41 protein-coding genes (1 of these 41 running past the window's edge) are annotated in these 57,671 nt (G+C 52.2%); 3 read left to right on the plus strand and 38 right to left on the minus strand.

Annotation, left to right across the window (positions count from 1 at the left end; all coding sequences use genetic code 11):
• Positions 1–232: 232 nt before the first annotated feature.
• From Q0P86_RS06220 to Q0P86_RS06245, 6 genes are all read right to left on the minus strand, one after another.
• Complete coding sequence (locus Q0P86_RS06220) at positions 233–961, minus strand: hypothetical protein (RefSeq protein ID WP_295038103.1); 729 nt, start codon at positions 959–961, stop codon at positions 233–235.
• On the minus strand, positions 961–1,698 hold the full coding sequence (locus Q0P86_RS06225) for a tetratricopeptide repeat protein (RefSeq protein WP_295038105.1): 738 nt from the start codon (positions 1,696–1,698) through the stop codon (positions 961–963). Before Q0P86_RS06225 ends, Q0P86_RS06220 begins: the two co-directional genes overlap by 1 nt.
• 77 nt (positions 1,699–1,775) lie before the next feature.
• On the minus strand, positions 1,776–3,530 hold the full coding sequence (locus Q0P86_RS06230; protein WP_295038107.1) for a hypothetical protein: 1,755 nt from the start codon (positions 3,528–3,530) through the stop codon (positions 1,776–1,778).
• 11 nt (positions 3,531–3,541) lie between these two features.
• Positions 3,542–5,194, minus strand: a complete 1,653-nt coding sequence (locus Q0P86_RS06235; protein WP_295038109.1) for an NAD(P)/FAD-dependent oxidoreductase — start codon at positions 5,192–5,194, stop codon at positions 3,542–3,544.
• A gap of 2 nt (positions 5,195–5,196) precedes the next feature.
• Positions 5,197–5,643 carry a GtrA family protein gene (locus tag Q0P86_RS06240; RefSeq protein WP_291024929.1) on the minus strand — a complete coding sequence of 149 codons (447 nt, stop codon included), beginning with the start codon at positions 5,641–5,643 and terminating at the stop codon, positions 5,197–5,199.
• A gap of 21 nt (positions 5,644–5,664) precedes the next feature.
• Complete coding sequence (locus Q0P86_RS06245) at positions 5,665–6,945, minus strand: M18 family aminopeptidase (protein WP_295038111.1); 1,281 nt, start codon at positions 6,943–6,945, stop codon at positions 5,665–5,667.
• Positions 6,946–7,084: 139 nt separating this feature from the next.
• Here Q0P86_RS06245 and Q0P86_RS06250 point away from each other — a divergent pair, with 139 nt between their 5' ends.
• Together Q0P86_RS06250 and Q0P86_RS06255 are read left to right on the plus strand one after the other, a co-directional pair.
• Positions 7,085–8,092 carry an MlaD family protein gene (locus Q0P86_RS06250; protein ID WP_294112555.1) on the plus strand — a complete coding sequence of 336 codons (1,008 nt, stop codon included), beginning with the start codon at positions 7,085–7,087 and terminating at the stop codon, positions 8,090–8,092.
• Positions 8,086–8,862 carry a hypothetical protein gene (locus Q0P86_RS06255; protein WP_294112556.1) on the plus strand — a complete coding sequence of 259 codons (777 nt, stop codon included), beginning with the start codon at positions 8,086–8,088 and terminating at the stop codon, positions 8,860–8,862. Before Q0P86_RS06250 ends, Q0P86_RS06255 begins: the two co-directional genes overlap by 7 nt.
• Positions 8,863–8,878: 16 nt before the next feature.
• Here the strand turns inward: Q0P86_RS06255 and Q0P86_RS06260 are convergent, their stop codons facing one another.
• The 12 genes from Q0P86_RS06260 to Q0P86_RS06315 all read right to left on the minus strand — a co-directional run bounded on the left by Q0P86_RS06260 (position 8,879) and on the right by Q0P86_RS06315 (position 30,583).
• Complete coding sequence (locus Q0P86_RS06260) at positions 8,879–11,491, minus strand: DEAD/DEAH box helicase (protein WP_295038114.1); 2,613 nt, start codon at positions 11,489–11,491, stop codon at positions 8,879–8,881.
• Complete coding sequence (locus tag Q0P86_RS06265; protein WP_295038116.1) at positions 11,481–18,437, minus strand: ATP-binding protein; 6,957 nt, start codon at positions 18,435–18,437, stop codon at positions 11,481–11,483. The genes Q0P86_RS06260 and Q0P86_RS06265 overlap by 11 nt, the downstream gene beginning before the upstream one ends.
• Before the next feature lie 106 nt (positions 18,438–18,543).
• A complete protein-coding gene (locus Q0P86_RS06270) occupies positions 18,544–19,464 on the minus strand; it encodes a hypothetical protein (protein ID WP_295038118.1) in 921 nt (306 codons plus the stop codon).
• Between the two features lie 93 nt (positions 19,465–19,557).
• A complete protein-coding gene (gene pyrF, locus Q0P86_RS06275; RefSeq protein ID WP_295038120.1) occupies positions 19,558–20,451 on the minus strand; it encodes an orotidine-5'-phosphate decarboxylase in 894 nt (297 codons plus the stop codon).
• On the minus strand, positions 20,451–21,725 hold the full coding sequence (locus tag Q0P86_RS06280) for an RNA methyltransferase (RefSeq protein WP_295038122.1): 1,275 nt from the start codon (positions 21,723–21,725) through the stop codon (positions 20,451–20,453). Before Q0P86_RS06280 ends, pyrF begins: the two co-directional genes overlap by 1 nt.
• Complete coding sequence (gene dxs, locus Q0P86_RS06285; RefSeq protein ID WP_290993052.1) at positions 21,722–23,590, minus strand: 1-deoxy-D-xylulose-5-phosphate synthase; 1,869 nt, start codon at positions 23,588–23,590, stop codon at positions 21,722–21,724. Before dxs ends, Q0P86_RS06280 begins: the two co-directional genes overlap by 4 nt.
• Positions 23,590–24,477 carry a polyprenyl synthetase family protein gene (locus tag Q0P86_RS06290; protein ID WP_290993054.1) on the minus strand — a complete coding sequence of 296 codons (888 nt, stop codon included), beginning with the start codon at positions 24,475–24,477 and terminating at the stop codon, positions 23,590–23,592. The genes dxs and Q0P86_RS06290 overlap by 1 nt, the downstream gene beginning before the upstream one ends.
• 610 nt (positions 24,478–25,087) lie before the next feature.
• Positions 25,088–26,794 carry a hypothetical protein gene (locus tag Q0P86_RS06295; protein ID WP_295038125.1) on the minus strand — a complete coding sequence of 569 codons (1,707 nt, stop codon included), beginning with the start codon at positions 26,792–26,794 and terminating at the stop codon, positions 25,088–25,090.
• Positions 26,791–27,627, minus strand: coding sequence for a TIGR02147 family protein (locus Q0P86_RS06300; protein WP_290993065.1), 837 nt, complete (start codon positions 27,625–27,627; stop codon positions 26,791–26,793). The genes Q0P86_RS06295 and Q0P86_RS06300 overlap by 4 nt, the downstream gene beginning before the upstream one ends.
• 46 nt (positions 27,628–27,673) lie before the next feature.
• Positions 27,674–28,081: a hypothetical protein gene (locus tag Q0P86_RS06305; RefSeq protein ID WP_291024942.1), complete on the minus strand. Its 408-nt coding sequence runs from the start codon at positions 28,079–28,081 to the stop codon at positions 27,674–27,676.
• A 30-nt stretch (positions 28,082–28,111) separates the two neighbouring features.
• Entirely contained in the window at positions 28,112–29,440 is a 1,329-nt protein-coding gene (locus Q0P86_RS06310; RefSeq protein WP_290993070.1) for a GGDEF domain-containing protein, read from the minus strand.
• Between the two features lie 123 nt (positions 29,441–29,563).
• Positions 29,564–30,583, minus strand: a complete 1,020-nt coding sequence (locus Q0P86_RS06315; RefSeq protein ID WP_294112567.1) for a GDSL-type esterase/lipase family protein — start codon at positions 30,581–30,583, stop codon at positions 29,564–29,566.
• Positions 30,584–30,771: 188 nt separating this feature from the next.
• Between Q0P86_RS06315 and Q0P86_RS06320 the strand changes: the two genes are divergently transcribed.
• Entirely contained in the window at positions 30,772–31,245 is a 474-nt protein-coding gene (locus tag Q0P86_RS06320) for a c-type cytochrome (RefSeq protein ID WP_290993075.1), read from the plus strand.
• Between the two features lie 26 nt (positions 31,246–31,271).
• On the opposite strand, the gene Q0P86_RS06325 is transcribed toward Q0P86_RS06320, so the two are convergent.
• The 20 genes from Q0P86_RS06325 to eno form a co-directional block, all read right to left on the minus strand.
• Positions 31,272–33,155, minus strand: a complete 1,884-nt coding sequence (locus Q0P86_RS06325) for a hypothetical protein (protein WP_295038128.1) — start codon at positions 33,153–33,155, stop codon at positions 31,272–31,274.
• Between the two features lie 87 nt (positions 33,156–33,242).
• Positions 33,243–35,990: a helicase C-terminal domain-containing protein gene (locus Q0P86_RS06330; RefSeq protein ID WP_295038130.1), complete on the minus strand. Its 2,748-nt coding sequence runs from the start codon at positions 35,988–35,990 to the stop codon at positions 33,243–33,245.
• Positions 35,991–36,030: 40 nt separating this feature from the next.
• Positions 36,031–37,827, minus strand: a complete 1,797-nt coding sequence (locus tag Q0P86_RS06335; protein WP_295038133.1) for an Ig-like domain-containing domain — start codon at positions 37,825–37,827, stop codon at positions 36,031–36,033.
• Complete coding sequence (gene lepB / locus Q0P86_RS06340) at positions 37,827–39,230, minus strand: signal peptidase I (RefSeq protein WP_295038136.1); 1,404 nt, start codon at positions 39,228–39,230, stop codon at positions 37,827–37,829. Before lepB ends, Q0P86_RS06335 begins: the two co-directional genes overlap by 1 nt.
• A 24-nt stretch (positions 39,231–39,254) precedes the next feature.
• Complete coding sequence (locus tag Q0P86_RS06345) at positions 39,255–40,022, minus strand: LytTR family DNA-binding domain-containing protein (protein WP_295038138.1); 768 nt, start codon at positions 40,020–40,022, stop codon at positions 39,255–39,257.
• Between the two features lie 2 nt (positions 40,023–40,024).
• Positions 40,025–40,531: a copper resistance protein NlpE N-terminal domain-containing protein gene (locus Q0P86_RS06350; RefSeq protein ID WP_295038140.1), complete on the minus strand. Its 507-nt coding sequence runs from the start codon at positions 40,529–40,531 to the stop codon at positions 40,025–40,027.
• Between the two features lie 55 nt (positions 40,532–40,586).
• Positions 40,587–41,504, minus strand: a complete 918-nt coding sequence (locus Q0P86_RS06355) for an SUMF1/EgtB/PvdO family nonheme iron enzyme (RefSeq protein ID WP_295038142.1) — start codon at positions 41,502–41,504, stop codon at positions 40,587–40,589.
• Positions 41,505–41,663: 159 nt separating this feature from the next.
• Positions 41,664–45,032, minus strand: coding sequence for a hypothetical protein (locus Q0P86_RS06360; RefSeq protein ID WP_295038144.1), 3,369 nt, complete (start codon positions 45,030–45,032; stop codon positions 41,664–41,666).
• Between the two features lie 58 nt (positions 45,033–45,090).
• On the minus strand, positions 45,091–45,870 hold the full coding sequence (locus Q0P86_RS06365) for a hypothetical protein (protein ID WP_295038146.1): 780 nt from the start codon (positions 45,868–45,870) through the stop codon (positions 45,091–45,093).
• Positions 45,864–46,289, minus strand: coding sequence for a hypothetical protein (locus tag Q0P86_RS06370; protein WP_295038148.1), 426 nt, complete (start codon positions 46,287–46,289; stop codon positions 45,864–45,866). Before Q0P86_RS06370 ends, Q0P86_RS06365 begins: the two co-directional genes overlap by 7 nt.
• Positions 46,290–46,384: 95 nt before the next feature.
• Entirely contained in the window at positions 46,385–48,151 is a 1,767-nt protein-coding gene (locus Q0P86_RS06375) for a glycoside hydrolase family 9 protein (protein ID WP_295038150.1), read from the minus strand.
• A gap of 78 nt (positions 48,152–48,229) precedes the next feature.
• The gene (locus Q0P86_RS06380; protein WP_295038152.1) at positions 48,230–49,006 is read right to left on the minus strand and encodes a hypothetical protein; all 777 of its coding nucleotides are present in this window, start codon (positions 49,004–49,006) and stop codon (positions 48,230–48,232) included.
• A 136-nt stretch (positions 49,007–49,142) separates the two neighbouring features.
• A complete protein-coding gene (locus Q0P86_RS06385) occupies positions 49,143–49,964 on the minus strand; it encodes a hypothetical protein (RefSeq protein WP_295038154.1) in 822 nt (273 codons plus the stop codon).
• Positions 49,965–50,061: 97 nt separating this feature from the next.
• Positions 50,062–50,313 (minus strand): hypothetical protein, encoded by a 252-nt coding sequence (locus Q0P86_RS06390; protein WP_295038156.1) that lies wholly within the window; start codon positions 50,311–50,313, stop codon positions 50,062–50,064.
• A 263-nt stretch (positions 50,314–50,576) separates the two neighbouring features.
• Complete coding sequence (locus tag Q0P86_RS06395) at positions 50,577–51,386, minus strand: dipeptide/oligopeptide/nickel ABC transporter ATP-binding protein (RefSeq protein ID WP_072979820.1); 810 nt, start codon at positions 51,384–51,386, stop codon at positions 50,577–50,579.
• Complete coding sequence (locus Q0P86_RS06400; RefSeq protein WP_072800039.1) at positions 51,376–52,374, minus strand: ABC transporter ATP-binding protein; 999 nt, start codon at positions 52,372–52,374, stop codon at positions 51,376–51,378. The genes Q0P86_RS06395 and Q0P86_RS06400 overlap by 11 nt, the downstream gene beginning before the upstream one ends.
• 11 nt (positions 52,375–52,385) lie before the next feature.
• Positions 52,386–53,231: an ABC transporter permease gene (locus Q0P86_RS06405; RefSeq protein WP_173351412.1), complete on the minus strand. Its 846-nt coding sequence runs from the start codon at positions 53,229–53,231 to the stop codon at positions 52,386–52,388.
• Between the two features lie 2 nt (positions 53,232–53,233).
• On the minus strand, positions 53,234–54,616 hold the full coding sequence (locus Q0P86_RS06410; protein ID WP_295038160.1) for an ABC transporter permease: 1,383 nt from the start codon (positions 54,614–54,616) through the stop codon (positions 53,234–53,236).
• Positions 54,617–54,633: 17 nt separating this feature from the next.
• Entirely contained in the window at positions 54,634–56,460 is a 1,827-nt protein-coding gene (locus tag Q0P86_RS06415; protein WP_295038163.1) for an ABC transporter substrate-binding protein, read from the minus strand.
• Between the two features lie 394 nt (positions 56,461–56,854).
• Positions 56,855–57,671 carry the 3' portion of a phosphopyruvate hydratase gene (eno, locus tag Q0P86_RS06420; protein WP_295038166.1) on the minus strand. Its footprint extends 593 nt past the window's final position, so 817 of the gene's 1,410 nt are visible here — the last part of the coding sequence; its start codon lies off the right edge, out of view; the stop codon is at positions 56,855–56,857.

Below are 57,671 nucleotides of genomic sequence, written 5' to 3' on the forward strand. Positions count from 1 at the left end.
TGAGTGGCTGGCCGGGATGACATGTGAGTGGCTGGCCGGGATGACATGTGAGTGGTTGGCCGGGATGACATGTGAGTGGTTGGCCGGGGTGACAAATGAGCGCCTTACCAGTCATTGCGCTTCGCGCAAGACCTTGCGGGTATCAAAAGCCAGCCTTACCAATCGTTGCGCTTCGCGCAAGACCTTGCGGGTATCAAATGCGAACCCACAAGTGGGTTCTCGCTTGATACCCTTACCAGTCTTTGACCGGTCTTGCTTGGCCGCGGATGGGTTTCCAGGGCTTGCGTTCGCCATTCTGTTCGTCGAAGTCTTTCAGGAGCTGCGCGGCTTCTTCGGGGCTCATCTCGCCCATCTGCACGGGCTGTTCCTGGGGTTCTTCGCCGCCGTTACTGTCGCTGGAATTTTCCTGCGGCTGCTCGGGTTGCTGTTCTGGCTGCGCACCGCCTTCGCTGTCGGAGCTCCCTGCATCCGAGCTGCTGGACTGTCCGCCGCCATTCTGGTCTTCGGAAGCACTCGAAGAACTCTCGGAACCGCTGGAATTGCCTTCGCCATTCTGATCCTGGTTCTGCTGGTCCTTATTCTGGTCCTGCTGATCCTTGTTTTGATCCTGGTTCTGGTCCTGATTGTTATCCTGATTCTTGTCGTTCTTCTTGTTCTCGTTCTTCTGCTCGTCCTTGGCTTCGTGGATACGGTCAAGGAGCATTTGCAGTTTCTGGTCGTTCGGGTAGTATTGCAGGCCCTCGTTGCAGGTGATTTCGGCAGAGGGCAGGCGGTTTTCAATGTACTGGAAGGCTGCGTCGCTGTAATAGGCGCTCGCTGACTTCGGGGCGGCAAAGGCCGACACTGCGGTCAACAGAATTACAAACGCAAATGCAAGAATATGGGGCCTGGACCCTATCGCTGCGCTCCAGGGTGACAAGCAACAAACCTGAGCTCCGAATTCTGAATTCTGAATTTTCATCAGATTACCTCCAGGTCGTTGTCAGTGTTGCTTGCGTCAATCTTCGCCTTGGGCTTCCTGCCCGCCTTGATTTCAATGATATCGTCGATGCGCTGCACGTGTCCGCTGAGCTGGCCTGCGGTTTCGTCTTCGGCAATCAGGTTCTCGAGCATTTCCTTTGCTTCAGCGTACTTGCCGTCTTTGCAAAGCTGGAGCGCACGCGCCAAGACTTCCTTCGCCTTCTCGGAAAGCGGCGGCTGTTTCTGATCGTTGTTCTGGTCCTGGTTTTGATCCTGATTCTGCTTTTGCTTGTCGAGTTCCTCTTTCAGCTTGCGCTGAACGATTTCCACGTTCTTCTTGGCGTTCTCGAAATCATTGTCGAGGTCAATCGCCTTTTTCAGGTAAGCGACGGATTCACGCCACGCGGCAATGCGTTCGCTACCTTCGGCCGCCTTTTCGCCCATGCGGAAATGCGTGTTCGCCAAGTTGTAGGCCGCCTTCGCCGCCATATTCTTGTCGGGCATACGCACGGCGCTCTCGAGTTCCTTCTTGGCCTCTTCGTAGTTGCCGAGCCTGTACTGGCAAGTGCCGATATTGTAGAACAAAAGCGGGTTTGCAGGCTCCGATTCTCGGGCCTTCATATACTTTTCGAGCGCTCCGGCATAATCGCCCTTGGCAAACAGCTTGTTGCCGTCATTTATTGGCCGCGCCCACAGGCCGACCGACAGCAAACATACACAAATCAACAAAAAACGCATTTTCATTCTTCCATGGATAGCTCGGCCCTTCGGCAAGCTCAGGGACCTAGAGTTCGCCATCCCGAACTCACTTGTTTCTACATAGCAAGAATATACAAAATCACCGTGCTCAAGGCAAATGTCGCCACCAGCACGTAACCGAGCACTTTCCACTTGACCGAAGAACCTTCCAGGGTAACTCCCGTCGCCATGAAAGGCACTATACTCAGCACGACCGGCGCAATGTACCTGAAGTCGTTGCTGCAAGAGAACGGCACCTTGATACGCAAGACCATCAGCGCGCCAAAGAACGCCGCCGCCTGCAACAACAGAATCCAGTGCATCACTTGCAGTTTCGTCTTCCAGAATCCGCGGGCAGCATACACCATGAGCCCGAGGAAAGACACGCTCATCAAGGTCGCGAGCGTCCTACCGGTCTCGTTGCGCACCAGTTCAAATTCACCGAACATCGACGACTTGAACGCATAATTCCAGAAGAATTCGCGTCCCCATTCCTCGTTCCAGGCACTCGTGTAAGGATGCGTCACGAAGGATTTCAGGTCAAAGAAAATGTAGTTGAACGCCTCGTTGCCAACCCTCAACCGTCCGTTCAGGCCGCTCGAATTGCCCACCAGGTCCGCGTCGCCGAGCAGTTTCTGCAAAGCGATCCCCGCGAGGAGCAACGCAAAAAACACCCACGCCACCACCTCGGACTTTGTCGGGTGCAAAAGCCTCGCGCTCCGAACGTAACCGCCAACGGCAAACAGGAAAACCATCCCGATGGTCACCACGCCCGTCGTCTTGGTCCACACCGCAAGTGCCGCCGCAAGGACCGCCACAATCAGGAACTTGCCACGACCTTCGTTGAAATACTTTACGCCGCCCCACAGGCAAAGCACATGCATCAGGCAGAACATCTGGTCGTTACCGATGCGGGGCGACATCAAAATCAGAACGGGCCACATCGTCCACAGCAGCGATGCAATTCCAAGCGCACCGCCCGACATGAAATTCTTCAGGAACAGGATTCCAAGGAAAAGCGTGAGCACCGACAGCAGCAAGCTGAACGCCTGCAACCCCGTCGTTCCCGAGACTCCCATCCAGTTCCCCAGAACGAACGCAGGAGCTGCCGTTACGTAATAAACCGGCGGATGGTAACAAGTCCAGCAGTCATCGACTCCGGGAATGGCATGGTTGTCGAGGACGTACTGTACGTAGGCAACATGCCCGTCAACATCGTTCGAGTAAGTCGTGTACGGCACGTTCGCAAAAAACACCGTCCTGAGGAGCACTCCCAACAAAAAGAGGAAAAGGATTCCGCCGCGCAACTTGAACCGCCGCGCCACAAACATGCAGAGCAACGCAAAAAAGACCACCGCGCCGACATTCGCCACGAGTGTCAAGAACGACGTCTGGTAGATAAATACATTCAGTCCTGCATTTCCGCCGTTGTTCTTCAGGTAGAACGTATAGTGAGTCCTGTCGCCCACCCGATGCGGCGCAGTCACGCTGTCGTCCAGCAGGAAACCTTTCGTAAAATTACAGCGCCCCGGCTCCGACCTGATTTCCAGATTTTGTCCATTGATTACAATTCCCTCGGCGCAATCGTCGGGAACCACGCGCAGGTCGTACGGAGTACGGTAGACATTCTTGATATCCAGCTCGACCTGGAATACTTCCCCATCCCGCATTTTCTTGGTAACGGGAAGGCTTACTTTCTCCATAGAAGCGCCCTGCCTCAGCACGACGTTTTCGACCGAAACCCTCAACGCAAAACCGATGACGAGGCTTGCCGCCAGCAGCAATGCACAATAGAGTTCAGGGAGCCTGAAAATTCCGAGCAATTTTTTCATCAGAGGCACCGCTACGCTTTCTTGCCTTCGTGATAATCTTCTTCGCTATTGACGTTCCAAAGAGCGGCCTTGTCCGTAGAATTTTCACGGATGCACTTTACCACTTCCATGGCAGCAAGCATACTATGGTCCATATTGTTGTACTTGTGCATGCCGTTACGACCCATCAGGAACAAATTTTCGATGGGATCAACATACTCGCGAACCTTACCGAATTCGCCATAGGTGCCGAAGTAGGCGGGGTACGCCTTCTTGATATGGAACACCACGGAATCACGCACAGCCTCAGGGCGAGCCACGTGAATCTTGTCGAGTTCCGCGATAGCAAACTTGATAAAGTCCGCATCCGGCATGCTCCACATTTCGTCGCCTTCAGTTGCAAAATATTCAAGGCCAATCCACACCTTTTCAGGGTCTGCAACGAGGTACGGGCTCCAGTTGTTGAAAATCTGGATGCGGCCGAGCTTCACGTCGGATTCCTGCACATAGATCCAGTTGTCCGCCACGAACTTGAGCTTGCTTTCGGGAGTGCCGGGCTTCGCCGGGTTCTTGATAAGCAGTTCGTCGAGCAGGAGCCCCACGGTAATGAAGTCGCGGTACACAAGGCCGTCGGATACGCGGCGAACTTCCGCCGGCACCGGATTCTTTTCATTGTCCATCGCAGCGACAAGTTCCTTCACGGGCATCGTGCTGAGGAAGTAGTCGCAGACGACCGTTTCGGTCGAAATGTTTCCGTCTGCCGCACAGGATTCTACAACCACGCTTTCGATGCGCTTGCCGTCGGCGGAGCGGTTCACACCCACCACCTTCGAATTCATGCGGATTTCGCCGCCCATTTCCAGCACCTTCTCGGCGACCGTTTCCCAAAGCTGGCCAGGGCCGAATTTCGGGTAAAGGAACTGCCCGATAAGGCTCGTCTCGGTATCCTTCTGGCGGATGTCCGCGCCGTTCGCGGCACCAGCTTCAGTCTTCTTCTTGCCGGCAAAAATCTGCTTGAGCGCGTGCACCACGGTCTTGGTGATCGAGAGGCCCTTGATGCGCTGGCCGCCCCAGTCGGGGCTGATCTTGCTGCAGGGCACGCCCCACACCTTTTCGGTGTAGTCGCGGAAGAACGTACGGTACAGTTCCACGCCAAAGCGGTTGATCATGAAGTCTTCAAGACTCTTTTCCTTGCGGGCGGGCAGCAGCTGCACCTTGAGGTAGCTCATGCCAATCTTGAACATGCGCCACAGCCCGAGGTTACGGATGGTGTCGCCATTCAACGAAACCGGATAGTCAAAGAGCTTGCGTAAGAAAAGGATGCGGGAAAGACGGCTGCGGCAAAGCATCACGTAGTCCGTCTTCTCGGGATCGGGGCCACCGACCACCAGCGGGACCTTGCGGCCGATGGCGATATCGTCCTTGCTCGCGGCCCCCTGCAACGGCAAGATTCCCTGCCACCAGTCCATCACCGTATCGCTCTTGCTGAAAAAGCGGTGACCGCCGATATCCATGCGGTTGCCGTTGTAACGCGCCGTCCGCGAAATACCGCCAATAACATCTTCGGCCTCGAAAATCACGGGTTTCACATCCGTCGTACGCAAAAGTTCCAGCGCGCAGGTGAGTCCCGCAGGGCCCGCACCCGCAATCACGGCAATCTTCTTTCCACTATTTTCAGCAACCATAATCACTCCTTCCTTTCTCGGAACAGCATCAACTTACGCGCCCCAAAATTCCACATCAGAACAAGAACTGCGGCCACCATCTTGGAGACCATCTCGTTCCAGTCAAACACGCCCACCATCAAAAACATCAGCAGCTGGTTGATACCGACACCGGCAATTCCCACAAGCGCGAACAGCGAGAATTCCATCACCTTGCGTTTTTCGAGAGCCCTTTCGCAAGCCGTAAACACCCACACGATACTCATGGTATAGTTGAGCACAAGCCCCGCAACCAGGCCCACCAAGTTCGCAAGCAGGTAATGCCAGTCAAACACATAAAGGCACAAGGCGAACAGGCCAAAATCGACAACGAAGGCGAGGCCCCCCGTCACCAGGTAACGCAGAAACTGCCCCAACAGGGACTTGCGCGGGAACCTGCCGCGAATCGCTTTTATCTTATCAGCAAACATGCGTGTGTAAATGTAACTAATCTAGGGCAGATTTGAGCTACCGTACAACGCAGAAACCAGTTTTGTCAATTTTTCGTGATCCGCAACGGCCGTCATTTCACGGATGCTGTGCATACTGAGCATGGGTTCGCCAATATCCACCGTCGGAATCCCAAGACTGGCAGAAATGGCTGGCCCCACCGTCGAGCCGCAGGGCATATCGTTACGCATCACGAAAGTCTGGTACGAAATGTTACTTTGTTCACAAAGCAGCTTGAAACGCGCGTTCGAGAACACGTCGCTGGCATAGCGCTTTTGCGAATTCACCTTCAACACGACACCGCCACCCAATACGGGGGCATGATTGCTTTCATGTTTCTGCACAAAGTTCGGATGGCAGGCGTGCGCCATATCGATGGAGAGGGCGAAACTAGACGAAAGAACGCTCGCAAGCTCGCTACAGACGAGAGACGAAAGTGACTTGTCATTCTGAGCGGAGCGTAGCGAAGTCGAAGAATCTAGAGCTGCAGACATAGCAACGTTTTCTAGTACGCTCTTCAGGAAGTTTCCGGCGGCACCTTCGCGGGTCTCGGAACCGACCTCCTCGTTATTGAAGAACGCGGCCACCTGGAAATCCTTTTCAAGGGCATTGGTCGCGGCAAAAGCCTCGGCAATGGCGTGGCAACTGCTCAAGTTATCAAGGCGCCCCGAATAAACCCATTCGTCGTCAAAGCCGCCAAGCTGCGCCGGTTGTGCATCGAACAGCTGGATGTCGAAATCCAGAAGCTTCGCCCCGGCGGGCAATTCCGCCGCCAAAGCATCTGTAAAGTTTTCCTTACCGCCGATGGCGGTCCAAAGCGCATTCAGGTCCGTCTGCGGGTTAACCTTGAGGCCGTCCTGGTTCACGCCACGGTTCAGGTGCACGGCAAGCTGCGGAATACGGAACAGCTTTTCGCCACGGATCAATTTTGTACGTAAACGGCCGTCCTGTTCATAGGCGATCAAGCCCGCATAACCCAGGTCGCGGTCAAGCCAGCTGGTAAAAAGCGGACTGCCGTAAATCTCGGGGTGCAACGTACGCACTCCCGCCGCAGCGCCATCGGGATCCGGCGTAATCTTGAGTGTCGGGAAATCCGTATGCGCCAGGGCAATCCTGAATTTCGAGTCAGAACAAACTTCCTTTGGCGGACGGACGGCAATCAGGGCGCCGCCGCGTTCGAACAACTGAAATTTTTCATCTTTCGCACTGTCAACAAGACCCTTGAGGCTATCCACCGTATGGTACGGCGTTACCGAATTATTCAAAAAATCAAAGAAATCCATGAAGTAAATATAGGATTCAGTGGTTAGGTAATTGTTGGTAGAGCTTAGTTGGTAGAACTTAGAAGAATAATCTATGCTCTAAGCTCTAAATTCTAAGCACTAATCTCTAAATTCTAAGTTCTATTACTATATTCTTAGCATGGCATTCAAACCATTAAAAGGAATCAACTGGATGGAAATTTCCGGCCTTCTGGTCGGAGTCTTCTTTACCGTTTCCGTCATGGTGTTTGCTATCGTGCTTTACGCGAAACTTTTCGACGAAGGAATTATCGGAGTCGAAGAATACCACCTGCATAGCCGATTCAACAAGGCGTTCGGCCTGCACGCAGGTACCAAGGTCCAGATCAGCGGCGTGGACGTCGGCCAAATCGACAGTATGGAAGTCGAAGGCAACGGCGTCGTCATGCATTTCAAGATTCGCAAGCAGTACCAGAACCTGATTACCGACAGTGCTGAAGTTTTCGCAATCCGCGACCAGAACCTCATTTCGGCTCGTGTCGTCAACATCGACATTCGCCGTAGCAAGGGCCGCGTGCTGCAAGACGGAGACTTCTTGAAACCCGGAGATGCGCAGGATATCGAAACCGTGATCGAAACCGCCAACGAGCTCCTGGGAAGAGTCAACACGTTGATCAACGCCGCCGACACCCTTGTCGGAATGGCCCTGGATACAGGAACGACCATCGGTGCCCTTTTCGGGTCACGCCTCCTTTACGACAACTTAAACCGCCAGCTCAACCGTCTCGACGACATCACGTACTCCGGCAAGAAGGTGCTTAACCAGGCATCAGGCCTGTTCGATACGATACAGGTGCAGGTCCCTGTTCTCCTGGGCAAGGTGGACAATATCGCAGACAATGTCTCGGGCATGATGAACGAACTGCAACCCATGCCGCAAAAACTCGACAACCTCCTGGGAAATGTCGACGGCATGATGGGCAAGGTGGACAACACCTTCAACCGGGTCGACGGACTGCTGAACGAAGTAAGCCTCGTGACTGCCGGACTTTCGGACTTTATGGAAGCGACGGAGCAGACGCTCCAGAATGCAGACGACCTGATGGCAGGCATTTCGAACATGTGGATCGTGAAGCGTTCCCTGCCTAGCAAGGACTCGGTGCCGTTCATGGTGGAGACCCTATGGTAACGCGTAGACTCAAGCAGATTCTCGTCGCGATGCTTGCCGCCAGTGCCGTCGCCAGCGCCTCCGAATCGGGTATCCTTTCTTACCGGGCCAAACGCTCCTTTGACAGCGGAAAATTCGCAAAAGGCTACGGCCAGCTGGAACGCGCCCTGCTTGCGAGCCGCAAGGAAGCCGACCTCCGCTCCGAAGCCCGCGTGCTGATTGCCATGGCGCAGATCAGAACCATGAGCCTTGACCTCGATTTTGCGGATTCCCTCCTTTCGATCGTCCGTGAAAACGTCCTCGACAATAGCACAAGAATCCAGTTAGCCAAGACGAAAGTGGCGCTCCTGAGCGCCCGCAACAAGTTTTCCGACGCAGTCAGGATATGCGACTCCTACAACGAAAAGTCGCTCAAGTCCGCCGACGAAAACGTGCAGGCCGCCTTCTACGGCGGATGCGCAATCGCCTACACCGCAAACCGCGACCAGAGCCGCGCCAGCGAATCGTTCAAGATGCTAGGCAAACGCACCGACAAGGACGGGGGTTTCTACGCCTTCACCGCCGCCCGCATGGCAGACATCAGCGGCAGCAGCGACGCAGATTCGCTCTACCGTGTCGCCGAAGAAAAAGCGATCAAGGCGAACAAGCCCTACAACACGGCGAACATCCTTTACCTCCGTTCGCAGCTGAAAAGCGTCTCCAAAAAAGAAGCAACGGACTTGAAACTCCGCTGCAAGAACGCCTTTGAACTGATGGGCCTCCCGAACAACGCCAAGCGCTGCGGGGAATAACCCCCTTTAACACTGCTTAACTGGCCGCTACGGTCCCTAGCACTGCACCAGTCAGTTCCATCTTTGGTGTAGTGAATTCAGCCTTCAGTTTTTCTTTCATCGATTCCGCCAAGGCTTCAACCGACTTGGGAATTTCGCGCAAAGTAGCCGAATCCGACTTGGGTTTAGCGTCGGTCAGGATTTTGTAGAAGTCCTCGATCTTATATTCCTTCGCTAAAGAATCGCTACTGTCGTAGCACACGACAAACAACTGTTTTTTTCTTACGCGAGAATCAGTCGTTTCTTCAGTTACTGTATAAAGGAAATAGGACATATCACCGGGGATACCGAATACGCATTCCTCATACCCAACAGATTCCTGCAAGGCTTTATTTATCAGGTAGTGACCAACGGCAGCGATTTGCTTTACATTCTCGCCATCCTTTAATTCTCGGCGGAACACAATACCCTTCTCTCGATTTTGCGATCCATATCCCTTCCACTCGTCAGGAACAATCACATCGTAAGACACCACATTGTCTTCATTGTCCTTATTTTCTATGAGCAGTCGACTATGCAACTTGAGCGCCGTCTTCATAAAAGGCACCAGATTCGAGACATCCAGTTTCGGAATCCCGTCCAAGCCGCGCAAGTCAAACCTTGCGGCATTCACGCCTATTTTTGTAGCCGTCTCAATTGCACTTTTCCCGCCAAAGGTCGCCGTCTGGCTATTAAACCACTTATCGGCCTCGCGAAGTCCCTGAGCAAACAGGCTTTCATAGTACTGGCTAGTCTGCATTCCAAGCACTATCTGCATAATATCGTCAGGGTCACCCATCGTTGCCGAAAGCATCTTCTGAATTTCATCCAGTTTTGCATTCAGGGTATCCCATATACGAGCCTCCAGGTTATCCTTGCAGCGAATCGAAATGACATCCACATCGTGTGTTTGCCCTAAGCGGTGGACACGCCCAATTCTTTGATGGATACGCATCGGGTTCCACGGCAAGTCGATATGAATCAATACATGACATTTCTTTTGCAGGTCAATACCTTCGCCAGCGGCCTCGGTTGAAACCAAGAACTTTTTCTCGCCCTCGTTGAACTGTTTGCACGCCACTAGGCGCTCCACCTGCATCGAATCTCTGCTACCGTCAGGATAAAGAACATCCTGGAGGGCTGCGTCACCATTAATAAAGGTGACGGAGTCTTTACCCCACTCTTTCATAAGTTCCGAAAGAACCAACGCCTGCGTCCGTTTGTATTCCGTAAACAATAGAACCTGTTCGTTGGGGTAGCGAGTCTTGATAATTTTGATAATTTCCTTGACTCGGCTTTCTTCTTTGATCTTGGCGGCTAGCTCCAAGAGTTCGTCAATACGTTCAATTTCGTCTTCCATCAACTTGACACTAGCATCAAGCTGAACATTGGCTCCATCTATACAGTCATCATCGAAATCATCCCGCTCATCTTCCATCAGATAGTCGGCGTTTCCACTATTCGTTTTTTCGACAAGACTTTTCTTTCGATTTTCCAGAGCAGACACAATCGCGGCCGTGGAACTGGAGGCAATTTTTTGGAGAGCCGTCAACAGCAGGCCGTTCGCAGAGCCATTCGTCAAGCTCTTGGCATACATTTCACCCGTCGCAATGAACTCTTTCATTTTCGAGTAGAACGCTTTTTCTTCTTCGGAATAGCTGTATTCCTCGGGGTACTGAGTCATCTTCGTAAAAAGCGGTTCGCCCTTCATGTTCACGACATTCTTCTTGTTGTTGCGAATCAGGTAGTCATGAAGGTGCTCGTACTGTTCTTCTTCATCTTTATCCGGACCGAATTTATCCGAATCCAGCAAAGACATTAACGACCAGAAACCGTAATCTTTGCCCCTATGAGGCGTTCCAGTAAACAAAATCGCCGAGGTAATGTTTCCGTTTTTCTTTAGCTCGCTAAAGATGTGAAACTTCTGGCGCTCCCCATTTTCATCCGCATACATGTGATGCGCTTCGTCCACCACGACCAAATCCCATGGTTTTGCTTCAAGCATATGCTTATGACGGTCATTGCTATCTATTTGTACCGTCGAGAACGAGGCGATAAGGCGGTCCTCCATATCCCAATAATTAAGACCATTATTTATTTTTTCGTCATCTGACGAATAAATTTTGAAGGCAAGACCGAACATCTCATACATTCGCTGCTGCCACTGTTGGGTCAGCTTGGCAGGAGTCAAAATCAGGATTCGCTTGATACCTTGCGAAGCGATAAGGTTATTGATAATAAGCCCAGCTTCAACAGTCTTTCCAAGTCCCACATCATCAGCAACAACATAGTTCACGGGCCATTTTTCCAAGACCTGGTTGCAAACCCACAGCTGATGAGGCAAGAGCTGAATGGCAGACTTCGAAAACAGCCCCCAGGTATCATTTACATAGGAAATCACCTGGGATTCCAGATTCGCGATGGCTTTGTTTGTATCGACGGCTACATTTCCCGTCACCTGTTCGTTTACAGAGGAAATCTTCCGCAAACTGTCCGGTGACAAGACTTCCACTTTCCCGTTATCAAACTGAACAGCAAAAGAGGTTCCACGAAGAGCAAATATCTGTCCACGACCATATTGTTCATGAATTACGTAATCATTAATTTTCATCTTGTTTTTCCTTGTTCCTCATAATAAAGGGAATATCGTAGGTTCCATCGATGGTAGGACCCTCTGTAAATTTCTCTGTGAATGTAGCAATTTTCTCATAGATGGTTTCAGAGCGAGCATCATCCGATAAACCAAGAAGTTTTTTGATTCCATCCTTGGGCATAAACGCCTGCCGCTGAATTTTGCTCACATCGTGTCCTTTCCAGAATTCGTTACGCAAAAGCTCTCGCAACAAGAAATGCATACCAAATTTCATCGACCGCTCCATCGAAGGGATGTCGATATCGTAGTTATCCAAATCAGGGTCGGTTCCTGGAGTCAGGAGATCCTCTATTCCCCTAAAATTCGGTTTCTGCCACAACTCTTTTAAAAGCGAATAGAACTTGCTGAAACAAGAGCGCATCTTATGGAGTCGCATCAACATTTCGAAAGACCGCAAACTACTCTCTTCAAACTTTGAATTCGCATTATAGATATCGTAGAGATTCTGAATGTTCTTGCCAGCAACAAAGTCCTTCACAAAACCAATCGCCTTGAACTTTTGTACACTCCCCCTGATAGATGATTCCAGGTGATTGAAGAAAGAAAGGCTTTGGCACTCCGCCGACAACAACAAGATGCACCAGGTTTCATTCATGTTGTAGTCACCGTTTTCATCCGGTTCCAAGATAAGACTTTCACGAATTCGCTGATTCTCATGATCGTAGAAACTTTCGTCATAAAGCTTTTCATAATACATGCGAACAGCGTCGGGCGCGAAATCAATAATTTGCGATTTGAATTCTTCCGAGGTGCTAATTGACGGATGATTACTTCCAGAGGTTTCGCCACCGGTCGACACAAGTATTCCCAGATTCTTGCGAATCTCTTCATAAATGTCTGGACGACGATCTCTATCCAATTTGCGAAGATTATCTTTAATTTCTTGAGGAATCTCTTCAAAATTGACAGATTCGTATATGGACTTAACATCGGCAAGAGCTAGCACATATTCGGCGGAATCATTATTTTCAGAGAATTCCTTAAGAAGCTCATTCTTGTAATCGTCTCTACAACTTGGCAAAGACAAACTAGTCCAATCAACCGCATAGCATGTTTTCGCGGTACAATCTACAACGGTTCCATAACCAGTCACAAGGACATTGTTTGATTCAAACAATGTCGAAAGAACAGTCTTTGCAAAACCGCTAAACTTTTCTATCTGGAACGAATCGTATATCAAGCAAAGAATTTCCTTCGCATATTCAGGATTCTCTCGATACAGTGCCACCATCACATCAGCAAAGTGTTGAGCAATTTTATTAATGATTTCGCCGTTTTCTCCGCCGTAAGCAAGCCTTAAACGCCCCGTGTCTACAACAAAGGGAGCGTTTATCATAAACGGCAAGTTGTTCAAAATTTCTTCCTGCAACGGGGTCAGATTCCACACCTTGGGACAATCCTTTTCAACCGCAACAATATGGTCAGCGTCCAGTTTAAACAGCAACTTGTATGCGGTTCCCGTATTAATCAAAAGGAATTCTCCTTTCGAAGTCTTTACGGAACATATCTTATAGTCTTCTGACTCGCAAATACATTCATATTCAGGACAAAATGTTTCATCATTGAACTCAATCGTCTTGATTTGTTTAGAGAATATCGCTACATAGTCAGCGTTTTCCTTAAAAATTTCGGCAAAGTCGGCAGGAACATCATTGTAATCAAGGATAAATCTCGTTTCCTTGTTGTCAAGAGCAGCACTATCGGATACATCAAGATTTTCTGGGTAAAAACCTGCAATAATTTTGAAATGGTTCTCACCACTGTAGATTTTGGGTTCTCTACAAATCGTATAGATGCTCTTGAAACCTAGTCCAAATTTTCCCGTATGTCCGTCTTCCCGCAATTTGTCTGACGATGACAGCGAAAGCATATTCAACAGGTCATACTTGAACCGAGCATTCTTTTCTTCATTATCGCCACATTTTGCATTAATCGGTCGTCCATAATGAACTACCGCAAGGGTCCCGCCCTGGTTCGTAACAGAGAATTTCTTGACAACATTTTCTTGTCCGGCAACAGCTAGGTCTTCAACGCAGTCATCGGCATTCTGGAAGAGTTCAAAAAGAATGCTTTGAGGAGAATACTGATTTTGCGAAATTTTTTCAGATACCTTGTTGAATATGTCATCACGTAAATCTTTCGAACTCTTTATTTCGGCGATCAATTGTTTTCTTAAATCGTCTGCATTTGCATTACCTTGGTCGTAAAAACAGATATCATTATATTTGTTGTCAAATTCCTTGAACTTTTCATGCTTCACATTCAACATTCTGAGTGTTGCAAAGACATCCGCCTGGATTCGCTTTTGAGCCCCGTCAATCGTAGCCTGGGACGGATTCTCTATCGCACCAACTAATTTGTCCGCATATTCCTTAAATTTAGCGCCACAAGATTCATTATTTTTTTCATCAAGATTAATGCCATATTTCTGCCGCAACAGAAGTTTAAAGAACCCCTTTACAGAACCTTCGATATCGGCATCCGCATCGCCATAAACAACCAAACTCAGGGTATTTTCCTGGCAAAGAGCATGGTAAACAACATCATTCCTACGCTCTATTTGTAAAGCAACGCCACAAAGCGATTCCAACTGCATCGTCTTTTGACGGGTGGAGTAGAGATTCACAGCACTTTGAGTATCGCTTCCAAATTCATCTACCAGAATATCGATAAAATGTTTTACCTTATCTTCAATTTGAGCCTTTTCTCGGAATGTGCCACCAAGCAGATAAAGGACACCCCTCTTGTAATTGACATTGCAGTTCCAATTCAGAACAATTTTTATAGCGTCCTCGCCGCTGATTTCTTCGGCGGCAACGGCAACAATAAATTGCACCGGAGTACACCCCGGGAAAATTTCGTAGAACTCCTCTTTAAGCCTATTATCATTCGGAATTTCTTCAATCTTATCGCTATAGCTTTCGCCACTGTAAATCGATTTTACAATTCGGCTAGGGGCTTTCCAATTTCCATTTGCATCAGGGAGCCGTTCAATGTCGTTTATGTCAAACTCCTCATAGCCAACGACCTTTTTCAAAGCATCAAAGAACAGCTGTTCGCATTCCTGCTTCAGATCAAAATCAAAAATACCTGGACAATAACTCGACAAACAGTTCAGGAATTTAACACCGTTGCCGTAATCCAATCGGCAAGAAGGCTCAAGATGCTGGTATATTTCCCAAACGGATTCTTCAGGAAACTCCTTTAAGAGAATTCTACAGATTTTTAATGTCTTAATATCTTTTACTAAATCTTCCCTATCGACAATCGATTTCCATAAAGTCTTAGATTCAAAATGAACATAATCATTGAAATTTGATTTTATAATTTGATCTTTTATAAAGTTTTCTTTCAATTCATCGTCGCCGACAAATTTTTTAATTTTCTCGCTCTGAGCATCTCCCGATAACCGTTTTGAATCCGAAACTATTTCCGAAGACCATTGAACATCCGCTTCATCAACAAGCGTCGGAATTAACTCTTTTAATTCTCCACGAACAGCATCTTTGAACTTGATCATTAGCGCAATGGATTCAGGCGAAGTACTTTTGCCTCCATTTAAGGGAATCCAGTTTGCACTTTTTACCTTTGCAATTTCAGTTTCGCCTACACGAAACTGAACTCCATTGAGAGTTTTGAAAATCCAATTATAATAACGGCTCGCATCAAGCTGATTCTTTTCACATAAGTCAATCAAGTCATAAACAGCTCGACCACCTCTCCAAATCCTATCTTGTTTACCGCTCTTATCAAACCTGTCGTGCAACTTCGACGATATCGAATTATTTTCATTCATCACCAAAATATCTACAAGTCGCAGTTCCGTCGGGAATTCAGCAGGAAACTGAATCCCATTCAGGTTGTAAAAATTCACAGAAGGATCAAAACTGATATATTTGCCGCTTTCAGTCTTGTGCAATGGAATTCTACAAAACAAATCATCGTTGGCATCTATTTCCTTGAAAATATCTTCTCTATATCTCAAGAAAGGTTCTTGCTGCAGGAAGCCCAAATCGTCACTTTCACATTCCCTCAATTTATCAATGCAATCCCTTTTCCTGTATTTCGTTACAACTCTTCCAAATCCATTTTGTCTCTGCGTCAATTGGATACATTTATCAAGAATTCGTTCCTTACTTTTCGACAACGCAATAACATCTCGCGAAATTTTTCCTTGTTCCCTTAATTTTTCAAGTATTTCTTTCCATGGGGAACCCATTTCTTCTGATCTGTAATCAGCTTCCCTATTAGACAATCCGTTTTGCAAGAACAGATAAAAACCTATTTTATTTTCATCAAATTCCTTGCGCACAAAAGCTTCATCTAAAGCTAGTTTCAAAAATTCATTTTTGACCTCAATGGAGCTAGTAAGATTTCTATGTAACGCCAAATGATTCTTTATATAGTCATCTTCTATACATTTCAGAATTCCATCATTATCACAAGCATAACATTTTATACCAAACCAATTGTTAGAGTCCAAAAACAGTCTTTTTTCTTCGGTCGAAATCAAATAGACTTTCCGTTCTCCAAGTAACTTCTGATAGCATTTCATGACTTGAGGAATTTCAGCATCTTCGTCTAGCTTGAACAGGGGTGTTTCAACTAATTCAGAACAACTCTTGCATTCTTCTTTGCCCTCTACATCCCTGACCAATATAATTTTTAAACAACAATGTTCTTTCCATGATAAACTTCTTATTGTATCAACACTTACAATATCCATCAAGATATCATGTTTTTCTCTATCTGTAATTAGCTCTTCAATAGTGAGCCAGTCCCTAAACTCGTTGGAAGCAAATTCTTTATTTGCCAATGGGTCAGCAGACGAGTTTCGGCTATTTGGAAGAATCATCAATGGATTTCCTTCACTCCACAGCCTTTCCCATTTGTCTTGTTCTAGAGAGTCTTTCTTTATATAGTATACAGGAATCTCAAAATTTTCTTTTAAATATTCGCACAAAATCTTTGCATTATCAATGCAACTGAAATCCCCGTTCCGTCCACGCTCGTACAGAATCTTCTTAAGTCGACTTATTGCCGAGCGAACATCACAATCCTTTATTTTCTTTCCAGAAAAATTCTGTAGGCAATTCTTGTTTAGTTCTATAAAATCCTCTAGAAATCTAGCACTTTCGAGCAATTCGCCATCAAACTGTTCTAGCGTCTTTGTAAATGATTCATTGTCAAAACCATCTTCATAACTCATCAAGTAAGAACCCGCCAGGTATTCAGGTTTGCCATTTGGCACAACAATGGCATAACAGGAATCATCCGAAATCACGCCTTCACACAATTTTTTATTCTTATCAGCATCTCTTTCAGATACATATATGTATTTTAGTTTATTCTCTTCTTGATATTCATCCTCGGCAATTTCGTCACAGTCCTGATGTTCATACAAGCACCAAACATTTGTCCCCAACGCAACATCAAACCGATTGAACAAGCTATATTTTGATGCAATCAGTCTACAGAACAAGTTGTCCTGACCAAACGATTTCCTGACCTGCTTTACAATTTTTGCGATATCATCATCATCAATTATTCCCTCATCATTCGCAGTCTTTATGAATTTTGGAATATTAGGCAATATCACCAATTGGTAAATTACGGCATTCCAGTATTTTTGCGGAGCGACAGACAAAACCTCATCTAGATTTTTATATTCTTTCAAATCTTTGAAAATCTTATCCGAAGAGACAAATTCCTTTCGACCGGAATCAATTGCAAAGGGGGCATGAATGATCAAGTCGTAATTATATTTTGAATTAATTTCCAGATTTTCCAATGCGTTCTTCTCGCGCCCATCGACTTCATAATCAAATTTCTTTTGCGATTGCGGTAGCGGCAAATTGACAGCGTGAAAGATATTCAATTTGCCTTTATTCCTTTCGGCTTGATCACCACGGACAAATTCGAATACAACCCTGGAATCCTTAAAAACATCTTCCTTTTTTGTCGTATCCTCTTTATTAGACTCCCTTATCTTCTTAAGAATTTTATTGCCAAATTCACTTTCCTCTACACAGTGTTCTTCCACCGCATATTGATATTCCCGACAACTATCATTCACCCAAGAGACAACCTTTTTCTGCTCTCGGTCAAAGTCAAATACCAATTTATTTGTTTCATCAATCTGATAAGTAATTTTATGAAGCTTACCTTGAGAAGTCTTACTCAAAATGGCTGTCGCTGCAACCATATTCTTAATCAACTGACGGTTCTCTTCATCATCCTTATTAAATGGATGCAAGGGGTCAATTTTCTGCCGTTCGCCACCTCGAGCTGTACTGACAGTAATTTTCTCGTCAGGGTTTATCGGGAAAAAGAAGGTTATTCCGGAAGTCCTTTTTCCTATAATAGAAGACTCTATTTTCTCTATTAACTTGTTAACATCTGACTGCATTATGGGAGCATTCCAATCTGGATCCGTGTGATATGTATCCACGCCTTGGGAATTAATAAAAGGATTTATAAAGTCCTTGAATTCCATTTCACCATCCGAATGGCAAAAGAAATAGAATGTCTCACAAATATGAAATATGCTTTTTAATCCTAGACCGAACTTTCCTATAGTATCATTGTCCGTTTTGGAATTTTTCGCAATACTCTTAATCGCCTTGATATCGTTTTTTTCTTCAGTTTCTTTAACGACACCATCATTGTAAACCAAAATCCCCTTCTGCCTAAAAGGAGGATGTTCAAACGACTCGTCACTTCCGTCATAATAGGACAAGACCATTTCTTCTGCACGGGCGTCATCGGCATTCTGAATCAGCTCTTTTAAAATCGTGAAGCCGCCACCATACTTGTAGCTTTCCGACAAAACCACCTTGTGGAGAATTCCCAAAACATCTGCATCAAGATTTTCTGCTTTATAAGATTTCTGTTCGCTAGCCATATTTTTCCCTTTTGGGGTAAATATAACATAAAGCCATCCTGCAACAGGATGGTTGTTAGCAAATCAGTCCTCTATACTTCGTGGATGATATGTCGAAAAAGACAGTCTATTTTGCGGCTGTTGTATCGACCGTTGCAACCGTGTCGACTGCGGTTGCAGTTGAATCCGCTGCAACAGTCGTATCCGTTACCACCGTAGAGTCGACAACCGCCGTAGAATCAGCGGCTTCTTTCGCCTTGATTTCCGCGAGTTCGTCGTCACGGATTTTCTTCATGGCGAGGAGCTCGCGGTAGACGATTGCCGGGTGGATCTTGCCGTCGGCCATGCCGTCGACAAGCGTTTTCACCTTCTGGTAATGTTCGTCCTTTTCCACATCGTTAATCAAGCCCTTGTAGCCGATCAACCTTAGAATCTTTGAATAGAAACTCGCACGGAACTTCTTGAAGCGCGGCTGCATCACGTCGTTCAGCACCGTTTCGAGCGCCGTTTCCGTCTGCATTTCGTCAATTTCAAAGCTACGGTAAATGGTGCGGATGTGATCGGGAATCGTCGTGTCCGGACTATCGAAATACTTGCGCATCACGTTCGCCGCCTCGGTCTTGTTCGGGTACGGGCCGCGACCAAGTCGAAGTGCGTAGTACAAGGAAAGGCGCCAGTTCTCAGGATACACGCGGCTTGCGCGACGCAACACCGAGAAGTCCGAAGTATCAGGGGCATCGATCGGAGTCACGCCACCGACAAAGTAATACGGCGTGTAGAACAGGGAATCGAGACTCGTTGAAAGTTCCGCCACATGGCCCAGGTAGGCATATTCCTTACCGGTCAAGTAGCTTTCGCCGAGTTCCGTAAGTCCCTTGATCCAAAAGAGCCCCGCCACCGAAGCGTCGTGCCCTGCAGCCACATAATGCACCGTCGAAGCCTTCGGCAAGAAGGACTCGTCGAAATTCGTACCGGGAAGCGGCTTCGCGAAATGGAAGGCCGCCGCGATAACTGCGATAGCGAACAATATGACAACTAGGAAACGCATAGGCAATTCAGAGTTCAGAATTCAGAGTTACCAGAACTTAGTTGGTAGAGCTTAGAAAAAATAATCTAAGTTCTAAGCTCTAAGATCTAAATTCTAGATAACACAGGCCTCCGCGAGTTTTTCCAGAGCGTCTACGCAATCGCTTGCGAAGTTCTCAGGGTGACCGCTGCGCTGGTAGGCAAAGTTGAGTCCGCTAGAGCTGTTGAGCACGTGGAACTTGCGCTTGCCACCGCCGTTTGCAATAGCGGTAAGCACCGTCTTCGCGTCACCGCCCTGACCTCCCGGCACACCCGGAATAGACACACCCGGAATCAGGAACGGAATTTCGTGCTTATGTGCAACCGTGTAGGCGGTAATCTTCTCGAGTTCTTCGGGGTGGGTTGCACCGACGACGGCACCGAGGTAACCGAGGCTTGCGTCCCATTCCATAATCTTGTCGGCTACGGAGTAGAAAGCTTCGGCAACATCGCGCGGATCGTCGCTACGGGACACCGGCAAATCCTGGAAGTCGTGGGCGCCCTTGTTGCTCGTGCGGAGCAAGACGTATGCACCGTTTTCGGAATTTTCGCGAATGAACGGGCCCACAGAATCGGCGCCCATCCACGGGGAAACCGTCACGGCATCGGCCTTGTACACATCGTAAGCGGCGGTTGCGTAGGCAGCGCTCGACTTACCGATGTCACCACGCTTTGCATCCAAAATAACGGGGATGCCGGCGCTCTTGTAGTCGGCAATCAGCTGCTGCAACACGAGCATCGCCTGCACGCTCACGCATTCATAGTAAGCGCTGTTCGGCTTCACCACGGCGGGCGTCACGTTACGCTTGAGGCAGCATTCCAGAATTTCGGAATAGAAACGCTTGATCTTGTCTTCGGCGGAACCTTCGGGGCAGCACGGGTCGATCAACTTCATGACCGGATCCATGCCGAGGCAAATCGGGTTACCGCACTTGGCGATACGTTCTTCTAAACGGGCCTGGAAGTTCATTACTTAAGTTCCTCTTGAATCTGGGCGGCTTCGTAGCTAAGGATACCGTGAGCGACGGCGACGTTCAAGGATTCGAGTTCGCTGCTCATCGGGATCTTCACCGTTTCGTCGGCGAGTTCGATGAAGTACGGATTGGTACCTGCACCTTCGTTACCCACGAGGAACGCCATCTTGCGGAGCTTGTTCTGCGGAATCTGGCGCAGGGACTGCTTGGCGTGCAAATCGGTCGCGATGATGGTGTAGCCCTTGCTACGGAGGAAATTGATCTGGTCCACGAGATCGACGCCGAATTCGAAAGGCACGCGGAGGAAGGTTCCCGAGGAACCGCGCACCACCTTCGGGTTGAACGGGCTCACGGTACCGCGGCCAAGGATCATGCCGTCGGAACCGAAACCGAGGCTCGTGCGGAAAAGCGTACCGAGGTTACCCGGATCCTGCACGGCGTCCACGAGCGTAATCACGCTGCGGCTGGATTCGTACACCGGCTTCTTGCTTGCGATGCGCGCCACGGCAACAATACCCTGCGTCGTCACGGTCGAAGAGATTTTCTTCATCTGTTCGTCGGTGAGAACGTTCAGCTTGATTTCGGCTTCGTTAATTTGTTCAATCAGGGCTTCGTCGTTGAAAGTTTCGGTCACGTACACGCCGAGAACGAGTTCGCGGTGGTTGGACACCAGTTCCTGCACCACATGCACGCCTTCGCCGAGGAAGCGACCTTCGCGTTCGCGGCCCTTTTCGGTCGTGAGGGCGAGCATACGCTTGAACCAAGGCGGGTTAAAGTTGGAATCTTCGCTAGCCTCGACTTCGGCCACGCGGGCTTCGAGTGCGGCTTCGTCCAATACTTCTTCGACTTCTTCCTTCTGTTCTTCGGGGCGCTGGCGGTAAATCGGAGCACCTGCAGATGCAAATTCGCGGCGCGGGCGACGGTCGCCGCCAAAGGAGCGGCCCCTGTCACCGAACGGGCGGCGACCTTCGCGGCCTCCGAAGGAGCCACGGTCATCACCGTCGCGACGCGGGCGGCGGTCACGGTTGAAACGGCCCTCACCTTCGCCATCGCGATTAAAACGGCGGTCGCCACGATCACCAAAAGGCTTACGGTCGCCAAACTTGCGGTCTCCACGGTCGCCCCTGCGATCGTCAAAAGAACGGCCTTCGCGGCCACCACGTTCTTCGCGGTCATCGTCACGGCGCGGACGACGTTCAGGCTTTTCGCTCACTCCGAACTTACGGTCCAGAGTCACTTTTACGGTGCGGTTTTTATTTTCTTCGCTCATACTTTTTCCATGATTTGTCTGGCGACGGATTCCCCGTCAATTTTCAAAAGCTTGAACAAGGCAGGAATTTCACCCTGTTCCACAAAATGATCCGGCAGACCGAAACGCAACAGGCGCTTGTCGGTGTAACCGAGATCGGCAATGAGTTCAGCCACGGCAGAACCGAAACCGCCCACCAGCGTGTTGTCTTCGAGGGTCACAATCGTCTTGTGCGCATCAAACAACTTGCGGTAAGCCTCGGTATCCAGCGGCTTGATAATGCGTGCATCCACAACTGTTGCGCTCTTTCCGTTTTCGCGGAGAACGGCAGCCGTCTTCTTGAGTTCGTTTGTCATGAACCCTGCACCCAAAAGCAAGATGTCCTTGCCTTCTTCCAAGACCTTCGGGAGCTTCACGTCCACGGTCTCGGGAGCGGGTTTCAGGTGTTCTTCGAGGGCGGTGCCGCGCGGGTATCGGATCGCGACAGGACCCTTCATGTCGATAGAGGCGCGCACCATGTCGCGCAGTTCGTTTTCGTTGCTCGGCGCCAAGATGGTAATGCCCGGCACCGTGCGCAGGTAAGACAAGTCGAACGCGCCATGGTGAGTCGGGCCGTCGGCCCCGACAAGCCCCGCCCGGTCAAGCACCATCACCACGTGCAAGTTCTGCAAGGCGATGTCGTGCATAATCTGGTCGTAGGCGCGCTGCATAAAGCTCGAATAAATCGCGACCACCGGCACCACGCCGTCGCAGGCAAGGCCAGAGGCAAACGTGAGCGCATGTTCTTCGGCAATGCCCACGTCAATCACGCGTTCCGGGAGTTCACGGGCAACGATATCCATACCGCAACCGGTAGGCATGGCTGCCGTAATGCCGATAATGCGGTCGTCCTTCTTCGCGAGTTCCAAAAGCGTCTGTCCGAACACATGAGTGAGCGACGGATTCGGACTCCCCGGAGAAAGCGGCAAACCGCTTTCGGGGTCGAAAGGTCCAATGCCGTGCCACTTGGTCGGGTTCTTCACGGCTGCGTCAAGCCCGCGTCCCTTCTCGGTCAGGATATGCACCAGGCACGGGCCCGGCTGTTCCTTGACTCGCTGCAACAGCATAATGAGTTCGTTGATGTCGTGGCCGTCGATCGGTCCAAAGTAACGAATGCCCAAATCTTCAAAGAAACGGCCCGGCTTCACCACCGTCTTCGCCGCATTTTCTGCCTGCAAGAACAAGTCGCGGAATCGAGACCCCAGAATCCCCGGAAGACGCTTCATCAGGCGGTCCAAGTCCGAACGCATCTTGTTGTAGACCGGGTCCGAAATCACGCGGTTCAGGTACTTGCTGAAGTTACCCACGTTCGGGGCGATGCTCATCTTGTTGTCGTTCAAGATGATGGTCATGTTCTGCTTCGAAAGCCCCGCATTGTTGATGGCCTCGTAGGCCATACCGCCAGTCATGGAACCGTCACCGATGACTGCGACCACGCTGTTCTTGCGCTTGAAGTGGTCACGGGCCACCGCGAAACCGAGCGCGGCAGAAATAGAGGTCGTCGCGTGTCCGGCGCCGTAGCAATCGTACTCGCTTTCGTTCCTCTTCAAGAATCCCGAAATACCGCCCTGCTGGCGAAGCGTGTCGAAACGGTCGAAACGACCCGTCAAAAGCTTGTGAACGTAAGCCTGGTGTCCCACGTCCCACACAATCTTGTCGTCGGGGGCGTTAAACACATAATGCAGAGCGAGCGTCAGTTCCACCACACCCAGGCTAGACGCCAGGTGACCGCCATGCTTAGCCACTTGACCGATGATGGTCTCGCGGATCTGCGACGCCAGGTTGTAAAGTTCCTCTACCGAGCAATGCTTTATGTCCTGGGGGGACTTGATATTCTTAAGGTCCATTATTTAACCCTGGTAATGATGAATGCGGCAATGGAGCGCAGGATCGTGGTATCGCACTTGAGACCGTCCAAAGCCTTGAGCGATTCCTCGTACAGTTCATGCGCACGTTCGCGGGACTTTTCGAGGCCCACCAGCGCCGGGTACGTCGCCTTACCCTTTTCGATGTCGGAACCGGCATCCTTGCCCAGTTCCTCGGTCGTCGAAACAATGTCCAGAATGTCGTCCACAATCTGGAACGCAAGGCCGATGGCGCGGCCGTAGTCGCGGATAATCTTGATGTCGCCTTCGCTTGCACCTGCAAGGCGCGCGCCCACTTCCAGGGAAGCCTCGATCAGGGCCGCCGTCTTGTGGTAATGGATGTAGTCGACAATTTCGAGATTGACCTTCTTGCCTTCGCAATCAATGTCGATCATTTCGCCACCGATCATGCCGTAGGTACCCAGCAGATGTGCGAGGACTTCAATCGCCTTCGCGTTGCCGGTCTTGCCCATCAGCTCGAAAGCGAGAATGCAAAGGGCATCGCCAGCCATGACGGCGGTGGCTTCGCCGAACTGCTTGTGGCTCGTGGGCTTTCCGCGCCTAAAGTCATCGTTATCGATGCAGGGCAGGTCATCGTGAATCAAGCTGAAGGTGTGGAGCATTTCGAGGGCGCTCATGGCGTAGTCCACCGAATCGCCCTTTCCACCGAACATGTCAAACGCAGCGCGAACAAGTGCCGGACGGAGTCTCTTTCCACCGGCGAACATCGAATAACGCATCGCCTCGTGGAGCCTTTCCGGACGGTCGGCGACGGGCGGCAAAAATTCATCAAACTTCTTTTCCGCTTCCTTCGAGATGCGGGAAAGGTAATCAAGGGCAGCAGATGCTTCTTTTTCAAGATTTTCCATAAGCACAAAGATACTTAATTTCGGGCACCTATACAAGCCTTGACAAGCCGGAAACAATGCCAGAACCCCTCGATAACAGCCGTTTTTGCGTCCGCTTTTTGCAAGGGAATCAAAGCATTTCCAGGGCAGACGTCCCATTCTCGGGGCGCAAAGGCGATTCGACACAGTCCTCCTTGAGCAGGGTTCCTTTTGATTAATTTATTCAAACAATTTTTCAGGGGGCTTACATACTAAAAACGAAATTCAACCCAATTAGTATGTAAAAATGGGGGCAAAATTGCCCGAAAAGTGCAGTTTGGGAGCTTTTCAGGAAAAAAAAATGCCAATTTTGCAATTTTGAAGGTCAAAATCGTGAAAATTTACATACTAATCGGCCTTTTTCAAGTGTTTAGTATGTAAGGCGGTCGCGCAAAGGGGCGTAACAAGCGCCAAAGGAGCATACCGGACACGCAAAAAGAAATTCCGGCACCAAAGGGCCGGGGGCCGGGAAAACAAAACTAATCAAGATTGCCCCTATCGCCTCCTGCGGGCACTCGAGCGACCGCAACTTACGGGCACTCCGAATCACATAGACGAAAAATGCGATTCGGTCCGCAACATGCTCTACGGACTAGAACAGCGCGCCGTAAAGCGTCACGTCGTCGATGTAGAATTCGGTGCCGTCCTGCACGAAGATGTGGAACTGCTTGACATAACCCTTGATGGTGCTCCAGGTAGTGAAGCAGCTTTCGTCGGTGGCGCTACCTACGCACAGTTCCGCCGGGTTCACGCTGATGCGCGTCCAGTCCTTCGAGAGCTTTATCCACTCGGTGGCTGCCTTCAGGTTCTTGGACGGATCGATGTAGTTTTCCAGCGAAAGGCGGATATTTCCGTCGCCCTTTGCATAGAATACGACAGAATCGATGGCGGCAAGATTCATGTAATGCACAAAGGACGTTCCCACAAGCGCCCAGGCGTAGTCATCGTTGGCCAGCTTATATTTCGCGTGGAACAAGTTGGACTTGCGGATAGAATCGTACTCGACGCCATCTTTCGCATACACTGCAGGCGTAATGGTCGTTCCCTTCTTCAGGGAGTCGGTATTCACATACCAGCCGCTTGCACCGTCTTCAAAATCCTGGAGCACCTTTACGGGGCTCAAGAACTCGGTACTGTTCGGTTCGGCAAAGGCATTCCATTCGGCATAAAGGCCATTGGCGGAATCCGCCGTCACAAAGTAGATGCCGAGTTCATCGTTCGCAGGAACATTCGGAAGCACGTAGGCGCCCACGTTATTCGTCTTGACCAACAAATCGAGGCCATAGACGCCCACCCACACCGCGGTATCCACCGAACGAAGCGTTACCTTGCTCGAAATCGAGGCGGTTGCCGAAAGGCGGACCGTATCGAGGCCGGCGAGTTCCTTGGCGCTATACACCTTGGAGAAAGCAAATCCATCCTTTACGACTGTCAAACGGAAGTCGCCCTTGGCAGGCCATTCCATATCGAAACGCCCCTGCTTATCGGCACGGAGGTCGGATTCAACCATCGCATTCTGAACAACATAATTGTCAACCGTCGCACCGGCGGCGCGGAGTGCCACCGTCGCATAGGCCGCAGGAGAGCCATCTCCCATGAGCGCCAACACTTGCGGGAGCGGCGTGGCGGTATCCTTTTGCGCCGTATCCCTGGACGAGGTATCGCCAGGAATCACGCTACGGTAATCCTTCATCAGCGATTCACGCGGAGTCACGTAGACCGACTGCGATCCCAGATTCTGGGCGAAATTTTCACTTGCGAAGTAGAGCACGAGGGAATCGTTCGCCGGCAACGCCGGCAGCGCGAACCAGCCCGCCGCATCGGTCTTCACCAGCACATCGGTTCCGACAATGCCGACCCAGACAGAGGAATCGCCCTCGGGAATGTCGACAACGCCCGCCATCACGGCAGTCGCAGAAAGGTTCACCGTATCGGGAGCCGTAGATTCACCCACCACGGCAAATTCACCACGGGACAGTTCCTTGGAGTAAGCCACGCCGTCATGCAGCACCGTCAGGCGATACTTGCCCCCGGCAGGGATTTCCACCTTGAAGTTACCCTTTTCGTCGGCATAGGAATCGGCCACCACCAGCGCGTTCTCTTCGACAGGCTGTTCGGCCCTGAAGTCCACCTTGCGGAGCGCCACCGTCGCATACGACGCGGGCTTGCCGTCGACAAGCGCGATTCCGTTCGTGGTAATGCTACCCGGACCGCCAGCGACATCATTGCTATTGTTACAGGCCACCAACCCCGCTAACGCGAGCGAGAGCAAAGGCAAAAGAGCGAGGGATATTCTCATTTTCCTTTCTCCTTCAGAGGTTTGGTGAACGCCAGCGGAAACATCTGGATGTTCAACTGGAACACAGTATCGTCATCCGTCCCTTCTTGGGATAAACGTAGTAAATCTTCACGGAAAGCGTTAATCTTTTCGCGCAAGAGCTGGATATCGTCCATACAAAAGGTCATGGTGACCGTGCTGATATCCCTGAGGAACGGCTGATGCCTGTCGAGGGATTCATCGGCAAGGCGGATCGTCTCGTGCTGGAAGGCGCGCACGGCCTGGGAGCGCCAGTTTCCGCCGGTAGACACGAAGGTGTCGTTCACCTTCCAGTATCCGTCGCGGTCCGTCGAAATCATGTTGAGGTCGGCCAGCAGCTTTACCGCGTCGCGGGCCTCCTTCTCGGTAATGTTCGGGGTGCAGCTTTCGGCGAGCCCCTGGTAATCATCCTTGAACTTGCAGATGCCTATCACGGAACGGATGGCGTTGTAGTACCAGTGACGGTAGAACTCGAGTTCCTTCTTCTGCAGCAACTTGAGCGAGACGCCCTTGAGAGCCTGCATGCGCTCGTAGTGCTGGAGCGCGTCGGCATCGGTCTTGGCTCGGCCGAAATACACCATCTCGGCCCAATAGTCGGCTTCCTTGCCTTCGAGTTCGAAGAAGTCAGCAGCGGGCTGTATCAGACTCAGGGGCAAGTGGATCTTGCCCTGAGAAACGCGAAGGAGGTTGCCCGGATCGGCACCCATCTTCATGGCCATGTAACGCCACGAAATGACAGTCTTGCGCTGCTTAAAATCCTCAAAAGCATCCCTCAACCACTCGCGATAGTCCGTGTATTCAAAAATCTTCTTCATACCAATAAAGATAAATCCTTGATACTCTAAATACTATGCAACGGCCCTAATCTCCGTTGTCGAACTTTACAACGATTTCGAGGTCGGCATCGCAGGTGGCCGACCACCTGCATTCCGGGGCATCCGCCATCGACAAATCCGCGCAAATTCCGCTAAAATCAAGGATTTCCGTTTTTTTCGCGTTACGGGAAACGGCGACCTCGTAGTTCAGTTCGCCCGCCTGGGAGGCCTGCACCGGGGCTTCGCCCATCAAGCGCCCCGTGAGCAAGATCACACAGTTGTCCTTGCGGGGCATCTGCGACTCGTCTTCGCCCTCGGCCAGGTTCCAGTGTATCTGGACCGGCTTGAAGTCTACTTCAGGCTCCTTCTTGGCGCAGCCCGCGAGCAAAAAAACGATTAACAAGAAAAAGGCAATCGTGAATCGGATTGCCACATTCTCAATAAGATTTTTCATGATTTAAATTCCGAATTCTGAATTCCGAACTTACCTGGTATGGCGGAAGGTCGCGCTCGTCACGCGGTTACGCCCGTTTTCCTTGGAGGCATACAGGGCCTTGTCGGCGCGTTCGAACAGGCGCTTCGGGTCTTCGCCGACAATCATCTCGGCGATACCGAAGGAGCAGGTAATCTTCTGCTGCTTGATCAGCTGCGTGTTCTCAATCGCCATGCGGAGCTTTTCGGCAAGGAACTGGGCATTCTGGATCGGCGTATCGCCACAGAGGATCACGAATTCTTCGCCGCCCCAACGCACAAGCGCATCGGTATTGCGGATCTTGCTCTGGATAAGCTTGGCGAGGTTCACCAGGACTTCGTCGCCCACCATGTGACCGTAAGTATCGTTCACGTGCTTGAAGTGGTCGATATCCAGGATTACGAAGGACACGGGGCTGTCGTTCTTTTGCAGATTTTCCTGTTCGCGCATGAGCACGCTGCTGAAACCGGCACGGTTCAGGCAGCCTGTCAGCGGGTCTTCCTTGCTGGACTTTTCGTATTCGCTCTTCTCGATCTCGAGGGCGCGCAGGTTCTTTTCAAGCTCTTCGCGTTTCTTATTGTTGGCCGCGCGTTCGCGACTGTAGTCAAAGAAGCGGATCACAAGGATAACAAAGAAGGTAATGAACCAGAGGGCGACCAGCGCCGTCGCAAGTTCTTCCTTCTCGATTTTCTTGCCCTTGAAGCAGAGGCCCTTGATTTCGAGCGTCCCGTACCCGAGCGGAGCATTCGTGCCCGTTTGGATCTCGATCAGGGGGATGTTCGAGAGGTCAACCCTCGCCTTGTGAACGTTGATTTCGTTCTCGGCGACCCACCAGCCCGCTACGCGAAATTCCTGCGGCACGAAAACGGCCGGGTAGGTTTCTTCGAGCGGGAAAAATTCGATTTCGTTGAACTTGAGCGAGGTTTCGTCCCCCGGACGGGAGAACGTGCTGTCATAACCGCGCATGTAGAGACGGACCGTTCCTTCGCCACGGGGCTTCACCCACACGAAAATACTGTCGAAACGGGAAAGGTCCCTGCCGCGCGTCTTGCCGTCGCCCAGGAAAATCTTCACGCCCACATACGGGTAGGCATAGCCTTCCTTGAGTTCATAGTCCAAGATAATGGAGGAATCGGTACGGGAAAGTTTCACGGCCGAGGCGCCGCCGTCCGCAGAGTCCGTTTCCGCCATCAAATAAGGATAGTCGTGCAGGTACAGAGGCTCAATTACATCAAGCCCATTCTGATACGCGAAAAGCGCGATGACCGTCACGGCCAAAAGCACGAAAATCAGGATATTCATCCTGAACAGCACATAAATCTTTTCAAATATCCTAGACATAGACGAAATCCAGCGTAAATCTAGTTTTAAATATATAAAAAACAAAAAAAGGCAACTGCTTTTTCATGAAACAGAGTGCCTCTTTGCAGGTTTACGTGATAAAGTCCCCGTTTTCGGGGATAACTAGCGAGAAAGCCAGCGGCCCAGACGCCCGACCAGCGAACGGATCGCCTTCGCCATGTCTTCGTGGGAATGGATATCCGGATGTCCGAGCAGAGCCACGTTGGCCGTCTGGAGCGTCATGAATTCCAGATCGCGCTTGCCTGCGGCCACTTCGGCGTCGTAAATGGACTTTACCGTAGGAGTCAAGTCGTCGTTGGGCCATACCTTGGTAGACAACAGCAGGAACTTTACGCCCGGATGAGCCTTGCGGAGCTTTTCAAGCAACCCCACATAGGCCTTCTTGAAGGCGCCCTTGTCGGCGTAGGGCGGGTTTCCCTGAAAATCGTTGATCCCGATAAAGATAACGATAACCTGGGGATGGAACGAATCGAAATCATAACGCAGCGACGCATCGGCCTGGCCATTCGCAAGGTCCCCCGGAGCCTCGCCCGGGACCGTATACTCGTAAAGTCGCGGCACAGGCCACTCGGGCACGATGTTGTCGTAGTTACGCACGAGACCGCGACCGCTAAAGGCGTTCACCTGGAAATCGGCCTTGAAACCGTCGGCAATCAAGAAGGCGTAACTCCTGGACGCATTCGTCTTCTCGAACACCAGCGATTCGTCTTCACCGTTCTGGCCTTCGTTTCCGAAGCCGACCGTAAACGAGTCACCGATAAATTCGATGCGTCGATTGCTCTGCTTGGGCGGAGCGGCAAACTTGCCCGCCTTGTCGGTAGAGACCTTGTAAAGGCGCACGCCACCGGGATTGCTCTCGCTAATCTTGATCAGACGGTAACGATGCACAGAGCCGTCCCCCGAAGCCTTTACTTTGTTTACAGAACGAGAATTTGTCGTAAGTACCGCAATCTGCTTGCCGTCTTCGTCTATGCGGAAGCGCGCCTCGCCTTCCAGCTCGAATTCCAGCGAATTGGCCTGTGCATTGAACTGCACCATGGCTGCAGGGGCACTCGTGCGGCTGAACTCCTTGCCGTGTTCCCAGCGACCGCTAAACAACAAATTTTCGGAAAACTTGTCCACAGAGACCTCCGCTCCAAAAGAAAATACGGACAACAGGGCGATACCTGCCAAAGATGATTTGACCCTATTCAAACAACGCATGGGGGAATAGTAGTAAATTCGAAATTCAGATTTCGGAATTCGGAGTTGATTGTCGCTAGAACGGAACGCAGATGAATTCGGATTTCAGATTTAGCTAAATTGAATGCATGCGTTTCAATCGGCAAATATGTTGGGGACTTTTCCTAGTGGCGGCATACGGGTTGCTGCTCGGAGTTTCCGCCTTTGCCGATAGCGATTCCGCCGCGAAAGAAAAACCCGCCCTCCAGCCCGAACCGGGTTCACCGGGAGACACGCTCACCCGCGAAGACGCCCGCATGGCCCTTCTCGTGTACAAGCTGCTCGACAAGGACGGAAAAATCAAGGGCGCAAACATCAAGCGCGGCAAAGAGCTCTTCTACCAAAACTGCAGACCCTGCCACGGAAGCGACGGAAAGCGTTTCAACTTCGCGCCCTACTACGAACAGCCCGCATTCATAGGACAGCGCGCCCGCGAGGAAATGCCCACCTTCTGGTACCAGATGAACTTCGGCGACAGGGAACGCAGCATGGCCGCCTACATCGACGAGCTGGAGCTGCAGGACCTTATCGACATCGCGGGATTTGCGCAGACGCTCCCGTAGCGGGAGCGCACCGCAGCATTACCTGACTACGGCTGTTTCCCGTTGTAGACCTTGACTTCCTGGATAAACGAAAGTTCAAGCATTTCGGGAGCATCGCTTCCGTAAGGCTGGATCTCGATGAACTGAGGCGACTTCGCGAGCTTGAGCGCATGCACGAAGAAGTTCCGCTCGATTTCCTTGTCGCCACGCTTCGCGGGATTTTTCACCTTCGCACCGATGAGCGCACCGACGGTCTTCGCGTAACGCAGCACCTGCACCAGGTCGAAGTTGCTCAGGCGCTGGTAATTGTTGCCGTACTTCGTAGAATTGAGTGCGGTACGGAGCGATTCGGAATCCACGATTTCCTTGAGTTCGTAGTCGGGAGCCTTCGCCTCGGGCCAGGCCACGGCAAAGTCCTTGCGCCATTCGTCGACAGGAGCCGCCGTACGGTTCTCGCTGTTCCTTTCGACAAAGGGGCAGTAGCCGTAGTTCGTCAGGATTTCGAAGGCGCGCCCTTCGAGTTCGGGCTTCAGTACAAAGCCGTAACCCGGAATGAACTCTTCGGCGCATTCCATGAACTGCGGGAAACGGGAAAGTTCGCCGAGGACTTCCGCACTGTCGATCTTGAGCAGGCGAACGGTCTGCACCTTTGCGCCGTAGTAGGACGAATTCCATTCGGCAAGGGTCGATTCCACGTTCACGGGCGGCTTGATCCAAGCCTTGAAACTTTCGATTTCGGATTCGGCGATTCCGCACTTGAGACCGCGCATATAGCTTTCACGATTCAGCGAGAAACGCAGGTACATTTCGTCATTCTCGACATGGGCGAGGCACGCCAGCATAAAGAGGACTCGCGGTGCCGTGCCCGTAGAGGCGATCAGCTCGAAGTTCGGCAAGCACGAAATGTTCTGCTCGGGAATAGAGGCAATGGACGATTCCAGCCAATCCTTGCCGGACTGGTCCAGCACGACAGAGGCAATCTTGCTGCCTAAAAGCGTGATGCGGACAAAGCCCAGGAGCCACAATTCGCGGAGGGCGCGGGGCAGGAAATCCCACGAGAGCTCGCTTCCCTTTTCTTGCAACCTGAAGCTCGGATCGATCACCCAGAACAGGCGGGAAGCCTCGAAGGCGGACAACGGCTTCTCGAGCATGCGCAACAGGCGAACGCAATGGCTACGGTCGCCGCGGAAACGTTCCTTGAGCCACCAAGAAAGCAGATCCTGGTGCAGGCGGAAGCCGTTCTTGCGGATAAATTCAAGCGCCTTTTCCGACGGAACCAGGCACGATTCCTGCTGTTCCAGCCAGCCATTCCCCGTAAGGAAATTGAATATCAGCGAAAGCTCGTTTTCGGCAGCCTTATCGCAAACCTGCTTCGCCATGACAAAGGAATCCGTGCAAATCTGGTAGCTGCGGCGGTGAAGCACACCGCTGTTGTTCAGCTTGAGGTCACCGAGCATGGCATTCGCAAGCACGATGCAGATATGCCAATCCACCAGGTTCTGGTAGGCAAGGCCGTTCCCCGGAACATTCTGCAACGGTGTCACGGGCAAGTCAAAGCAACCGGTAAAATTCGAAAATCCGTAATAGACCGTCGTATTTCCGACGGCGGTGCGCCACAACAAGTATTCGCGGCACATCGAAAGCAGGAATGTCTGCAGGTCGCGCGCCTTGCTTACCGGGACCGTAAGGCGCAACTCGTTGTAGGTGAGTCCCCTGGACGCGCTGTTGTAAATGAGTTCCATGCAACGATGCTGCCACGGTTCCATCTTTTCGCACAACGCCGCCACGCGGTTCTTGTCGTTATAAAAAGAAAGCGTCTCGTTCTGAATCAAAGCGTTGTTCAACAAGCCCTTATGGCCAAAGGCCTTCGCATGAGCGTTGCGAAGAAGTGGCTTGGACATTCCGTCAAAGAAAGCATTCAAGTCAAACATCAATTCCACCCTTTACTAGGGTGGCCAAATATAGAAAAATTTTCAGGCGCCGCCAGTGCTGCGACGAACACAACGAAACTTTAACGACTAACGCAACGAGGCTTTCACTTCGTCGATCGAGGCGACCACGGTCTGCTTGTTGTTCCAGATTCGCATGAAACTCTTGCCGTAATGCTCCGTCACGATGCGGTTGTCAAGCACCAGCACCTTGCCGGAGTCCTCTTCGGAACGGATCAGACGACCGAGTCCCTGACGCAGTTCCATATAGGCCTCGGGAACAAAGAATTCCTTGAACGCGTTCTTGCCTTCGGCCTTCATCTTGTTCGCGACACCCGCCACCAGCGGATCCACCGGGTTCGGGAACGGGAGCTTCGGAATCACGAGCAACTTCAGTGCATCACCCGGGAAGTCTACGCCTTCCCACAGGCTCTGGCAGCCGAGCAGGCAAGCGCCACGGGACTTGCGGAACATGGCCACCAGACCGTCCAGCGAACCGTCCACATGCTGGCAAAGGAGCAACTTGTTCTTCTCGGCGAACACCGGCGCAAGCGCCGTCTGCGCCTTCATCATCGCCGAAATGCTGGTAAACAGCACCATTGTGTTCTCCTCGACTTCAGGGAGAACCGCCATAAGTGTCTCGTTCAGGGCATCATTATATTCCGGAGCCGAGGGCTTGGGCAGATATTTCGCGACAATGACCGAGCGGCGGGCATCCTTGTTTGCCGATTCGCTATAGACGCGCAGGAAGGGCGTCTTCTTGCCGTCCGGGAAATCCATTCCCATTTTATGGACAAAGTAATCAAGGTCGCCCTGCACCGAGAGCGTCGCCGAGGTAAATGTAGCCGACTTGATCCACGGATAGAACTTTTCTTTCCACGGGGCAGACGCGTCGAGCGGACTGGCGTGCAGCTTGATGGTATGCGGATTGAAGGGATCTTCCATATAGAAGGCCCAATCGTCGCGGCCCGCCTTGACCACGAATTCGAAGTCCTGCAAGAAACGGGAAAGTTCCGTCATGCGGCCGCCCACATCGCTGAGCAGGCCCGACAGTTCCTTTTTGGAGGCCGCGAATGCCGCACTGGCAGAAACCGAGGCGGAAAGGCTTTCGGCAAGCTTGATTGCATTCAGGCCCTGTTCCATGAACGTCGCAGGGTCGGCATCGTATTCGGCCATGATGCCGGAAGCGTAGGTAAAGCCGTTGCGGTTGTTCTTCTGCTTCGCAAGCTTCTTGCCGATTTTCATGAAGAAACGGTGCAGCGCCTTCTCGGTTTCGGTGAGCGATTCCGTAAGGTTCACGCAGCTTGCGTGCAGTTCGGTTTCTTCGGCGGGAATGCGCTTTTCGAGTTCAGCGACAAGACCGTCGCGGTTTTCGACCTCGTGGCCCTTCGAAGGTACGAGCGTCTTGATGACGTTACGGAGCGCAAAGAAGGACACCGTGCGGCCGAACGCATTGCGGCTCACTTGCGGGAGTCGGTGCGCTTCGTCGAACACGATATGTTCGTACAGCGGAAGCAGTGCAAAATCGAGGCCCATGTCGGCCAGGAACAGGGAATGGTTCACCAGCACCAAGTTGGAATTCATCGCGCGTCGCTTGGCGGCAAGGGCCGGGCACTTGTTGTAATGCGGGCACTTTTCGCCGAGGCAGGACTTCGCGGAGCTAGACATCTTGGACCAGAGGACGCGATTGCGGCCCTGGCTGAACGAATTGCACTCGTTCACGTCGCCGGTTTCGGTCGCGTAGACCCACGGCACGATCGCCATAAAGGAATCGCGTTCGTCACTGAGCAGCAGGTTCTGCGGAGCCTTCACGATTTCTTCGAACTTGCGGAGACACAGGTAGTTTTCGCGGCCCTTCAGCACGGCCGCCTTCAGCTTGCCGTCGAACAGGCTTGCCACCAGCGGAATGTCCTTGCTCCAGAGCTGTTCCTGCAGCGCGCGGGTCGCCGTACTGATGACGACGCGTTCGCCCGACACCGCCTTGCAAGCAGCAGAAACCAGATAGGCCAGCGACTTTCCCGAACCCGTCGGAGCTTCCAGAACGCAGAGACCGCCCTTGTGCATGTTGCGTTCCACCACCGAGGCGAAATCCTGCTGGTTGTGGCGCACCTGGAAATTTTCAACCTTCGTCGAAAGGAGCCCACCCTCCTTAAAAAACTCGCTCACGCGGGGGGCGCGCTCCTTGACCGGCGCATTTTCAAGCGGGACATCCGGAAGCTTGAACTGCGGAAGCTCCGAAGCATTCTCCGATTCGCCCCATACAAGCGACCAGTCCGAACCCCTGGCAATTCTTGCGAGAACATCCACGAGCCACGGGTCCGAATTCGCAATCTTGTCGAGCGCCATCACGAAAAGGTGACCGCAGGCTTCGGCATCGGGGAGCGCACGGTGCGCACGGCTGCGTTCAATGCCCAGCTCCTGCACCAAGGTATCGAGGCGGTGGTTCGGCACATCCTGGTAAGCAATGCGCGAAACCGTCAGTGAATCCCACACCGGATGGTTCTCGAACGAGATTCCCACCTTCGCAAAAGTCTGCTTGAGGAACTTGGAATCGAACATCGCATTGTGCGCGACAATCGGCAGGTCACCAATGAACGAATAAATCTTCTGCGCCACGGCCGCAAATGGTTCTGCATTCTCGAGGTCCGCGTTGCTAATTCCCGTAAGCGATTCGATAAAAGGACGCAGCGTCACCGAAGTCGGCTTGACCAAATAGTCAACGGATTCTCCCTGGACGCCATTCTCAAAACGCACCAGGGCCACTTCGATAATTTCGTCCTTCTCAAAATCGAGACCCGTCGTCTCCAAGTCAATCGCCACGAAAGATTTCATTTCCATTTTATTCCTCATTAAACTTTTTGCGGCATTACAGCAAAATCTACAGCGAAGGCACCGCCTTCGTCAATTCATCCAGAACGTTCTCGCCGTTTTTCACCTTGAGCGTATCGCTGATAGCACGCCAGGCGGAACCGTAACGCAGCGGCTCCACGGAGCCCGCATCGGGCAGGTCCTTGCCCTCTTCGGGGTAGTAGTAGTCCATCAGGTAGGCGCCTTCAACCAGGTCGTCAAAGCTGAAACTGCCGTCGCCCTTGCAGTGTTCCATGTAGTACTGATTCGTTTCTGCAGAAAGCAGGCGCACGATCGCCTTCGGGTTCGCCCCCGGAATCTTTCCGCGGAGTTTCGCGAACTTGAGCTTGCTCACCGTCTCGAATTTCTGCAGGCGTTGGTACTTAAGCTCGATTACCGTGTCGCGTTTTCCGTTGCTGTCGGCGGCGGCAAGCGTCGTATCCATGTAACCCATCAGGAAAATCACCGAAATGTCGGTCTGCCAGGGCGCCGTCTTCTCGACCGCGAAACGCACCGGGTCCACCTGCTTCACCTGAACCTGCGTCGTATCCTTGTTGACCGCCACGAAGAAAGTCTGTTCCAGCGAATCTAGCTTCGGCTTGTTGAAATACACAATCAGCGAATCGTCGGGAAACAGCGCCTTCGCCTTGGAATTGCTCCTTACGCCCGAAACCTTGGGCGGGAGCGTATCGGATTCCATCTTCTTCCATTCCCATTCGACCTCGTTGCGGAGCGTATCGAGCGGGCGGAACATCGAATCCTTCGCCGCATTGCAGGCGAACTTGTAAAGCACCTCTCCCTTGGGCGCGGGATCAAAGTAGAACTGCGGTCTGTTGGAACTTACGCTCCGGTAAACGAGCTTCGGATAGAGCACCTTGTTCTCGGGAGATGTCAAGTGGCAATTCGCGGTATCGGTAAACGCGGAATCAAAGTACACGCCACGCGTAAAGTTCGCCTCGAGCACATTCGCAAAGGGCTGCGTCACCGACTCAAGTTCCAGCTTGGTCGTGTCCATGTCGGCCACGGCAAGCCACAGCGTATCGGTCGATTCGGCGGTGAGGTTCAGGTCGCCCGTCCAGAGGCCCACCTGCTCCGTCGAAAGTTCCACCTTCTGGTTACCGTTCCCGTCGACAAAGGCGACCACGCGGTAGTGCCCCGCCTTAAGGCCCGTGAGCGTAAAGTGTCCGGCGCTGTCGGCGCGCGTCACGTACAGCGGAGGTTCCTTTAACAGCAACGGTTCCTTGCTGATTTCCTTGGTGGTCGTGTCACGGTACTTTTCAAGATAATGCCTGGAGTTGCGTTCCTCGCCCAGCAAGAAAAGGCCGATACTCGGGTATTCCTTCTTGCGGGCCATCGCCTGGTTCACGAGCACGCGGCCAGTCACCGTCAGGGAATCGATAATCGCACCCGTCGAGAAAACCACCTGGAAAGGTTTCGCGAGCGCGTTCCCGTGCAAATCCTTGATACCACCCGCAAACGTAATCGTGTAAGTCGTTCCCGTATCGAGCACGGCTCGCGACGAAAGTTCGAGCGTATTCCCGCTCACCTCGAAACGCAGCTTCTTGTCGATCGGCGGAGAAATCGAGACGGCGCTGCGCGGAATAGAGGCGTTAATCCACTCGTCGAATTCGAGCCTCACCAAAAGTTCGTTCGGATGGTTCGTCGTATTCGGAGCAGGATACACCGCCGCCACGCGCGGCGGGAGCTTGTCTTCGGGGCCACCGCCCGGAGCTACCTGTGTCGCACACGACGCAAGAAGCAGCGCGGCAAGCGCCACACCGCAGAACCCTGCAAAAAACGCACCGTATTTCGAACCCAAGAACTTCATCAGTCGATCATGTGGATCATCTTGCCGAGGCGACCCCAGCGAATGCGGAACGGAAGGCGCCACCAGGTAAACGGATTCTTCAGGACGAACGCCTCGTCATCGTTTTCGAACGAGAAATAAATCACGAACGCCTTCGCACGGATGTTACGCAGCGAGACAAATCCCCAGTAGCGGCTATCCGCGGAATTGTCACGGTTGTCGCCCATCATAAAGAACTGCGGCGTCTTCACGACATAGGTTTCGAGCGGCTTGCCACCCAGGAGCAGCCTGCGGCGGATCTCGAACTTCGACTTCGCCGGGGCATCGAGCGTATCGCCCGCGACCCCTTCCACCGTAGCGGCACCGTCTTGCGGGGCATCCACTTCGACCATTTCTACAGTCCCCGCGCTATCTTCTTCGGCCTGGTTCAGCAGGGCGACATTCCCTTCGAGGTCACGCAAGAGCGAGCCTTCGAACGCCATGTAGCTCACCGGGCGCATAAAGCCGCCCTGGATGTTCGGGTCGATCATCGGCAGGTAACCGATGCGCGAAAGTTCCTTGAAATACGCAAAGGACATCACGCCAGAAACCGTATCGCCCTGCGTCAGGCGCTGCTGCAGCACCATGCGGTTCCTGCGGAAAAGTTCATTCAGCGCAAGGCCACGGTCATTCTCCACCGGAATCCTGAAATTTTCGAAATCGTAATTGTTAATCTCGACGCTGTCCTTCCACAGCGAAATTTCAAATTCCACCGATTCGTCCGGATTTTCCTGCGCCACCAGCGAACGCAGCCACCACAGCTTTTCGAGCGGCATATCCGCGACCGTAAACGTATCGCCCACTGACGGCACCACGAACGCATCGCGTTCATCGCGCGGAGAGAACGAACGCGCCGTCGCCGTGTACTTGCCGCGACCGGGCAAAGTATCTTGCAGCACGCCGTTAATGTAAAGGCGCCCCTTATGCACCGCCACCGTATCGCCACTCGTCGCCACGCAGCGCTTGATGTAGTCCTTCGGGCCATCGGCGTAATGAACCAGGTGCGGCTGGCCAGCCTTCGGTTCGTGATCCCAGTAGAGGTTACCGAACATGAGCGCATTGAACAGGTGCGTATAACGCGCCGGATTTCCGTCAGGATACTCGGGCTCGCCCGGGTAGCGGAAAATCACCACGTCGCCCTTGGCCGGGTACGCATAGCCGGGGAACTTCTGGTTGCTGAACGGAATCGGCGAACCGTAGGTAAACTTGAGACCCAGCAAGAAATCGCCCGTATGCAGCGTATCTTCCATCGAGCCGCTCGGAATCTGGAATGCCTGAATCACGTACTGGATGACAATCAAGGCGAGCACCACCGGGACAATGATTTCCCGGAGCAGTCCCTTCAAGAACTTTTTCGCCGAAAACTTTTTTTCTTTATTTTCCATCGGGTATTCAACTATGAATTGCAATTAGAGATTGCGGATTTTCTTGACGAGCGAACGGCTTACCACCAGCTGGGTCGCCGCCTTGTCGCGGAGCACCATCACCATACGGCCCGCATCGCCCTTGCGGCATTCGGCAATATAGTCGATTGCCACGATATGCGAACGGTGCACGCGCGTAAAGTGCCTCGGGTCCAGTTTCTTTTCGAGTTCCACCAGCGGGGTATCGATCACGTACTGACCGTTCACGGTATAGACCGTCGTGTACTTCTCTTCGCTGTGGAAACGAATCACCTCGTCGATGTTCACGAACACGATACGGTCGCCCACCTTCACCTGCAGGCGCTGCAGGTAAAGAACGCTCATGTCGACCAGGTTGCAAAGCTTTTCCCAGCTGAAACCGGGAGGCACCGTAGTATCGTCCACCTGCGGAATCATGCGGCGCAGTTTCTCGATGGCGGTCGCGAGACGTTCCGGATCCACGGGTTTCAGCAAATAGTCCACCGTATTCTCTTCAAACGCCTTGAGCGCAAAATTATCGTAAGCCGTCGTAAAGATGACCAGCGGCATGTCCTCGCCCCGCAAGGAATGCAGCACTTCGAACGCATCCATGTCGGGCATCTGGATATCGAGAAACACGACATCGGGAAGCATCTCGTGAATCATCTTGACTGCCTGCGCACCGGAGCCGGTCTCGCCCAAGATCTCTATCTCGGAAGAGAACGGTTCCAACAGCTGCATCATACGCTTGCGGGCAAGCGGTTCATCATCAATCACTAGGGCTGTGCACTGCATCGCTACTCCTTCGAACTATCAGTCGCCACGGGCTTTTCCGCAGACGAATCAGGTTCCGCCGAATTCCTGACAACAGGCTTGAGCGGAGCCTTGTAAATACGTATAAAATCGGCGTGCAGGCCATCCTTGTCTTCGTAGGGCACGCCTGCAGATGTCATGTAGCGCAAGTTACCGAACTTGATGCGCTTGAAATTCCAATGGAGCTGATTATCGGAAAGTGAAATCTTGATGGAGGAATCCGTCACCACGTACGAGCCCCGGAGCGTATCCGTCACCATGGTGTCGCGCAGGGTCAGCTGGGTCGCAACAACAGAGCTGTCTTCGGAAAGGGTCATACGGACCATGCGGCTCGTACAGTCATCGCACGGCAGGCGCCCCGAATAGAGCCCCGGAACATCCTTCGGAATTTCTACAGGCTGAAGGTCCGGCAACGGCTCCGACTTTTCTTCGGAACAGGCTACGAGCAGGGCTACGGCGCACAGCGAAAACAACAACTTTTTTCCACTCATGCGCCTAATTTAGAAAAAGGATTATGTTCTGGCTCTTACGATTAGGAGATAGCCTCTAAAAACCTTCGGAATACACGACCCTGAGACCCACCTTCTGGCTACGGTATTTCGGGTTCTCCTTGTCGCGCTCGGCAGATGCAAGCGCAGGCGCCTTGTCGGACCAGCCACCGCCGCGAACCACCTTGTAGTCACCACTATTCGCCCCGGTATAGTTTTCCTGGGCGGTCGTCGGATAAGCCGCATACCAGTCATTCGTCCATTCGGCGACATTTCCGCCCATGTCGTAAAGGCCATACGCGTTGGGCAGATATCCAGCGACCTCCACGGGACCTTTACTTTGTGCGTAGTACGCATATTTCGAGGCTGTTTCCGTGCCCCAGTAATAGGTAGTTGTCGTTCCTGCGCGGGCCGCGACTTCCCATTCCATTTCCGTCGGCAAGCGGACCGCCTTCGCAGCGTAATTTACAGACAAATTAGTCAAAATCCCCTTCGCATCAACCGATTCATAAACATAGGCGGTATCGAGCCCTGCCAGCTTGGATAGCGCGTTACAGAAGAGAGCCGCATCGTACCAGCTCACATTGAAAACAGGATGGTTTTCCCCCAGCCATTCCTTAATTTCACCCATCACCTCGCGATAAAGGCCCTGCGTCACCTCCGTCTCGCCGATAGAAAACGCCGAGATCCGGTATTTCGCCGAACCTTTGGAAAACTCCATCGCCGGGACTTCGACCATATCCAGGTATTCGGAAAGGCGCTGCAGTGGCGACACCGTCGAATCCTGGGTAGAATCCGCCTCGGCACCGGAACTAGAAGATTCAGGAACCTTGCTTTCACTCGATTTCGTATACGAACCACCGCCGCCACCCTCGGGGGCAATGGGATCCGAATCCACGGCGCTCCCGTCAGCGGTGCACCCGAAAACAAGAGCCAACAGGCTTGTCGCCAACAAACAAAAAAATCGATGTTTCATTTTTCAACCTCTTCATCTTTTACACAACGAACAGCATGATACTCTTTTTTAAAACAATTTCGGAACTTGAATAAGCAACAGGTTCGGGTGAACCCGAGGACTCAACGGACGGGTCTTTTTCTGGACTGCTGGAATTTCTTTCAGCCCTAAAGTACACCATTATTTCACTACGCCTACGCGGTAGAGTTTCTGCTTGGTCTTGCCGCTTTCGAACTTTACCTTGAGCCGTGCGGTATAGACATCGGAACCGAGGTGCTTCAGGTCGAGATTTTCGAACTGGTTGCGTCCGCGCTTTGCATCGCTCATCTTCGTCTTGAACACGCAAAGTCCCGTAATGTCGTAGAGTTCGAGCGTCGCATCCTTCGCCGCCGCGCCGATTTCAAAGCGGGCCTTGGCGACACCGCCGCGGACAGGGTTCGGGAACATGAAGAATTCCGTAATTTCATCCTTCGCGGTCTGCTTCTTTACATCTCCAAGCTTCGAGGCGTCAAAGTAGCCGGTGCGCTCGTTGCCACCCGCCGGGAGCGTCCACGCCGCATTCGACGAAGCCGCATCGCTAGAAGCCTTGCGCAGGCGCAGTGCAGACAAATTGTCACGATGCAAAGCATAGAGTTCAGGACCAGCCGACTTCTTGTCAGATACGGCATTCGCCACAAAAATGCTCATGGGCTGGAGTTCCGCCACCGTTTCAACATCCTCGTAGCTGCCCATCGCCATCGGGAAACCGTCCGCGACCGCCTTGCCCTTGCCCGTGTAGGCATACACAAGACCGTCGCTGCTCGGTACCAGAATTTCAGGGACATCGTCGCCCGTCACGTCCACCAGAATCGGGTCACTGAAGAATCCATAAATCGGAGCACCGCGAGAAATCTTCACCGGGAACCCCGCACTCGGGAGCCCCGAGCGGTCGAGCGCATACACGAGGTTATCGCCCAGGAACACGACTTCAGGATAACCGTCACCGTTGATATCGCCAATCGCGATGCCGGAGGTTTCATCCTTCAAGCCGCTGGTGCCGCCGGCGCCGCGCTTGTAGGACTTGCTCCAATTCAGGGGGCCTTTGACGCTACCGACACTAGCCGCCGTCACCGTTCCGCGGCTACCCACCGCCACCATGTCAACCTTATTGTCGCGGTCCAGATCAGCGCAGGCAATGCGGAAAATTTCATCGGCCTTGCCGCTCAATTTCACCTCGCGATCCTGCACGTAGGCGCTTCCCGAAGCGGTCACATAGGCGAACACATCCTTTCCATCCGCGGAACCGCAGTAGGCCAAATCATTGATGCCTTCGCGTTCCTCAACAAGTTTCACCTTCCCGTCATTCACATTGAAAGTGGCCAGTCCCTTCGATGTCGCGAAGTAGACCGCACCGCCGTACACCACAGGCCCCGCAGTCGCGGAATCGATGTCAAGTTCCTGCTGCGTCGGGAGCCCTCCCGCAAAGCTCGTCTTCACGAGTTTTCTCCTGTGCAGGCTGTAAATGTCCTTGCCATCGCTGGCTATGCCCACCAGCGTCCCGTTGCTTGTACCCACGCGATACAGCGGGACTTCGCGCTCGGCCGCATTATGCGTCAGGGTCTTCTGCACAATTGCCGTATCCGCCGGGAACAGCGTATCGCCCATCGCATTGAACACCTGGAGCGTACCATCCACCGCCCCAACAACCAGGAGCTTTTCGCCATCATTCTCGGGGTCATCTACGAACACGGCGCCACGCGCAGCAGAGGCAAGTCCGATATTACGCGGGAACTTTCCGCCCTCGATACTTCCGTCGTCAATGCTAATGGTCACGCTGATCGTCTGTGCGCCAAAGTTCACGACGCTGTCACCCATGAAGGCGTTCGCAGTCTTTTCGATGCGGGCATCTTCAGGCACCTTCACGGCAATCTTGATTCCAGTGTAGCCACCCTGAGTCGTCATCGTGTTCGCATAGCCCGTCGCGCCTATCGTCTTGACCGTATCAAACTTCTGCTTGGAATCCTTTGCAGGCTTGCGCAGGTGCGGCAACAGGTCCGTCCCCGAACCGTAATCGTAGGTGTCTTCGCCGATTGCATTTTTGAAGGTTTTGCCGATACTCAAAATTCCATCGGCCTCGACCATCGCAATCCCGAACTGGTGATCGCGCAATGTATCGCCGCCCCAGAAATTCGCAATGCCGTATTCCAGGGTCTTACGCAAGTACCAGTCATTCACACGCCACACCACGATACCGCTCGCCGGCAACCCCGCGTCATAGCTGCTCACATCCAGAATAATCCCGCTCGCCTTCTTGGTATTCTTCTTGCACTTACCCTTGACGCAGACGCTGTCCTCGAAAACCAGGTTCAGGCTGTCCACCGGCACCGTCTTGACAATCGTATCGGTACTTTCGTCGTCGTCGCCGAGCGTCACGCTCACCAGGCCGTCCTTGTCCCAGCTGCGCTGGCGGTTTTCAATCAGCAGGTATTCGCTCGCGCTCAAAGGCACCTTCACTATCTCGGTGCCCTTGCCCGTTCCCGCCGCGGCAATATCCACCGTCACGGGCTTGCCCGCCACGGGGCGCACTTCCTTCACCTGCGTCCAGCCCATGTAGGCGCGTTCCCACGCCGCCGGCAGCGAGGGCAAGAAACCGTTGCCCGCATTGTAGCCCGCGAAGTCCATCAGGTCGTAATAACCAAGGCGGCTGATACCCTTCACCACGTCGTAGGTATTCGGGAGCCCGAGTTCATGCGCAATCTGGTTCACGATGTTTCCGTTCACGCCCCAGTTGAGTCCGTCCTGCGAGAAGGTCTCGCTCGTCACCATGATCGAACGCAACGTATCGATAGAGGCATCCTTCAGCACCAGTCCATTGACCACCGAAGAATCCTTGCTCACCTTCAGGAGAGCGGCCCCTTCCAGCGACTTGTCCAGGTACTGCCAGTCATTGCGACTGACATAGAAATCCATGAAGTCACCCGGCGTATCGGCACCGCGCGTGCCCATGCTGCCGCCATCCAGCAAGCGGCTCGCCCCCGCGTGGATAATCATGTAGACGCGTTTCGTATTCGGGTTCTTCGACAACGGTTCGCTGAACGGGGATTCGCCCGACTCATGCGCCGCCATCACGGCGTCGTAAACGAACTGCAGGTAATCGCGGCTACGGGCCTCGTCGAATTCGGCCGTCTTTTCGCCCTTCATCTTGCTCGTACGGTTATAGTCGATAATCTGCTTCTTCAGCTTGTAGGCGCTCGATGTCGTGGGGAAAATATGCGCATCAATCACCACATTGCCGTTACTCGCCTTGTTGAAGTAGGCGTTCGCAAAATCGAAATGCTTCTTCCAGTAGGGCACGCTGTTGCGACGTCCCGAAGGGTCCAGCTTGTAGTCGCCCTTCTTGCCCTTGTCGGAATCGAAAAGGCCCGTTCCGGTCGTGAGGCTGTTGTCGTTAGGGGTTTCTTCAGCAAACTGCACGCGGATCGCATACACCTGCAACGTATCCGCAGCAAACGTCGGCACAAAAGAGAATAGCCCAAAAACCAATGCAAAGATCTTAGCATTTAACTTCATATCCACAATTTACAAAAGTAGGGAGCAGAAAGTAGAGCGTCGACGCGACTTAGAATAGTCATTCCCCGACTTTCTTGAAGCTCCTAGGAATATTCAGTCGCCAGGTCCCCGAGCTGAACGACTTGTTGCGGGCAATCTTCTTGATGCGTATTTCGAGGAATTTCGCACCGTCGAGCTCGAATACGATTCTAGACGGAGTCTCCACGCCCTCGAATTCCTTGAAATCATAGAAACGGATTGTCTCAGTCTTGCCGCCGACCCCCATGCGCGAAAGCCATACGACATGCGACTTTCCCGGGGTGCCCTCCACAGGCTCGCGGCCCAAAGTAAACTTACGCCCTGTCTTTTCGCGGGCATAGACAACCCCCTCGATGCGAGTCGAATCGTCGGGCGGAGCCTCCTCCTCGAACCCTTCGGGGAGCAAGCGGCCGTCAAAAATGTCTGCCACCTGGTGGATATGCACCATCGGGAGCGCGTCGCTGTTCAGGAGTCCCACCATGTACCCTTCGCCCTTTATGTAGAGCTTTTCGGTCGGGAAAGTCATCTGCCAGCCTTCCTGCTGCCACAGGAGCGAGGCGACACCGATACCGAGCGGACCCGTGAGTTCCATACGGTAGCGCTTTCCTGGCACCGAGAAAAGGACCGCATCCAGTTCCTGCGTCGAGCTGTCCTGTATAATCGTCAGCTGGAATTTCGCACGCAAGCTGTCGCGCGGAGCCTCCGCCGAAACACCGTCAGCAGACTTCGCGACCGTTTCCACCGCAGGCCTGTTCCCTGCGCACCCGAACAAGGCACACAGCACGAACAAGGCGACAATCTTTGCAGCAAAATTCAACAAATCAACCTTCCGTTAGTAATCCTTGACGCAGCGCACATAAAAGCCGTGACGCTTATCGTTCCATGGTGGTCACTATCGTCTATATACATTCCGTAAGTAAGGTCCGGGTTGTACTTGGGCCCGATAAAATCTCCCAAATGAGCCTTGCGCCATACGGACTTGTCGCAGACAATCGATGCGTAGTAGTAATCTTCGTAACCAATCAGCTTGCCCTGATTTTCTGCCGTGCAGCGGTCATAGCCTTCGCCGTCGGCAAAGATCACGCTCAGGTACTTTTCGTAATCCGCCACTTTCCCCGTAGGCGACTGCGCCTCCGACAGGGGTATATTGGAAGGGGAATAAAATTCGGCATCGGAGCCATTATCGCTACATCCGGCAAACAGCAAGGCCGCAAATCCGAGAGTATATAATCTTTTCATGTTCTCCACCATTTTGAATTTCAAATAAAATATACAATAAAAAACGGATCCGGCATTTCGCCGAACCCGAGTCAAATCATAAAATCAAATATCCGCTACTTGCCGTAAATCGCCTCGAGGGCCGCGGCGAGGTACACAAGCGGGGCGTTCCAGTTAATCGCCACTTCGTTCGTGGCATAGCTGCAACGGTTGTCGATGTAGGCAAGAGCCGGCTTGTCGGCAGCGGCATAGTCCGGGCACTTCCAATGTTCCTTGCCGTCCAGGTTGATGTCCTGCTTGCCCAGGTGCGGGCCCCCCACGAGCATTCCCGGCACCGGATCGTCGACCATGTCCGATTCGCTCGGACGGTGGTGCGGATTCCTGGGGCTCCTGTAACCGAAACCGGTCACGTAGGTAATGTCCATCGGGTTCTTGCCGAGCAGGTAGTCGAGGCACTGCTGCGCACCATCCACATAGCTCCTGTCACCGGTAAGCAGGTAGGCATGCACCAGCACCATTCCGTTGTTGGCCATGGCGCTATTGCTGCCCCAGTTCCAGCTCCAGGGGAAAGCGGGCAGATGGTAACCGCTCGTATCGCCCACGGCACGGAGGTTGTTCGCCTCGTCCAGCACGACCTTCTTCGCGGCAGCCACCAGGTCCTTGTCAAATGAAGCAGAATCCTGCGCCACGCGGAACGCGGCGAGCATGTTCACGTTTCCCCACCAGGCGCCATCAGGCGTAAAGGGGTTCGCCTTCAGGTCGGCCAAATATGTAGCCGCAGCCTTGTCGTTCTTCGCCCCTGCCACCACCTTCGCACGGTAAAGTTCGGCTGCGGCCCAGCGGAATTCGTCCTTGCCGTCTTCGCCGTCGTGCATATAGTTACCCGTCTGCACATCGGCCGGCTGCTTGTAGAAAACCTTCGGATTCTTCTTCGCCCAGCTGTAAGCCTTTTCGGCGGCCTTGAGCATATTGTCGGCGTATGCCTTGTCGATATTCCTGTAGACCACGCTCGCCTGCGCCATCACGGCCGCGAAGTCAAGCGAGGCCGTCACGTTCTTGAGAATCGCGTAACGCGGGGCATCGTCCTTTTCGGGCATCACGCTACCGCCAAACTTGAGCGTCGTCACCTTGTGGTAGACACCGCCATCCTTGTCCTGCATGGTGAGCATCCAGTCCAAGTTATAGCGTACTTCTTCCAAGATTTCGGGATACTTCGCAAATTCGCGCGGGATATTCCAGCTCAGGGAATCCAGGTACTTCGGGAAATTTTCGTAGGCTTCGAGCAGCGTAAACACGGTAATGCCCGAGTTCACGATATACTTGCCGTAGTCACCCGCATCGTACCAGCCGCGTGTCGACTTGATCGTCTTGCCGGCACCCTTGCCTCCGGTCACCTTGTCGGAACCGTAAATGATAACCTTGTCGTCCTTATGGCCAGCGGCACGGGCCCACTTGCCTGCATATTCAGGCGCAAGCGCCATGCTCGAACGCTGGTAATAGAACCACTTGAGGGCAGCCTTTACCAGGTCGTCGTAGACGTTCTTGCCGACCACAATCGGGGTACCCACGTATTCGCCGCCACGGAACAGACGGTAAGTCCCAGGAACCTTTAAGGCAGAAATATCGAACGACTGCACCTCCTCGCCACTGTAATCCCAGTCGTAGACCATCGGCGCATCAAGTTTCAGCACCGTCTTGCCGTTCAAGTCGCGAACTTCGAGACCGTTGGCGTCACTACCGGGGTAAACGACCAACTTTTCTGCATCGGGAGCAAAACCTAGCTGGTTTACAAGGGGGCCCGCCACGGCACTCACCGCCGTCAGCGAAATGGCGGCAGAGACCACCGCGCAAATTCTAAAAAAAGCATTTTTTTGAATATTCATACCCTGAATATACCTAAAAATCCCCGGAACTGAACATTCCAGGGGGTAATTTTCTGTTTTCAGGGGAAAACAGACCGATTATTTCAACAAAAACCTTTTATTCGAGATTTCCAGAACGGCAGGAGCATGGTTTACCTCCAAGAGTCCATCTTGCGTATAGCCCTGTTCAAGCAGAATCCCATTCAGGTCAAAAACCTTATACGCAGAAACTTCCTTCAGGCCATCAACGGCAAAGGCGCCTTTAGAAATTCTTCGTATGCCCAGCGACCGACCGCCGACCGGAATTTCCGAAATACCTAGTGTATACTCGTCGCATAAATACAGGGAATCGAGAACCGTCGGTTTTCCCCAATTAAGCCCAAAAAAAGGACCCAAGATGGACACCGCAGAATCTGTGTCATCGCAATAGATATTGTACTCTATATATGCCAAATCCGGCTCGTCAACATCGTCTTCTTCGCCAAAGGCCTTTGACATCTTTACAATAATGTGGCTCACCAAGGAATCAGCCTCCTGTTCCGTCCCCTCAAAAACAGAGGCCTTCTGCCACCGCAAAAATTCATCCTTCAAGACCGCCGAAAAAGACACATGCGTGTCCAAAGAATCACACAAGGGATCTTTTTCACAGATATTGCTCAGTTCTATACGTTTTCCATTCGTCGTTACCACAATCACAGGATTTAAGTGCGAGCGGTACATCCATAGGTTTCCACTCCTTTGCAGATTCACTACAGGCGGTTCAACATTCTTCTTATTCCTAAAATTCAAGGAGTCCTTCTTGAACAGGCAAATGCTTGTCGACGGAAAAAACGACAAGGACTTTTCAAGAACACAATTCCCTGCAAACGTCGGCAACACAAAAAATTGTATTGTAAGTAATGCTAGAAGTACTCGTTTCATCTTTTCATAAAATAGAATCTTTCTGTAAAAACAAGGGGCGGAACATCCGCCCCTTGTTTCCGTTTTCAGCAGGAAACAGGACCTATTTTTCCTACCTTAACAGAACCTTCAAATCTGAAATCACCAAAATACTAGGAACCGTACTTATTCCGACCAATCCCTTTCGTACATAACCCTGTTTAAGCAAAACTCCATTCAAATCAAAAACTTTATATGGAGTAAAGTCCTTTATGCCTCCAATAGAGAAAGTATTCCTAGAAACTCTTTCGATATTCAACGAGTGAAAATCTGTCGAAGCGACAGGAATCTTTAGAGTATACTCATCGCATAAATATAAATAATCAAGTACCGTCGGCGTTTCCCAATTAAGCCCAAAAAAAGGACCCAAGATGGACACCGCAGAATCTGTGTCATCGCAATAGATATTGTACTCTATATATGCCAAATCCGGCTCGTCAACATCGTCTTCTTCGCCAAAGGCCTTTGACATCTTTACAATAATGTGGCTCACCAAGGAATCAGCCTCCTGTTCCGTCCCCTCAAAAACAGAGGCCTTCTGCCACCGCAAAAATTCATCCTTCAAGACCGCCGAAAAAGACACATGCGTGTCCAAAGAATCACACAAGGGATCTTTTTCACAGATATTGCTCAGTTCTATACGTTTTCCATTCGTCGTTACCACAATCACAGGATTTAAGTGCGAGCGGTACATCCATAGGTTTCCACTCCTTTGCAGATTCACTACAGGCGGTTCAACATTCTTCTTATTCCTAAAATTCAAGGAGTCCTTCTTGAACAGGCAAATGCTTGTCGACGGAAAAAACGACAAGGACTTTTTCATATCGCAATCAGCCGCAAATGCGGAGGACGCAGACAACTGAATAAGGAATAAGGCAAGAGCGACGTATTTCAATTTTTCCTCCATTCTATCGCATAATAACTATTATCTAAATGAGGCTCAAAAGCAACATGGAATAATGTTGCATACTGATGAACCGTAATATCTCTGGCTAATATCTTGCTCTAACATTCCTTAATGTATCTGAAGAACTATTAATAATTTTCATCCGCAGAATTAATTGGCTAGGATTATTCATCTGTTCGTCAAAAGCTTCTACAGAAACAATATTCTGAGCATATACATAACTCAAAAAAGCCAGAATAATTATCAATCTACAGCAAGTTTTCACCGTTACGCCTTTTATACCTATTGGGGGGGGGAAGAAAACTAAACTAGTTTCACGTTCCAAATTGTTACTCATATCATAGAAAAATTTTTTTATTCCGTCCACTCCAAACAGCCGGTTCTCATACTCTTTAGACTTTTGAACTTAATGAACTGTTATTTTATAACACTAGCATTTGTCCTTCCCGCATAATCACTTATCAAAAAAATACATTTTATAAAAACAATTCACTCTTTTTTCTCGCAAAATACGAAAAAACGGCTCCTTACGGGGCCGAGTTTTCTAGATCCTTCGACTTCAGGCTCTGCGAGCCTTCCGCTCAGGATGACACACTCCAATTACTTCTTAGAACGATGGCTGTTCTTGATCCATTCGGTCTTGTGGACTTCCGGGATATCGTCGAGCAGCTTGAGCGTGTGCGGTTCGGTCGTGTTGTCGAGCACTTCAGCGGGAGTACCCTGGTTCACGATCTTACCGTCGTGCATGATGAAGATACGGTCAGAAACGTAGTTTGCAAGACCGATATCGTGAGTCACGAACACCACCGTCATCTTCAGCTCGTCTTTCAACTTGCGGAGGTAATCGAGGATGTTTGCGCGCACACAGGCGTCCACCATGGAGGTAGCTTCGTCAGCGATCAACACCTTCGGACGGAGCGCGAAGATACGGGCCAAAAGCATACGCTGCATCTGACCGCCGGAAAGTTCGAACGGGTACTTGCCTTCGATATCTTCGGGCTTCACGTTCACGGCCATCAGGCCTTCGTCCACGCGGCGGCGGACTTCTTCCTTGGAGGGCTTGTCCTTGAGGATGTTCAGGGCGTCTTCCAGCTGGCTACGGATAGTAAAGAACTGATTGAAGCATCCGAACGGATCCTGGAACACGGACTGCACTTCGTTCCAGTGAGCCTTCAGGTTCTTGATGGGCTTGTCGCGATACAGGAACTGGCCGCGAGTCGGCTTGTAAAGACCGAGCATGATCTTTGCGAGCACGGACTTGCCGCAACCCGAACCACCCACGATGGAGATGAATTCTTCGTCATAGATGTCGAAGGACACATCCTTCACGGCGGTCTTCAGGGACTTGCCGGCACCAAAATCCTTGCTGATGCGCTTAGCGGAAAATACAACGGGTTTATCAGACAGCATAATCGCACCTCACTTGACGGTCGCCTACAATGCGGATGTTCTGGGTATTCTTCTTGCAGTCGGGGCATGCCTTCTTGCAACGGGGTGCAAAGCGGCAACCCACGATCTTGTTCTTGAGGCTCGGAGGAGCACCTTCGATAGCCACCGGATGACGGGTACGCTGGGAAGCTTCGGTAGAAAGCATAGCGCCCATCAGAGCCTGCGTATACGGGTGACGCGGGTCCTTCACGACCTGGTCGGCGGTGCCGTATTCCACGATTTCGCCGGCGTACATGATGGCGATATTGTCTGCCACGTGGTACAGGAGCGGAAGTTCGTGGGTAATGAAGATCATCGTGGAGAAGATGCCCTTGTCAAGAAGATCGAAGATCATCTTGATCACTTCCTTCTGGGTAGAAACGTCCAGAGCGGAAGTCGGTTCGTCGGCAATCACCATCTGCGGGTTGAGCAAGGTGGAGATACCGATCACGGAACGCTGGCGTTCACCGGCGGTGAGCTGAATCGGGTAGGAGTTCAGCACGCGCTTGGTATCCATTCCGAACAGGTCGAAACGTTCGCAAAGGCGGTCGTAGATTTCCTTGCTGTCGAGCTTCTTGCCCGGCTGCTGGTGAGCTGCGATCACGTCGGCAGCGATGTCCTTGATCTTGCGAACCGGGTTCAGGGCGTTGAATGCACCCTGCGGAATCATGGAAACCTGCTGAGCGAGCACGTTGGCGCGAACATCTTCGAGCTTGCGGTGCATCAGGGATTCCATGTGGTCGCCCACGCGCACACGCACGTCACCCTTTTCGGGGTAGAGCGGCGGAATGCACATGCCCATAAGGCCAGACACGAGCGTAGACTTACCGCAACCGGATTCACCTGCGATACCAAGGATTTCGCCCTTCTTCATAGAGAAGGATACATCCGTCACGGCATGAGTCTTGTCGCCGAAACGGCCAAGGTAATAGAGGCCGAGATTTTCTACTTCAAATACATTTTCAGACATTTCGTTACCTCTTATTTGCGCAGACGCGGGTTAAAGACGCCTTCCATAGAAGTATTGATGAGGTAAAGGGCAAACACCGTAAGGGTCACCACGAGGGTCGCCGGAATGAAGGCAATCCAGATGGAGTCGGCAAGAGCGCCGTTGTCCTTCGCCTGGTTCAAGATGATACCGAGGCTAGTCGTATCGACAGGGCCAAGGCCGATCATGGAGATGGAAGCTTCGGAAAGAATACCCGAACCCACCTGCATGATGAACACCATGAACACGTAGGAGAGCAAGTACGGAAGCACATGCTTGATCACGATCGTGAGCGTAGATGCACCATTGATGCGGGCAAGCGCGATGTGGTCGCGGCTACGCAGGGACGATGCCTGGGCACGCACGGCACGGGCAGACCAGCTCCATGCGGTAAGACCGATGATGAGGCCGATAAGGGTCAGTGAACGGCCATCCTTCACGGCAGAGCTGATGAGCACGAGGATCACGAACTGCGGAATCACGATGAAGAGGTTCGTGAACATGTTCAGCACTTCGTCGATCCAGCCGCCACGGAAACCGCCGAACAGACCGATAAGCACACCGATCGTCGTGGCGATGATACCGGCAACGAAACCCACGTACAGGGAGCTGCGAAGACCAGCGATCAGGAGCGACACATAGTCACGACCGAGGTGGTCGGTACCGAGCAGGTGTTCAGAAGAAGAACCTGCATACGGGCCAGCGAGGATGTCACGGGCGTGAGTATCGACGCTGTAGAAGAGAGGTCCAAAGAGCGCGATCAGGAGCGTGAGCACGAAGATCGAGATACCGATGACAAACATCGGGGACTTGAGAAGGTTTCTAAGAAGCTTAATCATAATTACTTACCTCCCATTTGGAGACCGGCCTTAACGCGCGGGTCGAACACGGCGATGAGCACGTCGACGGCGAAGTTTGCAACGAGCACGCAGGTAGAGATCATCAAGGTGCAACCCTGGATGGTAGCGTAGTCGTTCTTCTGGATGGCGTTGAGCATAGCCATACCGAGGCCCGGATAAGAGAAGATCATTTCGGTAATGAGTGCGCCACCCACCATGGCACCCAGAGACTGGGCAAGACCGGTGAGCTGCGGAAGCATGGCGTTACGGAACACGTAGCTGATGATCTTGCCTTCGCGAAGACCGAGCCACTTGGCGTACTTCATGTAGTCAGTACCGAGTTCATAAATCGACATGGAGCGCATACCCGTTGCCTGACCCGAAAGAAGAATCGGGAAGCAGCTGAAGAACGGGAGAATGTAGTACCAGCCCACGCTCTTGATGCAGGTCCAGGAGAAGGTGAGTTCCGGAATGTCGGAACTGTAGGCGCCCATGGCTGGGAACCAGCCGAGCGTGATGGAGAACATAGCCACGAGGAGCATACCGAACACGAAGTAGGGCACGCCGTTCAGGAACATGGCGCAGGGGAAGAACACCTTGTCGAAAATGCCGCGCTTGTAGGCAGCGAAAGCACCGAGCAGGTTACCGATGATCCAGCCGAGCAAAATCGTCGGAGCCTGGATAAGGAGCGTCCACGGGAGGGACTTCTTGATCACGTTGGTCACCGGTTCGTTGTTCTGGTAAGAGAGACCGAGATCGCCCTTGAACACGTTGCCGATGTAGCGGAAGAACTGGGACAGAGCAGAAGAGAGCTTCGGGTCAGTCTTGAAAACAGGTTCTTCAACCATGAGAGTGTCCTGGTGTTCAGCCTGGACGGACTCCATCACGGCAACCTTTTCAACCTTCTCGACCTTCTTCTTGGTCTTCGGATCCTTGACCATCACGGGCTTGCCCTTGGCATCGAGCACCGGCTTTTCTTCGAATACCGGATTGCCTTCGGCGTCAACCTTCTGGCGTTCCACCATCTTCGGGGTGCCGTCTTCGTTGACTTCCTTCACGGTCACGAGCACCGGATTGCCGGCCGCGTCGAGCTTGGCGACGCGCTTGGTCACCATGTTGCCGTTCTCGTCGACTTCCGGTTCGTAAATCACGTTACCATGGTCGTCGAGTTCGGCCATGCCGAAGGAAACCAGGAGTTCGGCCTTCTTCTTCTGAGCTTCAGTCGGAGAAAGGCCCTTACCGGCCTGACCCATAATGATGTCGACCGGGTTGTTGTCGCCAAGACGCGGCAACGCGAAGTTAAGTGCCACTGCAAAAACGAAGGTCAGGAGATACCAGAACCCCTTCTGCAGGACATAGCGTAGCATAGGATATTGTTTAAGCATTTGTATTCCTTTAACCTTTATTTAGCAAGCTTTAAGTTCCAGAGGATCTTGGTACCCGAAGCCACCCACGGCAACTGTGCCGGAGCGTACGGATTTTCGGCGGTGGGCCAGTTCGTCCACACGCGGTCGCTGAATTCGTAGAACTGTTCGGGCAGGTAGACCAGCGGAATAGAGGGCTGGTCTTCCATAAAGATCTTGTTGAGTTCGCGGTAGGCCTTCGCAATTTCCACGGAGTCCGTCATCAGAGGAATAGCGGAAAGGAGCTGGTCAACTTCGGGGCGGAAGCCTTCGGAACCCGGCTGGTTGTAACGGCCGATGTTCACGCCGGCCCAGGCACCGAGCGGCTGCCAGTCGCGGCTTGCCATAATTTCGTTGAAGCGGCTCCACGGAAGAGACGGAGTCACGTCGGCGACAGGCTTGTGCATCACGAGGTCGAAGTTGCCAAGACCCATGGCCGGCCAGTAAGAACCACCGTCCACGAAGCCTTCGCGGATATCGATACCGGCCTTGCGCATGCCTTCGACAGCGATGGTCACCATGGCTTCCCAGTCGGTCCAACCATTCGGGCTAGTGATGTAGAGAGTCGGGAGACATTCGCCCTTGGCATTTTCCATGTGGTCCAAGGTACCGTCGTCGTTGAACACGGACTTGAAGCCCGCTTCGGAAAGAATCTGCTTCACTGCGGCGAGGCGTTCGGCTTCATCGCTGATGCCAAGGTTCACGCCGAACTTTTCGAGGTCTTCGTCAACAATGTACTTGCCTTCGAGGTCCGTCGGCATGATGAGGCCGGCCTTGAGGGTAGAGGTGTAGTTGGAAACGGCGAACTGGCGCAAAGCGTTGTAGTCAATTGCCGTAGCAAGAGCACGGCGGAAACGCTTGTCGTTCAGGGGTTCCTTAAGGGTGTTAATCACGAGCATGGGCATTGCACCCGGACGGAAGTAAGGCGGCTCGTTCCACCAGGTGTGGACGCCTGCAGAAGCCTTACGCTGAATGCGGGGAATAAAGCTCTGGGAGGCATCAAGGTTGCCTTCGCGCATGGCGATGGTATTATGTTCGTTGTTCTTGTAAATCGGGTGAACAATGAACTTCGGAGCCGGGAGCTGTCCGTCGTGGAGGGCAGCGTTGCCCCAGTAGTCGTCGCGGCGTTCAAGAATAATCTTGTTCGGGTCAGCGCTACGCAAGTTGTACGGACCCGAAATCACCGGATTCTGATCCATGGGGAGCTTCTTCGTCTCGTCGAGGCCCTTTTCCTTGATCAGCGGTTCAAACACATGCGACGGAGCGATACGGGTCGCCTGCAACATGTCGCGCACGGTCAGCGGGTTGTTGCGCTTGTCCTTAGCGACCATGAAGGAAAGACGTTCAACAACGGTACCGTCTTCGTTCTTCTTCAAGGTGTCGATATGAATAGCGGAAATCTGTTCGGTAGAGTTGATGGAACCGCGCAGGAACATGAAGGTCACGTCGGTAGAAGTCACCGGCTTACCGTCGCTCCACTTGGCGGCGGGGTTCAGGTCCACAACGATGGAGTCGTTATTGGAAAGCTCTTCGACCAAGGTGCCCAGAAGGGGTTCGATCTTACCATTCAGGGAGTTGTAGGTGATGAGCGGTTCGTACATCAGGTTGAAGCGTCCGCCCACCGGCCAAGAAGCCATCCAGCTTTCAGCTAGCGGGTTAAACGAACCCGGAGCGTCGTTCTGCTGGCCCGACAAGTACAGCGTCTGTTGACGGGGAAGCGCGCCACCCAGATCACCTTCCGATGCTGCGTCGCCGCAACCCGAAAGGAGCGCACCGGATGCCGAGAGCGCAAGCGCCGTCTTGGCAATCGATTTCAATCCAATCATTTGTGTCCTCTTTTTATAGCTATAAAAAGCTTGTGTGAAAAATTTCTCCCGTAATATAGATTTAAATGAAAAAATTGTTCTGCGCTTTTTAGAAAATAGTGTTTACAAAGGGATTTTTTGCGCACCATAGGTATCCCCACGCGCCATCGCTGTTTACAGAAATTTACACTACTTGCCACGCATACTTGTTTTTATGCAGCTTAAACAAATTAATTTACCATTACATACAAAAGAAGCCACTCCGTTGGGAGCGACTTCTCTTAGTAAGTTCTAATGGTTTAGCCCTTCGACAGGCTCAGGGACCTAGATTACTTGGCGTTGCGCCACTTCGTAGCGCAGGCCTTGCGGCTCGGTCATGCCGGCAAGCGAGCTTGCCGTCGCGACTCTCGCCTGATTAGGCCTTCTTGCAGCCGCACTTCTTGCAAGCCTTGGCAGGGGCCTTGCAAGCCTTGCGCGGGTCACCGGCGTACACGGCAGCCTTGCCCAGTTCTTCTTCGATGCGGAGGAGGCGGTTGTACTTGCAAACGCGGTCCGTACGGGAGAGAGAACCGGTCTTGATCTGGCCAGCGGCGGTACCGACGGCGAGGTCAGCAATGAAGGTGTCTTCGGTTTCGCCAGAGCGGTGAGAAACGATGGGAGCATAGCCTTCGTTCTGAGCGCGCTTGATGGCGGCGAGAGTTTCGGACACAGAACCCACCTGGTTCACCTTGATGAGGATAGCGTTGGCGATACCGGCCTTGATGCCTTCGTCGAAGATGGTCGGGTTGGTAACGAACAGGTCGTCACCCACGAGGTTGATCTTGGACCCAAGCTTGTCGGTCATGACCTTCCAGCCAGCCCAGTCAGCTTCATCCAGACCGTCTTCGATGGAGAAGATGGAATACTTGTCGATGAGCTTTTCATAGAGCTTCACCATGTCAGCAGACTTGAGGGTCTTCTTGGTGGACTTCTTGAAGGTGTAGGTTTCCGGCTTGCCGGCCTTGGTGTTCTTGTCGCAGAATTCGGAAGAAGCAACGTCAAGAGCGATCTTGATGTCGGTGCCGAACTTGTAACCAGCATTGGTGGTTGCGGTCTTCAGAGCGTCGAGAGCCTTTTCGAGGGTCATCACGCCAGTGATTTCGTAACCGAACTTGTTCTTGGCGGGCTTGATGCTGACGCCAGGTGCGAAGCCGCCTTCGTCACCGACGGTGGTGTCGAAGCCGGCCTTCTTC

This window comes from uncultured Fibrobacter sp. (genome assembly GCF_946062555.1).
Classification (GTDB): domain Bacteria; phylum Fibrobacterota; class Fibrobacteria; order Fibrobacterales; family Fibrobacteraceae; genus Fibrobacter.

Bases quoted from the DNA above. Each gene is read 5' to 3' on its own strand.
- Q0P86_RS06220 (WP_295038103.1), bottom strand. From the start codon at position 961: ATGAAAATTCAGAATTCAGAATTCGGAGCTCAGGTTTGTTGCTTGTCA.
- Q0P86_RS06225 (WP_295038105.1), bottom strand. From the start codon at position 1,698: ATGCGTTTTTTGTTGATTTGTGTATGTTTGCTGTCGGTCGGCCTGTGG.
- Q0P86_RS06230 (WP_295038107.1), bottom strand. From the start codon at position 3,530: ATGAAAAAATTGCTCGGAATTTTCAGGCTCCCTGAACTCTATTGTGCA.
- Q0P86_RS06235 (WP_295038109.1), bottom strand. From the start codon at position 5,194: ATGGTTGCTGAAAATAGTGGAAAGAAGATTGCCGTGATTGCGGGTGCG.
- Q0P86_RS06240 (WP_291024929.1), bottom strand. From the start codon at position 5,643: ATGTTTGCTGATAAGATAAAAGCGATTCGCGGCAGGTTCCCGCGCAAG.
- Q0P86_RS06245 (WP_295038111.1), bottom strand. From the start codon at position 6,945: ATGGATTTCTTTGATTTTTTGAATAATTCGGTAACGCCGTACCATACG.
- Q0P86_RS06250 (WP_294112555.1), top strand. From the start codon at position 7,085: ATGGCATTCAAACCATTAAAAGGAATCAACTGGATGGAAATTTCCGGC.
- Q0P86_RS06255 (WP_294112556.1), top strand. From the start codon at position 8,086: ATGGTAACGCGTAGACTCAAGCAGATTCTCGTCGCGATGCTTGCCGCC.
- Q0P86_RS06260 (WP_295038114.1), bottom strand. From the start codon at position 11,491: ATGAAAATTAATGATTACGTAATTCATGAACAATATGGTCGTGGACAG.
- Q0P86_RS06265 (WP_295038116.1), bottom strand. From the start codon at position 18,437: ATGGCTAGCGAACAGAAATCTTATAAAGCAGAAAATCTTGATGCAGAT.
- Q0P86_RS06270 (WP_295038118.1), bottom strand. From the start codon at position 19,464: ATGCGTTTCCTAGTTGTCATATTGTTCGCTATCGCAGTTATCGCGGCG.
- pyrF (WP_295038120.1), bottom strand. From the start codon at position 20,451: ATGAACTTCCAGGCCCGTTTAGAAGAACGTATCGCCAAGTGCGGTAAC.
- Q0P86_RS06280 (WP_295038122.1), bottom strand. From the start codon at position 21,725: ATGAGCGAAGAAAATAAAAACCGCACCGTAAAAGTGACTCTGGACCGT.
- dxs (WP_290993052.1), bottom strand. From the start codon at position 23,590: ATGGACCTTAAGAATATCAAGTCCCCCCAGGACATAAAGCATTGCTCG.
- Q0P86_RS06290 (WP_290993054.1), bottom strand. From the start codon at position 24,477: ATGGAAAATCTTGAAAAAGAAGCATCTGCTGCCCTTGATTACCTTTCC.
- Q0P86_RS06295 (WP_295038125.1), bottom strand. From the start codon at position 26,794: ATGAGAATATCCCTCGCTCTTTTGCCTTTGCTCTCGCTCGCGTTAGCG.
- Q0P86_RS06300 (WP_290993065.1), bottom strand. From the start codon at position 27,627: ATGAAGAAGATTTTTGAATACACGGACTATCGCGAGTGGTTGAGGGAT.
- Q0P86_RS06305 (WP_291024942.1), bottom strand. From the start codon at position 28,081: ATGAAAAATCTTATTGAGAATGTGGCAATCCGATTCACGATTGCCTTT.
- Q0P86_RS06310 (WP_290993070.1), bottom strand. From the start codon at position 29,440: ATGTCTAGGATATTTGAAAAGATTTATGTGCTGTTCAGGATGAATATC.
- Q0P86_RS06320 (WP_290993075.1), top strand. From the start codon at position 30,772: ATGCGTTTCAATCGGCAAATATGTTGGGGACTTTTCCTAGTGGCGGCA.
- Q0P86_RS06325 (WP_295038128.1), bottom strand. From the start codon at position 33,155: ATGTTTGACTTGAATGCTTTCTTTGACGGAATGTCCAAGCCACTTCTT.
- Q0P86_RS06330 (WP_295038130.1), bottom strand. From the start codon at position 35,990: ATGGAAATGAAATCTTTCGTGGCGATTGACTTGGAGACGACGGGTCTC.
- Q0P86_RS06335 (WP_295038133.1), bottom strand. From the start codon at position 37,827: ATGAAGTTCTTGGGTTCGAAATACGGTGCGTTTTTTGCAGGGTTCTGC.
- lepB (WP_295038136.1), bottom strand. From the start codon at position 39,230: ATGGAAAATAAAGAAAAAAAGTTTTCGGCGAAAAAGTTCTTGAAGGGA.
- Q0P86_RS06345 (WP_295038138.1), bottom strand. From the start codon at position 40,022: ATGCAGTGCACAGCCCTAGTGATTGATGATGAACCGCTTGCCCGCAAG.
- Q0P86_RS06350 (WP_295038140.1), bottom strand. From the start codon at position 40,531: ATGAGTGGAAAAAAGTTGTTGTTTTCGCTGTGCGCCGTAGCCCTGCTC.
- Q0P86_RS06355 (WP_295038142.1), bottom strand. From the start codon at position 41,504: ATGAAACATCGATTTTTTTGTTTGTTGGCGACAAGCCTGTTGGCTCTT.
- Q0P86_RS06360 (WP_295038144.1), bottom strand. From the start codon at position 45,032: ATGAAGTTAAATGCTAAGATCTTTGCATTGGTTTTTGGGCTATTCTCT.
- Q0P86_RS06370 (WP_295038148.1), bottom strand. From the start codon at position 46,289: ATGAAAAGATTATATACTCTCGGATTTGCGGCCTTGCTGTTTGCCGGA.
- Q0P86_RS06375 (WP_295038150.1), bottom strand. From the start codon at position 48,151: ATGAATATTCAAAAAAATGCTTTTTTTAGAATTTGCGCGGTGGTCTCT.
- Q0P86_RS06390 (WP_295038156.1), bottom strand. From the start codon at position 50,313: ATGAGTAACAATTTGGAACGTGAAACTAGTTTAGTTTTCTTCCCCCCC.
- Q0P86_RS06395 (WP_072979820.1), bottom strand. From the start codon at position 51,386: ATGCTGTCTGATAAACCCGTTGTATTTTCCGCTAAGCGCATCAGCAAG.
- Q0P86_RS06400 (WP_072800039.1), bottom strand. From the start codon at position 52,374: ATGTCTGAAAATGTATTTGAAGTAGAAAATCTCGGCCTCTATTACCTT.
- Q0P86_RS06405 (WP_173351412.1), bottom strand. From the start codon at position 53,231: ATGATTAAGCTTCTTAGAAACCTTCTCAAGTCCCCGATGTTTGTCATC.
- Q0P86_RS06410 (WP_295038160.1), bottom strand. From the start codon at position 54,616: ATGCTTAAACAATATCCTATGCTACGCTATGTCCTGCAGAAGGGGTTC.
- Q0P86_RS06415 (WP_295038163.1), bottom strand. From the start codon at position 56,460: ATGATTGGATTGAAATCGATTGCCAAGACGGCGCTTGCGCTCTCGGCA.